The following is a 56001-nucleotide window of genomic DNA, read 5'->3' on the forward strand; positions in this document are numbered from 1 at the left end:
GGTGCTGCCGGCGTGGGCGCGCTGGGGTGCCCGGCGCGACGGCCTGCCCGAGGACGCGGTCGAGCCGCTGCTGGAAGCGGTCGAGGACAGGCTCTACGAGCGGGCGCTGGAGACCGAGTCCACTGTGGACTCCTATCTGGACGGTTTCGACGGCCTGGACGAAGAGGGCGTCGCGGAACTGCTGGAGCGCCGCCAGTTCGCCGTGCCTTCGGTGTACACCGAGATCGCGGACGAAGAGGTGGAACTCGACCCGGCGGACCCGGAACAGCGCCGGCTGCTGGTCATCGGGGAGCACCCCGACTTCCAGGCCTCACTCGCCGAGGACGACCTCGACGAAGAGGCGTTCCTTACCGTCGCCGCGCACACCACGGTCGTCGACCAGCTGTGGGACAACGAGCCCGCCGAGGTCTGGCAGGCGGCCCAGCGGCTGCTCGCCAAGGGAATGCCGCGCACCGAAATCCTCGACGAACTGGCCGCCACCCTGGAAGCCAGGCTGGAAACCGACGACGGCGACGGCCTCGAGTTCGACATCGATGACTACGTGCAGGCCCTGGACGAGCTGAACTGACGCTATGGGGTTCCCGTCCCTTCGGGGGCGGGAGCCTGCTGCCTGCGGTCGGCGAGTGCGTCGTCGAAGTCCACGACGAAGGCGCCGGCCGCCATGGCCACCAGCACCACGATTCCGAGCAAAGCCCCGACCCAAGTGAAGACGATCTCGACCATCGGTGGCCTCCTCCCTGGTCAGGTTGTATTTCCTAGTCACCAGGGTGCGGTCGCGGCCGGGCAACCGGTATCGGCCAACCGGTTACCGCCGCGTAGCCGCCATCAGCCGATCGGCCGAGCCTGCCGCCTACGCCCCGCGCAGGGCGCCGCGACCGGCTCAGCCCGGCAGGGCCGTTCGCAGTAGCGGGCTACAGCTTCCGCAGCCGGACGCGGTTGATGGAGTGATCCGAATCCTTGCGCAGCACCAGCGTCGCGCGGGGGCGGGTGGGGCGGATGTTGTCGATCAGGTTCGGCTCGTTGATGGTGCGCCACAGGTGCCGCGCCTCGTCGCGGGCCTCGTCGTCGGGCAGGCCGGCGAAGTGGTGGAAGTGCGAGGCGGGGTCGGCGAACGCGGTCTGCCGCAGCTTCAGGAACCGCTCGATGTACCAGTGCTCGATGTCCGCGGTGTGCGCGTCCACGTAGATCGAGAAGTCGAACAGGTCCGACACCGCGAGCTGCGGGCCGGGCTGCAGCACGTTGAGCCCCTCGATGATCAGGATGTCCGGATGCCGGACCACGTGCTCCTCGCCCGGCACGATGTCATACGCCAGGTGCGAGTACACCGGGGCCGCGACCTCTTCGGCACCGGACTTGACCTCGGTGACGAACCGCAGCAGGGCGCGCCGGTCGTAGCTTTCCGGGAAACCCTTGCGGTGCATGATGCCGCGCCGCTGCAGTTCGGCCTTGGGGTACAGGAACCCGTCGGTCGTCACGAGATCCACGCGCGGGTGGTCGGGCCAGCGGGCCAGCAGCGTGCGCAGCAGCCGCGCGGTGGTGGACTTGCCGACCGCCACGCTGCCCGCGATGCCGATGATGAACGGCACCTTGGTGCCCCGGCAGTCCTCGCCGAGGAAGGTGGTGGTGGCCTCGTACAGCCGCTGTCTCGCCGCGACCTGGAGGTTGATCAACCGGGACAACGGCAGATAGACCTCGGCCACCTCGGTCATGTCGACCTGTTCGCCGAGCCCGCGCAGTCGCAGCAGCTCCGCCGAGGTCAACGGCAGTGGTGTGCTTCGGCGCAGTTCCCGCCATTGCTCTCGGTGTAGCTCGACGTAGGGACTGAGCTCACGGACCCGTGGCATTCCCACACTCCTTGCCCGTCGCTGGGCTGACGTCGAATTTCCCGCGCGCTAACGCTCCCCTAACGGTAGGTCTTACCGGCGGTGAACGCGCTGTGACTTACTACACCCCGCTGGGGGACAATGCTTTGAACAGGCCGGATGCGCTCGCGAAGAGTGCCGCGTCACCGGCGGCCGAACACCTCTGCCCACGCGGCGGCGACCTGGCGGGCGCAGGTTTCCGGGCTGACGCCGCCGACGCCGGTGCCGAGGCCCGGCATGGCGATCGTGTCGACCACGCGGCGGAGTTCGACGCCGTGGTCCAGTTTCCCGTCGCGCCAGCGCAGGAACACCGCCCGCGCCGCGAGGTACGGGTGCACGGTGTCCTCGGGCAGCCGCTCGCCGGGCTCGCGCATCGTCGGGGCGCTGATCAGCCACGCCGGCGCGGGCTCGCCGGTGGGCACGACCACCGCTTCGCCGATCGGGAGTTCGCCGCCGTGCAAGGCGAGTACGGCACTGCGCACGTTCTGCTCGACGCCGGGGAACGCCCGCGCGTAGACGGCGTCTATCCCGCCGCGCATCCAGCCGTAGGAGTTCGCCGGGCTGACGATCGCGTCCGCGACCACGTCGAGTACCGAACCGTGATGCACCCGCACGGCACCGTCCACACTGTCCACAACGCCCTGCCAGGCGTTGGCGAGTGGTTCGTCGATGGCGCACAGCACAAGAGAAGGACTGTGCGGTGAGACCCGGTCTTCGGCCCCTGCTCGGGTGGCGTGCGTGCCCGATTCGGCGGTCACGCCTACACCATGCCAAAAAAAGGCACGCCATGTAACCGGCGGCCGGGCGCAACGCCTGAACAGACCAGCGTTTCGCTGAGTGCGTAACCTGACGACGTGGCAAGGATCGCATATTTCGGGCCCGAGGGAACGTTTACCGAGCAGGCAGCCCGAATTCTGGCCCCTGACGGGGAACTCGTCCCGTTCGAGACCATCCCGCAGGCGCTGGCCGCGGTGCGCGCGGGCACCACCGACGGAGCCTGCGTACCGGTCGAGAACTCGGTCGAAGGCGTGGTGCCCGCGACCCTCGACGGGCTCGCTGACAGGGAACCGTTGATTGCCTTCGCGGAGGCGCTGCTTCCGGTCCACTTCAGCGTGCTCACCAGGCCGGACACCGAGCAGATCCACACTGTGGCAAGCCATCCGCACGCGCTTGCGCAGGTTCGCCTGTGGCTGGAGGAACATCTGCCCGGCGCGCGCCCGGTCGCGTCTTCGTCCACCGCGGCCGCCGCGGTCGCGGTGCAGGCCGGAGAGTACGACGCGGCGGTCACCGCGCCGGTCGCCGCCGAGCACTACCCGCTCAAGGTGCTGGCCACCGAGGTCGCCGACGTCCGCGACGCGCGCACCCGGTTTTTGTTGGTACGCAAGCCAGAACACCCGTTGCCGGAGCCCACGGGCGCCGACCGCACCTCGGTGGTGGCGGCCGCGGCCAACCGCACCGGCGCGCTCGCCGAGCTGCTCACCGAGCTCGCGGTCCGCGGGATCAACCTGACCCGATTGGACGCCCGGCCCTCCAAGGGGAATTTCGGGGAGTACCGGTTCTTCTTCGATTTCGAGGGCCACGTTGCCGAACCGCGGATCGGGGACGCGCTGGCCGCTTTGCGCCGCCGTTGCCGCAATGTCCGCTTCCTCGGTTCGCATCCGCGTGCCGACGGGGTGCGCGCCACCATCGAGCCGCTCGCCGACAACCACGATTTCACCGACGCCGCCGCCTGGGTCGCCGCTGTCCGAAAAGGAGAGCTCGCGTGAAGCTGTACCTCATCCGGCACGCCGAGAGCGTCGCGAACACCCAGAAGATCCTCGACACCGCGCTGCCAGGCCCGCCGCTCACCGAGCTGGGGCACCAGCAGGCGCAAGCGCTTGCGGACAGGCTTTCGGCCGCGCGCATCACGGCTGTATACGCATCGTATGCAACGCGTGCGCAGCAGACGGCCGGCCCGCTCGCGGCCGCTCTGGCCACCACCGTGCAGGCCGTCGAGGGCGTGCAGGAAGTCGGCGTCGGCGACCTCGAAGGCCGCGGCGATCCGGCGGCGTTCAAGGCGTATGTCGAGACCGTGCGCCCGTGGACCCAGGGGGACCTGACCGTCGCGATGCCGGGCGGCGAAAGCGGCGAGCAGGTGCGGGCGCGGTTCACCACGGCGGTGGGTGAGTTGCGGACCAAGCACGAACCCGCGGACGCGGACGGCGCGATCGCGCTGGTGAGCCACGGCGGGGTGATCCGCCTCGGCGCGGAATGGCTCTGCGACAACGTTCGCCCGGAGCTGGCCGACCAGGGCCTGATCCCCAACACCGGCGTCGTCGAGCTGGAGACCGTGCCCGGCGCGGGCTGGCACTGCCTCAGCTGGGCCGGTCAGCGGATGTGAGAACAGGCCGCTGAGCACCGGTTGTTGTAGTTTCACCGTGTGTGGCCGGGGGTCGTAACGAATTTGCCAAGGCCACACAACCCGGCAGGTGGATCGCACGTCCTCCGGGTAGTGCTCAACCAGCACAGGGAGGCGAAACAGACATGGTGCGAGTGAGGATTTCCCAGGTCGGCCTGGTGGCCACCGCGGCAGCTCTCGCCGCCGCCGTCTCGGCGTGCGGGCAGGGCACGAACAACTCCGCACAGCCGCAGCCGACGACACCGAGCGCGACGAGCAGCACCACCGAGACGACGAGCCCGTCGCAGACGGCCACCTCGGCGCCGGCCGAGGTCACCCCGCCGTCCGCGTCCACGGGCGCGCAGAACGCGGGCAACAACCTCTGTAAAGCGTCTGACCTGCAGCTTTCCGTGGGCAACGGGGACGCCGCGGCGGGCACGGTCTACCGGCCGCTCGTCTTCACCAACGTCAGCAGCCACTCCTGCGTGATCCAGGGTTTCCCCGGCGTCTCGTACGTCGGTGGCTCGGACGGGCACCAGGTCGGCCCGGCGGCATTCCGCACCGGCGACAAGGGCGGGCCGATCACGCTCGCCAAAGGGGAGACGGCGCACGCGACCGTCGGCTTCGTGAACGTGCAGAACTACGACACGGTGACCTGCCAGCCGCAGCCGGTGCGCGGGCTGCGCGTGTACCCGCCGCAGGAGACCGCGTCGATGTACGTCGACTACCCGGGAACCGGGTGCGGGAGCGACAAGATCCCGGGCAACCAGCTCACCGTGAAGACCATCGAAAAGGGCTCGAGCGGCGACTGACTCAGACGCGGGCGCACAGCTCGTGCGCCCGCGCGAGGTGCGACTGGCCGGCGGGGTCGGCGAAGTTCAGGCTGATCACCATCCGGCTCACGCCGTCGAGATGATCCGCCAGCTGCTCATAGAGTGGGCTGCCTGCGGCGGCGGCCGCGGACAGGTCCCTTGCCGCGGTGATGTGCTGGATCACGCCGGGCGCGAGCGTGGCCTGGCTGACGTAGGCGTTCGGAAGTGGACCGGCCCGATCCAGTGACGCGCAGGCCGCGCGCGCGTCCTGGGCCGGCCCGTTGCCGCCGCCGGAGACAGTCCACAGCAGACCGATCACCACCGCCCCCACCGCGAACCCGGCGGCGCCCGCCAGCACCAGGGGACGGCGTCCACGCGCCGGCTCCGCGTCCTGCTCGCGTTCGAGCCGCATGGGATATTCCAGCACCTCGCGGGCCCGCCGAGCCAGCTTCGCGGCCGTGCCGTTACCTCTGGAAAGTGTTTTGTAAGTGGCGGAGCCGCTTGCGGTGGGCCGTGCGCTTGCACCGCCGGGGGTTCTGAGGTGGTCGCTGGCGAGGACAGCGCCGAAGTGGTGAATTGGCATTCATGATGAGGCGATCCCGGAGTCAGGGGCCGCCTCAGGTTCCCCTACCTGCACCGCTACGCAAACCACATTTGAAACAGTTCCTAGCCCCAGCCGAGTTCGTGGAGCCGGGCGTCGTCGATGCCGAAGTGGTGTGCGATCTCGTGCACGACGGTGATCAGGACTTCCTCGGTGACCTGCTCCTCGGTCTCGCAGATCGCCAGTATCGGGCGCCGGTAGATCGAAATCCGGTCCGGGAGCACCCCGCCGTAGTCGGACGTGCGGCGCGTCAGCGCGACGCCGTGGTACAGGCCGAGGATGCCCGGTGCCTCTTCGTTGTGGTCCTCGACCAGCACGACGACGTTGTCCATCGCCTCGGCGAACTCCGGCGGTACGGCGTCCAGCGCGTCGGCGACCAGTTCCTCGAACCGCGCCTCGGACATTTCTACGGCCATCGCGCTAGCCGCCGGGCTGGCTCGACTGCACCGGCTGCTGCCCGCCCGCGGGCGGCGCGTCCTGCGCCTGCTGCCGGATGCTGCCGGTGATCGGCGCGAGCCCGCTCTTGTCCGGCAGCGTCGCGCCCACCTTGCAGTTGACCAACGTCGAACCGGCGTCCCAGCTCTCCTGCTCGCGCAGATCCCAGGTCAGGATCAGCTTCTGCTCGCTGAGATCGACGCCTCCGGCATAGCCCTGCACGTCGTGGTTGCACTCGGTGTCCAGCCACGCGGCCTGGTCCTTCTGGGACGGGTAGTCGTCCTTGAAGTGGTCCTTGAGGTCGACGGTCGCGACGATCTCGTAGGAGTGCGGCTGGGTGCAGTCGATCGGGTTGCCGACCGTCTTGTTCGCCAGCGCGAGGCAGGTCCCCGGATCCCAGATCGGCGCCTGCGACTGTGCCGCCGCGTTGCCGGTGACCGGCTGCAGCGCCCCGCCCGGCGCGGCCCACTGGAGCACGCAGCGCATGTCTCGATCACCGTCGGACCATTCCGACGTGCCGGGGCGCAGCGCGCTCACGGTGAACTTGCCGTACGGGTCGAGCTGTTTGCCGAGGTAGCTCTGCGCGCCGTCGGTGCACCGCGCCATCGCCATGTCGCGCCACTCGTCGACCCCGGGCTCCGGCACCCCCGCCGGGTACTTGTCGCCGATGTTGACCACACCGGTCACCTCGTACAGATGCGGTTGTGCACAGGGCACGGTGTGGATGTCCGACACGTCCGGCTGTACCCAGTTCAGGCAAGTGCCCGGCGCGGCGTGGAACGCGGCCTTGGCCTCCGCCGACTCCTCGACTTTTCCGCCACCGGCGACGCCGCCGCCCCAGGAAAAGGCGACGCTCAGCGACAGGGCCAGGATCGCGCCGACGAAGACACCCAGCATGACCAGCCGGGTGCGCAGTGTGTTCGTTGCCAAACCTTGTCCGAGCATCGCGGTCAATAATGCCCGCGTCCTGGCCACAGGACACCCCTCGGGTAGCTAGTGTTGTGCCCGATGACCGAAGACACCCCGCCGGAAGGCCGCGACGCCCCGGAAGATCAGCCCGCGCGGGGCTCGATGCGCTTCCAGGACCCGGACAACACGACACCGCGCGAACCCACGCTCGCCGAGCAGCGCGCCCGCCGCAAGGCGGAGCAGGAGGAGCGGGAACGGATCGAGGCCCAGGAGGTCGCCAGACAGGAAGCCGAGCGCAAGGCGGGCACGCGCCGCAAGGTGCTGATCGGGAGCGGCGTGACGGTCGGCCTCGTCGGCGTCGTCGCGGCCTGGTACGTCGTGGGCAAGCCGGACGAGGTCAGCGCGGTCTGCACGGACGCGAACGGCGTGGTGCAGAACGACGAGTACTGCGACGACAGCTACATCGCGTCGCACGGCGGGCACTACGACTCCGGTACCGGGCTCTGGATCATCCCTTACGGCGTGGGCGCGGGGCAGTACCGCTACAACTACGGCGGCACCGGCACTGTCGGCACTCCGGTGTCCGGAGGCACGTACACGAAGCCGTCCAGCAACACGTCGGTCAAGACGTCTTCGGGCAAGACGGTGCAGCGCGGCGGGTTCGGGATCAGCGGCAAGAGCAGCACCGGCGGCACGGGGAAGAGCGGGGGCTCGTAGGTGCGGAGGTCCACCAGCGCACCGCGCAAGGACTGGCAGCGAATCGTCGAAGAGCAGGGGTTGGTGTTCGGCACGCCGGCCCGCTACGGCACCGGCAAGGACCGCCCGTACTGGGACGAGTCGGTGCACTACGTGCTGGAGATGGACGAGGTCCTCTCCCTCGAGGCCGACGTCGAGCTGCTGCATTCGATGTGTCTCGAGGCCGTCGACAACGTCGTGCTGACCGAGCGGTACCGCGAGTTCGGCATCCCGGAATGGGTCTGGCCGCACATCGCCGACTCGTGGAAACGCCGTGACCCGCACGTCTACGGCCGCTTCGACCTGCGCTACGACGGCAGCGGCCCGGCCAAGCTGCTGGAGTACAACGCCGACACCCCGACGTCGCTGCTGGAGGTGTCGGTGCTGCAGTGGCACTGGAAGACCGAGGTCTTCCCGGACGACGACCAGTGGAACTCGGTGCACGAGCGGCTCGTCGAGCGCTGGGGCGAGATCCGGGAGTTGTTGCCCGGCAACGATTTGTACTTCACCTGGTCCACCGCCGACCCCACCGGCGAGGACCACATCACCACCTCCTACCTGCAGGAGACGGCGGCCGAGGCTGGGCTGGACACGGTCGGCCTCGCCATCGAGGAGATCGGCTGGGACCCGCTGCTGAAGCGGTTCGTCGACCTCGAAGAGGCGCCGATGAACACCGTCGTGAAGCTCTACCCGTGGGAATGGGTGGTGGACGAGGAGTTCGGCAGGCACGCCGTCGAGACGCTCCCGCGCACGCTGTGGATAGAGCCGCTGTGGAAGATGCTGCTGTCCAACAAGACGCTGCTGGCCGTGCTGTGGGAGAACTATCCCGGCCACCCGAACCTGCTGCCTGCCTTCGCCGACGATCCCGGCCTGCTCACCGAGTACGTGCGCAAGCCGAAGCTGGGGCGTGAAGGCGCGAACGTGCAGATCGTCGCCACCGGCTACGAGACCGAGACCCCGGGCGTCTACGGCGAGGAGGGCTTCGTCTACCAGGCCTTCGACCCGCTGCCCGAGTTCGACGGCTTCCGTCCCGCGCTGGGCGCGTGGATCGTCGGCGACTCCTCGGCCGGGCTGGGCATCAGGGAGACGGCCGGACTGGTGACCGACGACGGTGCCGCGTTCGTCCCCCACCGCATCCCGGAATCGTGATAAACCCTCCGCATTCACCCACACGGACCTACTGGGAGATCCTGTGATCACCAATCTCGCGCTGGCCGACACGTTCGGCTCCGATCTCGTCAAGGGGATCGGCGCGATCCTGCTCTACGGCGTCGTCGGACTGCTGTTGATGCTGGTCGGCTTCTACGCGATCGACTGGACCACCCCGGGCAAACTGTCCGCGTTGGTGCACCGCGGGCTGCCGAACGCGGTGATCGTCACCGCGTCCGGGATGCTGTCGATGGCCTTCATCGTCGTCGTCGCGATCTTCAACTCCGCGAGCGATCTCACCGAGGGACTCATCACATCGCTGGTGTACGGCCTGCTCGGGATCGTCGTGCAGGTGCTGGCGGTGCGGCTGCTGGAGTGGGCGACCCGCATCGACGTGGGCTCGACCATCGAAAGCGAGACGTTCGCGCCGGCCAGCGTGGTCGTCGCGGCCGCGCACCTGGCGCTCGGCCTCGTGGTCGCGGTGGGCATTTCGTAACTCGGGTGGGTTGGGCCCGCAGGCGCGGACCCCTAGGGTTGACGGCGTGCGCCTGCTGAGGACACCGGAAGACCGGTTCGAGGACCTGCCCGATTTCGACTTCCCGACCCTGTACGCGGACATCGAGAACCCGAGAGACGGCATCGTCCGGATCGCCTACGTCGAGGCGGGACCGGCGGACGGGCCGGTGGTGTTGCTCCTGCACGGCGAGCCGAGCTGGTCGTACCTGTACCGCCGGATGCTGCCCGTGCTGGCCGACGCTGGTATCCGCGCCATCGCGCCCGACCTGGTCGGTTTCGGTCGTTCGGACAAGCCGGGCGACATCGTCGACCACACCTACGCGCGGCACGTCGAGTGGATGCGCGCGCTCGCGTTCGACGCGCTCGACCTGCGTGACGTCACGCTGGTGGGCCAGGACTGGGGCGGGCTGATCGGGCTGCGCCTCGTGGCGGAGAACCCGGGCCGCTTCGTGAAGGTGGTCGCGGCGAACACCGGGCTGCCCAGCGGCGACTACGACATGCCCGAGGTGTGGCACGCGTTCCGCCGCACCGTGGAGAACGCCCAGATCCTGGACATCGGCAGGCTCGTGCAGTCGGGCTGCCGCCGTGAGCTCACCGAAGCCGAGCGCGCGGCCTACGACGCGCCGTTCCCGAACGAGATGTACAAGGCGGGCCCGCGCGCGATGCCCGGGCTGGTGCCGATCACCCCGGACGACCCGGCGAGCGCGGCGAACCGCCGTGCCTGGGAAACACTGACCGGGCTGGACATCCCGTTCCTGTGCGCCTTCTCCGACGGAGACCCGATCACCGGCGGGATGGCCCCGGTCCTCAAGCGCGCCATGAAGGGCGCCGCGGGCCTGGACCATCCCACCGTGACCGGTGCGGGACATTTCCTGCAGGAGGACGGCGGTGAACAGCTGGGCCGGATCGTCGCGGACTTCGTGCGCGACTGAGCCCGCTGATCAGCGGCGGTCCTGGCCGCGGCGGTGCTGATCGTCCTGCATCTCGATCTGCTCCTTGCGGACCTGGCCGGAGACGGTCTGCTCCTCGGTGACGTCGTCCTTGCGCAGCCGGACGCGTTCCTTGGCGACGGTCTCCTTCTCGACCTTGGGCCGTTCCTCGTGCAGGATCATGTCCTGCTGCTCTTCGTGGATGCGTGCGTCGCCGGGCTTGGCGTCGGTGATCGGCTCACGTTCGAGGCGCACCTCCTCGTGCGTGACCGGCACGGTGACCTGCTGCTCCTCGGTGACGGTGTACTTGCGCAGCCGCACATGGCCGCTCTCGACCGACTCCGTGCCGACCCGCAGCTGCTCCTCGGAACGAGTCATGCTCTCGCCGGCGTTTTCCTTGCCACGGCTGGGGCCGGTCGCTTCGCGGTCACGGTTTTCGTTGCCGCGCATGGCTTCCTGCTGACCGCGCATGGCCTGCTGCTGACCGGCCGCGCCCTGCCGCCGGTCACGCGGTGCGTTCGTGCCCTGCCTGCCACGGTTTTCCGCCGAAGTCCGCGGCAGCGGCATCCCATAGTAGTGGTAGAGCTGCGCACTGTCCTGTTCGGACAGATGCTGTCCCGCGTCGGTGCGCGGCGCGTCGGAAACCTTGTCCTTCGAGACCTGCACGTGCAGGCCGTCGTTGTCGAGGCTCGCGCCGCGCAGCGGGACGAAGCTTTCCTTCTGCCCGAACATCCCGGTCTTGACGGTCACCCACTCCGGCTGCCTGGTGTCGTCGGCCAGGTAGACGGTGCCGACCTTCCCGATCTTCTTGCCCTCGGGGTCGACCACGGCGTTCTCGGTCAGTTCCTCGGGACGAAGCATGCCAGTCATGGTGGTTTCCTTTCCCGGTTGGCTGGAGCGTCCACCTAGGACATTCCGGTAACCGGGTGCCGGGAAACTGACACCTTCGTGCCACGCCCGCCTGAGGGTCAGGAGATCGTGCCGTCCTTGTTTATCTTCGAGAATCCGGTGTAGGGCACCAGCGCTTCCGGCAGCACGATCGAGCCGTCGGCCTGCTGGTTCTGCTCGATCAGGGCCACCAGGGTGCGGCCGATCGGCAGGCCCGAGGCGTTGAGCGTGGCGACCGCGCCGCGCTTGCCGTCCTTGCCCTTGCCACGGATGTTCGCGCGCCTGGCCTGGAAGACCCCGGTGTCCGAGGCGCTGGAGATCTCGCGGTAGGTCTGCTGGCTCGGCATCCAGACCTCGACGTCGTAGGTGATCTGCGCGGAGAAACCGATGTCGCCCGCCGGCAGCTTGATCACGCGGTACGCCAGGCCGAGCCGCTGCAGCGGGGCCTCGGCGTGGGTGAGGATCTCTTCGAGCGCCTCGCGTGACTTCTCCGCCTCGACGAACTGCACGAGCTCGACTTTCGAGAACTCGTGCTGCCGGATCAAACCGCGGGTGTCACGCCCGTACGAGCCGGCCTCCGAGCGGAAGCACGGAGTGTGCGCGGTGTACCTCAGCGGGAGGTCCTCCAGCTGGAGCAGCTCGCCCGCGTGCAGGTTGACCAGCGGCACTTCGGCGGTCGGGATCAGGAACAGCTCGCGCTCGGCGACCCCGGTGCGGAAGAGGTCCTCCTCGAACTTCGGCAGCTGACCCGTTCCCGTCATGGTCTGGCGGGTGACCAGCGCGGGCAGCGAGAACTCGGTGTAGCCGTGCTCGCGGGTGTGGATGTCGAGGAAGAACGCGGCCAGCGCGCGCTCCAGCCGGGCGCCGGCGTTCTTGAACACCGCGAACCGCGGGCCGGACAGCTTCGTGGCGCGGCCGAGGTCCAGGAACCCGGCGCGCTCGCCGAGGTCGACGTGGTCGAGCACCTCGAAGTCGAACTCCGGCGGGGTGCCCCACCGGCGGACCTCCTCGGCGTACTCCTCGGTGGCGCCGTCGGGCAGCTCGTCCAGCGGGAGGTTCGGGATGCCCAGCAGCAGCTCGTTGAGCTCGGTCTCGACCTCGCGCTGCTCCTCTTCCAGCTCGCCGATGCGCACCTTGAGCTGGCGGGCCTCCTCGCGCAGGCCGGTGATGTCCTCGCCGCGGCGGGCGGCGGCCTGTACGTCGGCGGCGGCCTTCTTGGACCGCGCCCGCGCCTGGTCGCCCTGGCCGATGACCTCGGACCGCCTGCTCACCAGCTTGCCGAGGCGGTCGGTGTCGAGCACATACCCGCGGCGGCGCAGCTTGGCGGCCGCGTCCGTGGCGGGATCGAGCAGCAGGCGGGCGTCGTGCATTGGTACTCCAGGTACGAGCCGGTTTGGGTGCACCCAGCGTATCCAGTGCGACCAGCACGTTTTCCCGGACCCGCTACGCCGCCCCGACGATCTTGGGCGCGGCCGGGAAACTGCCTTCGGGGACCAGCACCCCGGCCTCCTCCATCGCGGCCCACATGGTCACCTGGTTCGCGGTCAGCACGGGCAGGCCGAGCCGCCCGGCGAGCGGCGCGACGAGGTCGTAGGTGGGCACGTTGGTGCAGCTGACGAACAGCGCGTCGGCGCCGGTGGTGTTGACCCCGCTGACCGCGGCGAGCACCTCGCGGTACGACATCTTCCAGATGTCCCCGAGCTTCCCGAGCCCGAGGCTGCCGGACGTGGTGATGCCGTACTCGGCGAGAAAACTCAGCAGCCGCCCGGTCACGTCGTCGACGTACGGCGTGATCACGGCGAGCCGGCGCACGCCGAGCCGTTCGCAGGCCCTGATCAGCGCGCCGGAGGTGGTGACAGCGGCGGGCGCACCCGCTTCGAGCATGTCCCGCACCAGCGCGCGTTCCCCGGCCGCGCCACCGACGAAACTCCCCGACGTGCAGGCGTAGGCGACCACCAGCGGCTCCGGCACCAGCACGTCGCGGGTCGCGCGGCGGACTCCGTGCGGGTCGCCGAGCGCCTGCGCCAGGCGGACGGTCACCGGCTCCGGCAGGTAGGGCAGCCGGGTGGTGTGCAGGCAGACCTGCTCGGGCACCCAGCGCCACAGTTCGCGGTCGAGCGCGAAGTCGAACGGGGCCACGACCCCGATACCGGTCTGCACCGGGAGCGCGATTTCGAAGGGATTGCTGATCGTCACCGTGGTCACCGCCTAGCGCGTTCGCCTCATCTGCACATGCCGGACACGCTAGGTTCGGTCTGCGAAAAGGAAGTCCGGCGTGAGTAACCGGTCTGTTAAACCTGCGGGAGGGGGAGGCGTGCGAGGTGCGGCGATGGCGGCGGTACTGGCCGTCGCGGTTCTGGCGACCGGGTGCACGGCGGAGCTGTCCGGGAGCGCGCAGCCGGAGCCGGGCCGGGTCACGGTCACGCCAGCGGCGTCGACCGACCCGTGCGCGATGCTCACCACGGACGAGGCGGGGCAGCTGGGCCTGGCAGGCCCGGGCACGCCGATCGCGGCGCAGCCGAGTTCACGGGTGCCCGCCAGCTGCGAGTGGCGCTCGCCGGATCCCGAGGCCTCCCTCGACGATTCGGTACAGGTCTACTACAGCACGGATCTCAACATCGGCGAGTACTTCTCCCAGCAGCCGACCGGGCAGGAGGAGTTCGGCGGGGTCAGCTGGGGCAACTACCCGAGCATCCTCGGCAAGGTCATGTGCAACCTGGCCGTCTCACTTTCAGACACCTCGTTCGTCGCGATCACGGGGCAGAACTTCGCCGACCCCGCCAAGGCCTGCGACTACGCGCGCAAGGCCGCGCCGATCGTCGCTACGCACCTACCTCGTTGACCACGTGCTTCGCGATCTCCAGCGCGCTCGTCGCGGCGGGGGAAGGCGCGTTCAGCACGTGCACCTGGTGCGGCGCCGTCTCGATGAGGAAGTCGTCGACCAGTGAGCCGTCCGGGTACAGCGCCTGCGCCCGGACGCCGGAGCCGTGCCGCACGATGTCGTCCGGGCCGACGGCCGGGACGAGCCGGGCGAGGCTTTCGGCGAAGCGGCGTTTGGACAGTGACCGCAGGATCTCTTCGAGGCCGGTCGGGTACGCGTACTTGCGGGCGAGCTTCCACGAGCCGGGAAACCGTGCCACGTCGGCGATATCGGCCGGGGAGAAGTCGCGCCAGCGGTAGCCTTCGCGGCGTAGCGCGAGCACGGCGTTGGGCCCCGCGTGCACGCTGCCGTCGAGCATGCGGGTGAGGTGCACGCCGAGGAACGGCAGCGTCGGGTCCGGCACCGGGTAGATCAGGCCGCGCACGAGGTGGCGGCGTTCCGGGCGCAGTTCGTAGTACTCGCCGCGGAAGGGGACTATCCGCGCGCGCGGCCGGACGCCCGCCAGCTCGGCCACCCGGTCCGACTGCAGGCCGGCGCAGTTCACCAGCGCGTCCGCCTTCAGCACGGCGTCGCCGGTCGCGATCTCGACGCCGCCTGCGTGACCCGGCCGGATGCCGAGCGCCGCCGTGCGCAGGCGCAGGTCCGCGCCCTTCTCGGCGAGCAGCCGGACGAGCGCGGCACAGACGCCGGGGAAGTCGATGACGCCGGTGGACTCGACCCGCAACGCCTGTACGCAGGACACCTCGGGCTCGTACTCCAGCGCTTCCTCGCGGGTGATCAGCTTCGCCGGGACGCCGTTGGCTTCGGCTCGTTCGGCGAGCACACCGAGCGCGGGCAGCTCCGCTTCGTCGGTGGCGAGGACGAGCTTGCCGCAGACCTCGACGCCGACCCCGTTCGCGCGCGCGAAGTCCACAATGGACTTGTTGCCCGCGACGGACATCCTGGCCTTGGCCGAGCCCGGTTTGTAGTACAGCCCGGCGTGCACGACGTTGGAATTGTGCCCCGTCTGGTGTGTCGCCCAGTGATTTTCCTTCTCCAGCACCGTTACGTCGGTACCGCGGCTGACGAGCTCCCACGCCACGGCCAGCCCCAGTATCCCGCCGCCGATCACGACCACGCGCATTCGCCCAGGGTACGGGTTGCGGCGCCGGGTGCCCAGCTCTCAGCGCGCGATCCGCCGCGCGATCACGACCCCGGCACCGAGCAGGACGACCCCGCCCGCGACCCAGACCCACACCGGCACGGTGCTCTCGTCGCCCGCAGGCGCGCCGGCCACCGCCGACTGCCCCTGCGCCGGGGTCCCCGTGCCGGCGACGGTGAGGGTGAACGTGTAGGAGCCCGAAACGGGGTGCCCGTCCTCGGAGACGATGTGGTAGGCCACCGTGTACTCGCCCGCGGGCCCGAGCGGCCGCAGCGGCACGGAGATCTTCTCCGCGGAAACCGTCGCGGCGCCGTTCTGCCATTGGGACGTCTTGTCCGGTCCGGTGACGACGAGCTCGTTGAACCCGGACTCGATCGGCTCGTTGAACGTCAGCTCCACTGTGGACGGACTCGCCGTCAGGGAGGCTCCGGCGGCCGGGCTGCTGGACTCCAGGACGTTGTGCGCGTCGGCGGCGCGTGTCCCGGCGAGCAGGAGCGCACCCAGCACGAAGACGAGTGAAACGCCCCTGATCAGCAGGTTTTTCTTTCGTGGCACCGTTTCTTCCGTCCTGAACGGGGAACTCCGCGTCGTTCCCGGTCGTTCGGACACTAGTGGCCGCCGCCGCGAGGGCAAGGGGACGCCTGTAACGGCCGGATGAACAGGTGCTCACCGCCACCGCCGGCCGGAGCCGTCGATCGCACCGGTGAAGGGTCCACAGAGGATTGATCTTGGGGTGTTTCACCGTGGGCTCGTGCCCCGAGGGCGAGCCACTTTACCGCTGCTTCACAGAGCGGTAAACGCCCGAAACAAGCGGACTGGTCTGATCTGGCCCGTCGGTGGGCATCGTCCAAACGGTCCACCGGGCAGGCAAATTTCTTCCCTTGCACGCGAACTTCGAGGAAGTGACTGGTGGCAGCAGTATTCTCGGTCCGTCGCGAGCACCTCGTCGCGGCGTTGCTGGTCGGCGGTGTGGTGGTGATCGTCGGTTTCGCGTCCGGACTCGGACTGCGGACGACGACCACGAACGCGCAGGCGGCGGACACCCCGGCCACGGCGAGCCCGGGCACCGCCGTCCCGGATGGACAGTTGCCGCAGGCGTCGGTGCCGCAGATGACCATGCCGGGCAACCAGCTCCCCGCAGACATCCCGGTCCCCAGCGACTACCCGACCACCGGCGACGACTCCGGGACGGTGCCGGTGGTCCAGGTGCCGCCGACGGACCCCGGCTCGACCACACCGGTCAGCCCGACCGAACCGGGCACACCGGCACCGCCGACCACGCCGACGAACCCCGGGCAGCCGGCCACCTGCCTGCCCGGCGTGGCGCAACAGGTCGCCGACACCGCGAACACCGTGGTCGGCGCGCTGCCCGTGGTCAGCACCCTCACCGGCACGCTCGGCCTGACGCAGAGCGCGGACGGGACCAACCCCGGCGCGCTGAACACCCTGCTGTACAGCGTCACCGGCTACTGCGCGACAACCACGACCGACCCCGCGAACCCGTTGAGCACGCTCACTTCGGCGCTGCCCGCGCTGGCGCCCGCCAAGGTCGGTGGCTGATGGACCTGACGCCGGCCAAGGCCCTCTACATCGTCGCCCGCGCGATCGACTACTTCGGCATGACGCTCTTCCTCGGCGGGCTGCTGTTCCTCGCCTTCCTCTGGAAGAGCGGCGCGGACCACGGCCGCGCCCGCAAGGTCGTGGTGGTCGGCTGGGTGCTCGGGTTCGTCGGCACGGTCGCCGCGGTCGGGCTCGAAGGAGCGTGGATCGCGCAGCGACCACCGACCGATTTCCTCGACTGGGACCTGATTTCCCAGGTTCTGGATGTCCACTTCGGACAGATCTGGTTCGCCAGGGCGTTGCTGTGGCTGCTCGGTGGTGTCGTACTCGCACAGCTGCTGCAGCGCGGCAGGCGCGCCGCCGGTTCACTGGCCTGGCGCACCGGCCTGGCCGCGATCGGCTTCGGCCTGCTGCGCACCACCGGGATGACCGGGCACGCCTCGGAAAGCGCTCGCCCGGTGCTCGCGCAGTTCGCGGACTTCCTGCACGTACTGGGGATCTGCGCGTGGCTCGGCGGGCTGGCGATGCTGCTGTTCGGCCTGCTGTCCCGGCGCGAACCGGACGAGCTGGCTTCGGTGCTGCCGCGGTATTCCAAGCTGGCCATGGGGTCCGTGCTGCTCATCGTCGCCGCCGGCGTGGTGCTGACGTGGCAGACGCTCGGCTCGGTGTCGAAGCTGTTCAGCACCGACTACGGACGCACGCTGCTGGTCAAGATCGTCGTCCTGCTGGTGGTGCTGCTCATCGCGCAGGGCAGCCGCGGCTGGGTCAACCGGCGCCTCGACTTCGCGGTCGTGCTGCGCGGTCAAGGCGGGACCGTCCGCCCCTTCGTCTACTCCGTCGCCGCCGAAACGGTGCTCGTCATCGTCGTCCTCGTCGCGGCGAGCCTCCTCGTCACGGCCAGTCCTGGCCGTTGACCGTTCATCCGAGAAAGGAGTCCGCTGGATGGACAAGCCCGAAAAACCCGCCCGGCGCTGGAGGTGGCTGCTGCCCGTCGCGGTGGCAGGCCTGCTGAGCCTCGGCGGGGGCTCCGCGATCGCCGAAGCGTCCACTGTGGACGCCGCGGCGACGCAGCCGAGCTCGTGTGCGAAGACCGAGGTGCTGCAGGCAATCCTGGACCACGTCAAGTCGGCGCATCTGGAGACCTCGCTGGGCCAGCAGGTCACTGACGCGCTGAACCTCGACCAGTACCTCAAGACCCACACGGTGTGGGTGGAGAACGTGCTGGCGCCCGTACTGAACGGTTCGGCGGACGAGGTCGTGACCGGCACGCTCACCCCGATCTTCGACCACGTGAAGTCCGCGCACCTGGAGACCTCGCTGGGCCAGCAGGTCACCGACGCGCTGAACCTCGACCAGTACGTCAAGACGCACACGGTGTGGCTCGAGCAGGTCCTCACGCCGCTGCTCGCACAGGCGAGTTGCTGAGAAAGGAAAAATCCACAGTGGAAACCGAATCCCCGAGTGAGCCGAAGCGCTCGCGCAGGCCCGTACTGCTGCTCGGCATCGCCGTGGTGGCGCTGGCGGGCGTGCTGTTCAGCTTCGCCAGCATGAGCTCGAGCACGGGTGCCGACACCGCCGCGATGCCGAAGGTGGTGCAGGACAACCCGATCGGCGTCGCGCTCTACGACAGCATGGAACAGGCCGAGTCGGCCAAGACCGTGCAGGTGGCGATCAAGAACTACGCCTACGACCCGGCTTCGCTGACCGTCGCGGTCGGTGACACCGTGACCTGGACCAACGAGGACACCGCGCCGCACACGGTGACGGTGACCGACGGCCCGGTGAAGTTCAACTCGCCGAACCTGGCCCAGGGCGAGACCTACACCTACACCTTCACCCAGGCCGGCACGTACTCGTACTACTGCGCCGTGCACCCGGACATGAAGGCCACGGTGACGGTGACGGACAGCGGCAGTGGCGGTGGCAGCTCGACGCAGCCGACCACGAGCGTGCCCACCGGCAGCGCGGACCCGACCACGTCGATGTCCATGCCGTCGAGTTCCAGCTCGGAGTCTTCGTCGTCGATGTCGATGCCGTCGAGCAGTAGCAGCAGCGGTGGCACCGAATGCATCCCCACCAGTGTGCTGACGCCGATCTTCGACCACGTGAAGTCCGCGCACCTGGAGACTTCGCCGGGGCAGCAGGTGGCCGACATCCTCAACCTGGACCAGTACATCAAGACCCACACGGTGTGGCTGGAACAGGTGCTGCAACCGGTGCTGGACGGTTCGGCCGACAAGCTGGTCACGGACACGCTGACGCCGATCCTGGACCACGTGAAGTCCGCGCACCTGGAGACCTCGCTGGGCCAGCAGGTGACCGACGCGCTGAACCTGGACCAGTACATCAAGACGCACACGGTGTGGCTTGAGCAGGTGCTCACCCCGCTGATGAACCAGCTGACCTGCTGAGCAGCGCGGTGGCCCGGCCGAGGACCGTTCGGCCGGGCCACCGCCGCCGATTCTCCCATCCCCGAGGAGGTTCCCGATGGACGCGACCGCGGAGCTCGCCGTCGAGCCGTTCGAAAAGCTGCCGCTGCCCGGCGGCTACGACGTCGGCCCCCGGCGGTTCGTGCTCGAACCCGCCGTCCGCGTGCTGCGCTGGCCCGTGCTCCGCGGCCGGCTCGCCTGCACCGCGGGCTCGCTCGTGCTCGGCGACCAGCCGGGGCTCATGCTCGAACTCGACGCGGGTTCCTTGCGCACCAACGTCTTCGGGCTCGCGCGCACACTCACCGACAAAGGAGGACTATGCGCGGCGGAACACCCAAGGATCCGCTTCCACAGCACGGACATGTCGGTCGCCGAGGACTGGTCGGTCGAGGTGATCGGCAAGATCGAGGTGCTCGACGTCGTGCGCGAAGTGCGGCTGCGCGGCGAACTGGCGCATGTGGACGAGCTGGCGGTGGTGCTGTGGCTGCGCGGCGTGCTGCCGCCCCCGCGTCGTCAGCTGGAGACCGGGTACTGGGTGGCGCAGGTGATCGCCGAACGCCCGATTCACCTGGAGCTGGCCGCGGAGTTCGTGCGATGAAGTTGTTGCTGGTAGCGGCTTTGACCTTCTTCGGAGCCTTCGCGCTCGCGCCACCGGCGCAGGCCGCCACGCAGGCGGTGATGATGGAGGACTACGCGTACTCACCGTCCACTTTGACCGTCCACATAGGAGACACGGTCACGTGGACCAACCACGACCAGGCCCCGCACGACGTGACCACGACGAGCGCGCCGGTCGCGATCAAGAGCCCCATGCTGTCCACCGGGCAGAGTTTCAGCTACACCTTCAAAACCGCGGGCACGTACTCGTACTATTGCTCGATCCACCCGGACATGAAGGCGCAGGTGACCGTGCTCCCCGCGGCGACGAGCGCGCCCGCCGTCCCGAGCGCGCCGAAGGTCACGACGCAACCGAAGCAGACCACGGCGCCGCGTTCTTCGTCGGCGCAACAACAAGTGCCGGTCGCGCAGCAGCCGACGTCGTCGATGTCGATGCCCGCCGCCACGCCGACGGAGCAGCAGGCCGCGCCGAGCACCGGTGGGGAAGTGGTGCAGGCGAGTGCCACCCCGACCACCACGACGACACTGGACCCGAAGCTGATCGTGGCCGGGGTCGCCGCCGCCATCGCCGTGCTTTGCCTGCTACTACTGGGATCCCGCAGGGAGAATTAGGCGCCCAAGGCGTCACGCACCTCGCGCACCACCGTGTCCACATCGGACTCGGTGAGCGCGGGGTGCACCGGCAGGGAAAGCGCTTGCTCGGCGAGCTTCGCCGCCACCGGGAAGTCCGCCGGGTCGGCTTCGGGGATCTGTGGATGACCACGGAAGCCCTCGTGGTCGAACACCAGCTTCGGGTAGTACACGCCGGTGCCGACCCCGCGTGCGTCGAGCTCGGCCACCAGCTCGTCGCGGGACAGCATCGCGTGCTTGCCGATGAGCACCGTGTACTGGTGCCACACGTGATCCCGCCCCGGCAGCGGTTTGGGCACGGTCAATCCCGGCGTGCCGGCGAGGCCCGTGGTCAGCTGCCGTGCGTTGTGGCGCCGCGCCGCCACCGTCTCGTCGAGCCGCGCCAGCTGGGGGATGCCGACCGCCGCGTGCAGGTCCGACATGCGGTAGTTCAACCCCGGCAGCTCGTACGCGCCCGCCGCCCGCATGCCCTGGTTGCGCACGAGCCGGAGCCGGTCCGCGAGCGCCGGATCGTCGCAGGTGATCATGCCGCCTTCGCCGGTGGTCACGTTCTTGGTGGCGTACAAGGAGAAACAACCGATCCCGAACGAGCCCGCCTGCTTGCCATGGAACGCCGCGCCGAACGCCTGGCCGGCGTCCTCCACCAGGTGCAGCCCGTGCTCCTCGGCGAGTGGCAGCAGCTCGCCCATGTCGGCGGTCTGGCCGAACAGGTGCCCGGGCAGCAACACCTTCGTGCGGGGCCCGATCGCCTTCCGCGTCGACGTCGGGTCGAGCGCGAAGTCTTCCGCGGTCACGTCCGCGAAGCGCACCGTGGCGCCGGTCCACAGGATCGCGTTCAGGGTGGCGACGAAGGCGAACGGGGAAGTCACCACCTCGTCGCCCGCGCCGACGCCCACCGCCTGCAGCGCCGCGACCAGCGCCGTCGTCCCGCTGTGCACTGCCACCGCGTGCTTCGTCCCGGTGACCCTCGCGAACGCCTCCTCGAAGCGTTCGACCATCGGGCCCTGCGCGAGGCTGCCCGATCGCAGCACTTCGATGACCAGTGACTCGCTCTCGCGGACGTCGACCACGGCGATCGGAATCATGCGCGGTTCGCTCCTTCTGGCTCTGGGTAAGGTGGTCCGCCGTGACCTGGCCACGATTGACGAGCTGACACCACAGCTCAACCTGAGGTTGACAGTTCCACCCGATGGGCTGATGGACCGGCACCCCGCCGGCCTCTCTACTGGTGAGCGGAAGGACGCAGCGTGAACGAGGAGTGGCGGTGGTGACACTGCTCGGTGACAGCGCCCGGATCGTCGACCTCGTAGCCGGTCGGACTCTCGACCTCACCGGGGAGGTGGCGAAAGCGGCCGAAGAGGTCGCCGCCTTGCCCGAGGGCGTGCTGTTCGTCCGCACCGCGATGGACGCGCCCGGTCTGATCAGGTACCTCGCGGCTTTCGAAAGCTGCCGTGCCGTCGCGTTGATCGACCCGGCGTTGAACGAGGAATCGCTGGCCAGGCTGGTCGCGCGGTTCCGGCCCGGTGCCGTGCTCGCCGCGCCGGGATGCGAACCGCCGCCCGGCTATCTGCGCAAGGACGGGCATTGGGTGCGCGGCGAAACCGACGGGGTGCGCCCGCATCCCGACCTCGCCGTACTGCTGGCCACCAGCGGTTCCACCGGCAAACCGCATTTCGCCAGGCTGTCCCGGAATGCCTTGCTGTCCAACGCGCACGCGATCGGCGAGGTGCTGCGCATCGGCGCGGACGACGTCGCCCCGACGGTGCTGCCCCTGCACTACAGCTACGGGCTCTCCGTGCTCAATTCACACCTGGTGCGTGGCGCGACAGTCGTGCTGCAGCCGGACGGCATCCACGCTCCCGGATTCTGGGACGCCGTGACAGAGCATCGCTGCACGTCACTCGCCGCCGTGCCGTACCACTACGAAATGTTGTGGCGCCAGGAGTTCGACCCCGCCCACTTCCCGGCGCTGCACACGCTGACGCAGGCGGGCGGCAGGCTGCGGCCCGAGCTGGTCACCGAGTTCGACACCAGGATGCGCGCCGCGGGCGGCGGGCTTTTCGTGATGTACGGCCAAACCGAGGCCGCGCCGCGGATGGCCACCATGCCCGCCGACCGGCTCGCCGAGAAGCCAGGCTCGGTCGGGCCCGCGCTGCCCGGTGGCGAGTTCGCCATCCGGCACAACGACGGTTCGGAGACCACGCATCCGAAGATCACCGGCGAGGTGATCTACCACGGGCCCAACGTGATGATGGGCTACGCCGAGGACGCGCACGACCTCGCGAAGGGCGACGAGCTGGACGGCGTGCTGGCCACCGGCGACCTCGGCTACCTCGACGAAGAGGGTTTCCTGTTCGTCACCGGGCGGCTCAAGCGGATCGGGCAGGTGTTCGGCAACCGGATCAGTCTCGACGACCTCGAACAGGCCGTGCTGGCGACGGGGCTCGGCGTGCGCATGGTCGCGGCGGTGCCCGCCGGGGACAAGATCGTGCTGTTCACCGAAGGCGTGGCCGCGGATGTCTGCAAGGAGATCTCGCGCGCCCTCGCCGAACGGCTGCATCTGCATTCCTCGGGGTTCGACGTGCGGGCGCTCGACGCCGTCCCGCTGCAGACCAGTGGCAAGATCGACTACCCGGCGCTGAGTGAGCTCGTCTGAGCACCCGAAACGATTCCGGCGCGGACGCGATACCTTCCGCATAGGGGAGGGGAGCGCGACGTGCTGGTCATCGCAGTGATCGGCTGGGTGGTCCTGGCGCTGGTCGTGCTCAGCGGCAGGCGCTCGGGGTTGCTGCCGTTCGCGCTCGTCTTCACCGTGGTGCAGCAGCTGGTGTTCGCCACGGTCCCGGACAGCGCTTTCCTGACCTTCCGCTACGCGGAGAACATCGCGGCCGGGCACGGCGCCGTGTTCAACATCGGGGAGCGCGTCGAGGGGTACTCGAACTTCGCCTGGCTGGTACTGATCACGCTGCCGAAGGCGATGTTCGGCACGGACGTCGTGACCGGCGCGGTCGTGCTCGGCGTCGTCTGCACGCTCGGCTGCGTGTTGCTGGCGCACAAGTTCCACCCGCTCGCCACCGTGCTGGTGGCCGCGGTCAGCGGGCTCGCGGCGTACGAGAGCGCCGGGACCGAAGTGCCGCTGTTCGTGTTGCTCGTCCTCGCCGTGCTGTACGCGGTGCGCACGGGGCATCCGGTGGCGGCGGGCGTCTTCTCCGCGCTGGCCACGATGACCAGGCCGGACGGGGCGGTGCTCGGCGGCGTGGTGCTGCTGTTCCTGTGCGGCGGTGCCGCGTGGCGGTGGTGGAACTGGTGGGCGCCGACGGGGTTCGCGCTCAGCGCCCTCGTACTCATCGCGCCCTGGCTCGCCTGGCGCGCGACGTACTACCACCAGCCCCTCGGCACCTGGCCCGAAAACAAGCTGCCGTTCGTGTTCCTGCTCGCCACACTGCTCGCGGTCGCGGTGCCGGTGCTGATCGACTCGCGGCGGAAACCGTCACCGAAACCGCGCCCGCTCGCGCCCGTCTGGTCCCGCGTCGTCGTGGTGGTGCTGGCCGCGCTGAGCGTGCCCGCCGCGTTGCTCGGCCGCGCGGACGTGCTCGATTTCCGTGCCAGGCAAGCACAGACGGCCGAGCTGGGCGCGTGGCTCGCGGCAGGCCTGCCAGCCGGGTCGTCGGTGAACACCGGCGTCGGAGTCGTCGCGTACGGGCTGGGCAGCCGGTTCCCCGTGACGGATTCGCTCGAAGGCCGCGCCTGGCGTCCCGCGCTCGCGACGCCGGAGACCTTCGGCTACAGCGCGACCCAGCAATGCGCGAGCTACGACGCGTCGTACACGGTGGCGACATTCCGGCAGTCGGCGACGGGGCACTGGGTCACGGTGTATGCGCGCGACGACGAGGCGCAGCTGCTGATCCGGCGGCTCGGCACCGATCCGGAGTTCGTCTACGTCCCGTGCCCGACATGAGCTACGCGTAAGTAACCTACGGTGCCGTAACCTGGCGGCATGGCAGAGTTCGTGTACCCACCGGTCATCCTGTTCGCGAAGACGATGTTCCGGGCGCTGGACCTGAAACTGCGGGTCGAGGGCGGCGAGCACCTGCCCCGCGAAGGTGGCGCGGTGATCGCCTGCAACCACGTCAGCTACCTGGACTTCATCTTCTGCGGCCTCGGCGCGCAGCCGTCGAAGCGGCTGGTGCGGTTCATGGCGAAGGACTCGGTGTTCCGGCACCGGATCTCCGGCCCGCTGATGCGCGGGATGCGGCACATCCCGGTGAACCGCAAGGCGGGCAAGGCTTCCTACGACGAGGCCGTCTCGCGGCTGCGCGCGGGTGAGGTCGTGGGCGTGTTCCCGGAGGCGACGATCAGCCCGTCGTTCACGGTGGAGGAGATCAAGTCCGGGGCAGTGCGGATGGCCGCCGAGGCGGGCGTGCCGCTGATCCCGATGGCGCTGTGGGGCACGCAACGGCTGTGGACGAAGGGCCACCCGCGCACCCTGACGAAGCGTCATGTGCCGATCTCGGTCGTACTCGGCGAGCCGGCCCACCCGAAGCCGGACGAGGACACCGAGGCGCTGACCAGCGACCTGCGCGCCCGCATGTCCGTGTTGCTGGACAAGGCACAGGCCGAGTACCCGGAGAAGCCATCGAGCGACGACGAGCGCTGGTGGCTCCCCGCCCACCTCGGCGGAACCGCCCCGGAACCGCCCCGCTAGGGAAAGCGCCGCCTAGAACCAGCGTTCGAGTACCTGTGCCACGCCGTCCTCGGTGTTCGGCGCCGTGATCTCGTCGGCGATCGCTCGGACCGCGGGGTGCGCGTTGGCCATCGCCACGCCGTGGCCTGCCCAGCGCAGCATCTCCACGTCGTTGGGCATGTCCCCGAACGCGATCACCCGCTCCCGCGGCACGTCCAGCCGTCGGCACACCTCGGCCAGCCCGCTCGCCTTCGTGATCCCGTGCGCGGCCACCTCGATCAGCCCGAACCCGGCCGAGAACGTGATGTCCACCGACTCGTCGAGTACCGCGCGGGCCGACTCGGCCATCTCGTCCGAGCTCATCGAGCCGTGGCTGACCAGCAGTTTCATCGCCGGCCGGCCGAGAATGTCGGCGCGCGGCGTCACGATTCCCTCGCCGTCGCCCCACGGATTGTGGTAGCCGTCGTCGATCACGAGGTTGCGCACCTCCGGATCGACCGCGCTGCGGCCGATCCGCTCCGCGGCGAACCCGCAGCCGGGGATCGCCTTCTCCAGTTCGGCCACGACCTCGACGAGCAGCTCGGGCGGCAGCAGCCCGTTCACCTCGACCACGCGGTCGGCGCCGATTTCGTACAGCACGGCACCGTTCGCGCACACCGCGTAACCGGTGAGCCCGGCCGCTTTCGCCACCGCCGGGATCCACCGCGGTGGGCGGCCGCTCGCCAGCACCACCGGCACGCCGGCGGCCGAGGCGCGGTGCACCACCGAGCGGGTTCGCTCGGACAGCCGTTCGTAGGCGTCGAGCAGGGTTCCGTCCACGTCGGAGGCGATCAAGAGGGGTTGTTCCACAGTACGATTCTCCGCTGCCCATTGTCCGGGGTGTCACCCCAGCCCGATAGCGTTGCCGGGTGCGCGTTGGCATTGTGATTCTGCCCGAGGACCGGTGGTGGGCAGCCGAGCCCAAGTGGCGTGCGGCCGAGGAATACGGCTTCGACCACGCCTGGACCTACGACCACCTCGGCTGGAGATCCCTCGTCGACGGCCCCTGGTTCAGCGCCATGCCCACGCTCACCGCCGCGGCCACGGTGACCTCCACCATCCGGCTCGGCACCTTCGTCGCGTCCCCCAACTTCCGGCACCCGGTCTCGCTGATGCGCGAGGCGATCACCCTCGACGACATCGCCGACGGCCGGTTCATCCTCGGCCTCGGCGCCGGCGGCCTGGGCTACGACACCAAGGTGTTCGGCGAGGAGGAGATCACCCCGCGGCAGCGAGCGGACCGGTTCGCGGAGTTCGTCGAGGCGCTCGACGGCCTGTTGATCACCGACAAGTACGACTACGAGGGCAGCTACTACCGCGCGGTCGGCGCCCGCAACCTGCCCGGCCCCGTGCAGCGCCCGCGGATTCCCTTCCTCATCGCGGCGAACGGCCCGCGCGGCATGGGTGTGGTGGCGAAATTCGGCGGCGGCTGGGTCACCACCGGGCTCGCGGTCGAGGACCCGGAAGGCTCCGGCGCGCAGGAGCGCTGGTGGACGCAGGTCGGCGAGCTGGCCGCCCGGTTCGACGAGGTGCTGGAGAAGGAAGGCCGCGACAAGGCGGAGGTGCACCGCTACCTCAGCCTCGATGCCGCGCCGGTGTTCTCGCTGAGCAGCGTGGACGCCTTCACCGACGCCGCCGGCCGCGCCGGGGAGCTCGGTTTCACCGACATCGTCGCGCACTGGCCACGGTCGGGCGGGCCGTACCAAGGCCGGGAAACGGTGCTTGAACAGGTGGTGGCTGATGTGTTGCCCGGGTTAAGGACGGCCCCTTAAGCAGCGGCCGGTGAGGTAGCCCTCCGTCACGTGGGTACCCTCGACGCCCGTGAGCGAGCACACGAACCAGACTGACTTTTCGGAAGCCGATTTCACCGGGTACGACCTCATCGTGGTCGGCTCCGGCTTCTTCGGGCTGACCGTGGCCGAGCGCGCCGCGACGCAGCTGAACAAGCGCGTGCTCGTCCTGGAACGGCGTGGCCACCTGGGCGGCAACGCCTACTCCGAGGCGGAGCCCGAAACCGGGATCGAGGTCCACCGCTACGGTGCGCACCTGTTCCACACCTCGAACAAGCGCGTGTGGGACTACGTGAACCAGTTCACCGAGTTCACCGGTTACCAGCACCGCGTCTTCGGCAAGTACCGGGGGCAGGTCTACCCGCTGCCGATGAACCTCGGGCTGATCAACCAGTTCTTCGGCAAGTCCCACACGCCGGACGAGGCCCGTGCGCTCATCGCGAAGCAGGCGAGCGAGATCGACACCGCCGACGCGCAGAACTTCGAGGAGAAGGGGATCTCGCTCATCGGCCGCCCCCTCTACGAAGCGTTCTTCCGCGGCTACACGGCGAAGCAGTGGCAGACCGACCCGAAGGAGCTGCCCGCGGCCAACATCACCCGGCTGCCGGTGCGCTACACCTTCGACAACCGCTACTTCAACGACACCTACGAGGGCCTGCCGGTCAACGGCTACACCGCGTGGCTCGAGAAGATGGCGGAGCACGAGAACATCGAGGTCCGGGTCAACGTCGACTACTTCGACGTCCGCTCGCTGATCCCGGCGGGCACGCCGACCGTCTACACCGGCCCGCTCGACCACTACTTCGGCTACTCCGAGGGCCGGCTCGGCTGGCGCACCCTGGACTTCGAGCAGGAGGTCGTCGGGACCGGCGACTACCAGGGCGCCCCCGTCATCAACTACAACGACGAGGACGTTCCGTTCACCCGGATCCTCGAGTTCCGCCACTTCCACCCGGAGCGGGACTACCCGAAGGACAAGACGGTCATCGTCCGCGAGTTCTCGCGCTTCGCGAACGAGGACGACGAGCCGTACTACCCGATCAACACGCCGGACGACCGCGCCAAGCTCGAGCGCTACCGCGAGCTCGCCAAGAAGGAGGCCGCCGAGCGCAACGTGCTCTTCGGCGGCAGGCTGGGTACCTACAAGTACCTGGACATGCACATGGCGATCGGCTCGGCACTGTCCGCGTTCGACAACAAGATCGCGCCGCACCTCACCGATGGCGCGCCACTGGACGGGAGCCTGGATGCTTGAGAAGAACTCCCAGCGGCCCGCCGAGATAGCGGTCCTCTCGAAGGTCCAGTCCGCCTTGAAGCGTCCCGCGACGGTGAAGGCCGCGCGCGGGCTGTCCCATTTCGGCGAACACAGCATCGGCTGGTTCGCCGCCGGTCTCGTCGGTGCCGGTCTCGACCGCAAGCGCCGGAAGGACTGGCTGGTCGCGGCGGGCGGGGTGGTCGCGGCGCACGCCGCTTCCATCGCGGTCAAGCGGGTGGTCCGCCGCCCGCGCCCGGAGGACCCGAGTGTCGAGGTTCTGGTCGGTACGCCGAGCAAACTGAGCTTCCCGTCCTCGCACGCGACCTCCACCACGGCGGCGGCGGTGCTCTACTCCGGACTGACCGGGCGTAACCTGGTTCCCGCCCTGGTGCCGCCGATGCTGGCCTCCAGGCTCGTGCTCGGGGTGCATTACCCGACTGACGTGCTCGCCGGAGCAGCGCTCGGAGGCGCTGTCGGTGGTCTGCTGCGCAGGAAGATCCGCAAAAAGGGGTAGGGAAATCCGCTCGTGACGAAATCAGTGAACAAGGCCGCCGAAACGGAAGCGGAGCCCGTGAAGGACAACGCGGAAACGGCCGAGGCGGCCGCCAAGCCGGACGATCTCGACACCGAACCCGATCTGGCGCCCCCGCCGGAACCGGTCACGGAGCCGGTCAAGCGTGGCCCGGTGCGGATGGTGCTGGGCGTCGTGAAGACGGCCCGCCCGCGCCAGTGGGCGAAGAACGTGCTCGTCTTCGTCGCACCGTTCACCGCCGCGCAGATCACCAACGGCAACGTGCTGCTCGACGCGCTGATCGCGTTCGTGGCCTTCTCACTGGTCGCGTCCTCGGTGTACCTGATCAACGACGCGGTCGACGTCGAGGCCGACAAGGCGCACCCGACCAAGCGGAACCGGCCGATCGCGGCCGGTGTCGTGCCGGTGCCGGTGGCCTACGCGTCGGCGGTGGTGTTCTTCGCCGTCGGCCTCGGCATCTCGTTCCTGGCCAGCCCGCAGCTGGCGATCGTGCTCGGCGTGTACGAGGCCGTGCAGCTGGGCTACTGCTTCGGGCTCAAGCACCAGCCGGTGGTCGACCTCGCCATCGTCGGCTCTGGCTTCCTGATGCGCTCCATCGCCGGTGGTGTGGCCGCTGGCATCGTGCTGTCCCAGTGGTTCCTGCTGGTCACCGCGTTCGGTTCGCTGTTCATGGTGGCGGGCAAGCGCTACGCCGAGATCATGCTGTTCGAGCGCACCGGGGCGAAGATCCGCTCCTCGCTGAAGAAGTACTCGGCCAGCTACCTGCGCTTCGTCTGGGCCACCGCGGCGGCGATCCTGATCATGTCGTACTCGCTGTGGGCGTTCACCCTGCGCGAGGGCTCGCACGGCTCGATCTGGCCGATGATCTCGATGGTGCCGTTCATCGTCGCGGTGCTGCGGTACGCGGTCGACGTCGACGGCGGCACCGCGGGTGAGCCCGAGGAGATCGTGCTCAAGGACCGCATTCTGCAGGTCCTCGGGCTGCTGTGGGTCGTCACGCTCGCGGTGACCTTCTACCTGTGACGACGACGCTGGGGCGACCGGTTGGCGAGCAGACCGTGCCCGCTCACGAGAAACCGCCGGTCACCCGGCTGACGCTAGGCCGCACGGCTGCCGAGCTGGTGCTCGGCAGCGTGCTGGCCGTGGTGCTGAGCCTGGTGCTCCAGGTCGCGGCCAACCACATCGGCACCGACCCCGGCACCTATGTGCCGAGTGCGCTGGTGAACCTCGCCAGCGCGGTGCTGCTGACAGTGCTGTTCGTGTTACTCGCCACCAGCTGGGCGGCCCGCTGGCCGTCGTGGCTGCGGGTGGGCGGCGCGATGGCGGCGCTGACGGCGTTCGCCACGCTGCTGCTGGCCATCCCGCTGCAGGCCTCCCGGTTCTTCTTCGGCGGCTCGCACACCGACAACACCTTCCGGCTCCAGTACATGGAGCGGATGACCTCGAGCAGCTCGCTCGCGGACATGAACTACCACGGCCTCGCGCCGTACTACCCCGGCGGCTGGTTCTGGCTCGGCGGCCGGTTCGCGAACCTGATCGGCTGGGACGGCTGGGCGGCGTACAAGCCGTATTCGATCCTGTGGGTCGCGCTCGCCGCGGTGGTCGCTTTCGTGCTGTGGAGCCTCGTCGTGCGCCGCCGGCTGGCGGTTCTCGCGTCGGTGGCCACGATCATCGCCGGCTGCTTCTCGGTCGCCATCGACGAGCCCTACGCCTGGCCGACGTCGGCGTGGCTGCCGCCGATCGCCGTGCTGGCGTGGACGGTGTTCCGCCGCGGCGGGCGCGTGCCGGCGTGGCCGGTCGCGCTGATCGGGTTGTACCTCGGCTTCGCGGCCATCACGTACACGCTGCACGTGGCGTTCGGGATCTTCGTGGTGGTCGTGCTCGCGGTGGTGGCCGGCGTGCTGGCCGTGCGCAACGGCGAAGGCGCCGGCGCGGTCGTGAAACGGCTTTTGCTTCGGCTGGTCGGCATCGGCGTGATCACGCTGGTGCTCGCGCTGATCACCTGGGGGCCGTTCGTGCTCGCGGGCGGGCTCGGCAAGCCGAACGTCGCCGCGCACTTCCTGCCCGAGAGCAGCGCGTTCCTGCCCATGCCCTTCGAACCGACCAGCGTGTTCGGGGTGCTGTGCCTGATCGGCCTGGTGTGGCTGCTGGTGCGGGCCCGTCGCGAGCCGGTCGCGTTCGTGCTGCTGAGCGTCGCTGTGCTCGTGTACGCGTGGTTCGCGCTGTCCACGCTCGCGCTGCTGGTCCACACCACGCTGCTGGCGTTCCGGTTCATCGCCACGCTGGACACGGTGTTCGCGGTGGCCGGGGTGTTCGGCGCGGTGGAAGCGTTGCGGCACCTGCCGAAGCTCGTCGGCCGCGCCCGTCCCGTGCTGCTCGCGGGCGGGGTGCTCGGCCTGGTCGGGGCGGTTTCGCTCGCGCAGGCGAGTGTCAACGCCACGGATTCCCTGGTGCAGCAAGCGGAATCGGACTACTACGCCGACGGCTACAACGCCAAGGGCGAGCACGACATCAGCCAGGACGGCGCCTGGACGGGGCAGCTGATCAGCACCGTGGACCAGCTGTCCGGCCGCCCGCGGACCGGCAACATCGTGCTCTCCGCGTACGACAAGCTGCTTTCCTTCGCGCCCTACTGGGGTTTCCAGCAGACGACGCCGCACTACGCGAACCCGCTCGCGAACTACCCGGAGCGCAACGACCAGATCCGGCACTGGGCTGCCGCGTCCGATTCCGCGGACCTGCTGAACCGGCTGGCCACGAACCCGGTCACCGCGCCCAACGTGTTCGTGTTGCGCAAGGACAACGGGAAGCTCGACATGCCGGTCGCGTCGGATTCGTTCCCGCAGGCTTCGCCGGTGCACGTGGACGAGGTGGCGTTCGATCCGGCGCTGTTCGACTCGCCGAAGTTCACGCAACGTGATGTCGGTCCGTTTACCGTGATCGTGTTGCGGTAACAATGTCCTGGTGAAGTCGTCGTGGTGGCCGCCGGTGGTGGCCGCCGTGCTGTCCACGTTGACCTTCCTGCTGGCGAAGACCAGTCTCACCGACGACGCGTTCATCACGCTGGACTACGCGAAGAACCTCGCGGTGCACGGCGAATGGGCGCTGATCCACGGGCACCCGGCGAACACCGCCACGTCGCCGCTGCACGTCGCGTTGCTCGGTTTCGTCACGCTGCTGACGCGGGTGTCCGGCGCCGCGCACCCGGTGTTCGCGCTGGGCCTGGTGAACGCCGGGGTCAGCGCGGTTTTCGGCTGGGCGTGGGCAAGAATGCGCTTACCGATCTTCGCCACGCTGCTCGGGATCGTCCTCGTCCTGCTGAACCCGCTGCTGCTTTCCGCGCTGGGCCTGGAAGTCCTGCTCATCGCGACGGCGCTGATCCTGCTGGTGTCCTTCGCGGACCGGCCGGTCTGGTTCGGCATCATCGCCGGGCTGGCGGTGCTGACCAGGCTCGATCTCGCCGTGTTCGTCGTGCTGATCGGCGCCGTCGCGCCCGCGCTGCGGCGCAAACCCTTGCCGGTACTGGGTTTGTTCCTGCTGGTCGCGCTGCCGTGGCTGGTGTTCAGCTGGTGGTACTTCGGTTCGGCGGTGCCGGACACGCTGGTGATCAAGCAGCTGCAGCAGACGTTCGGCGGGCACGGCTTCTTCCGCACCGGACTGGACATGGCGCTCCACGGCGACGAAATCTCGGTGCTGAGCTTCGCACCCGCCCTGTTCGGGGTGCTCGCGTTGCTCGGCTGGCTGGCCACACGCCGCCGCGAATCGCTGCCGTTCTTCGCGCTCGGGCTCGGCGGAATCGCTTACTACGGCGTCTATTCACTGCTGAACGTGCCGCCGTACCACTGGTACTACGTGCCGCCGATTCTCGCGCTGGGTATGGCGGGCGCGGGGATCGCGGCGTACTGGCGGGTGCCGGTCCGCGCGGTCGCGACGGCGGTCATGGTGCTGCTCGTGCTCGGCTACGCGCCGGCCTTCGCCCGCTCCGTGCCGTGGGCTTCGCCGCCGTTCTTCGGGAACTGGGCCAGCGCCGTGGATTACGCCAAGGTGGGCCGTGAACTCGGCAAGCGAGTGGGCACCGAGGCGGTCGGCGCGCCGGGCGAAATCGGCACTCTCGCGTACTTCTGCGACTGCGCGATCGTCGACGGGTTCTCCGACCCCGGCCTGCTCGGGCCGCAGATCCGCGAGCGGATCGACAGGGCGGGCCCGATCACGGGATGGCTGCTCCGGCTCAACTACTCCCGGTTCGACTGGGACCGCCGGCCGATACCGCTGACGTACCAAATGGCCTACGCGCCGGGGCCCGGTCCGTGGCAGGTGTATTCGGCCGCGAAGGGCGTCGGGCACTTCACACTCATGCCAATTCGCTGAGCCTGTGTGGTCCTCGTAAACTCGCGCTGCACACAGCAGCTCGGGGAAAAGAAAAGGGGTGTCGATGAGCTACCCCCTGTATCGGCACGGCACATACGCCCTGATCGATGGCGTTTCGCACCGGGTCTCCTACTCGTTCGGCGAAAACTACGTGCACTTTCCGGACGGCGCTTCGGAAAAGCCCACCCCGTATCCCAGAAGCGAGCCGATCCCGGTCGACATGTGCGAGCGGGTCTTCTCCGTGCAGGTCTACGCCTCCTACCGCGGGCACGGGGTGCTGATCGACGAACTGGACGAGTCGGGCAAGGCCCGGCTGATGGAGGCCGAGTGGGACGGAGAGTGGGCGACCGTCAACGGCTTCGTACAGGAGAACGCCTACGAGTACTACAAAACGGCGGACATCCACGAGCTCACCGGTTACTACGAGAAGCAGACGGACCTGCTGTTCACCCGCTGGCGTGAGGCGCACTTCTCCCGGCCGCTCGAGGGGCTCACGCCGACCGGCGGCTGGGCGAACGGGGACCCGGCGGTGATCAGCGGCCGCCCGCGGACCGGGATCGTCAAGGACGAGGACGGCAGGCTCGCCGAGGTCACCACGCGCGCCGAGTACTTCGGCTACCCCTGTGAAATCGCCGGCATCACCGCGGACGGTTCGGTGGGCCTGTACTACCTCGGCCCCGACGAGGCACAGGCCGAAGCCGACGGGTTCCAGCAGGTGTACGACGGCCGCTGGGCGAAGACCGCGCACATCTACGATCTCGCGCGCTACCACGAACATCACGTTGATCAGTTGTTCGACAGCTGGCGGACGGGAAGTGAACTCCCGTACGACAAATGAGCGATCCGTCACCCCTGTGCGCTATCGTTGCAGGCCAACGGTTTGACGCTATTGGCTTCCCACCGCGGGAGGGGGCGGTGAGCGGAATTCGCGCGCCGACGTACAGTTCCGTGTGGTCGAAGTACTGAACTCCTCCGCACGAGCCCGCGAAACCGGCAGGGCGCAGGTCGCGCTGCCCGGCCGCGCGCACCGCGACGGCTACTTCTGGCTGGTCGGTGCGGTGGCGCTCGTGCTGGGCGCGCTGTTCGTGGTGGTCGACCTCAACTACAACCAGGGCAAGCTGATCGCGCCGCTGGACGACGTGTACATCCACCTCCAGTACGGCCGCCAGATCGGGATCGGGCAGTTCTTCCACTTCCAGAGCGGGGATCCGGTCAGCTCGGGCGCGAGCAGCGTGCTGTACGCGCTGATACTCGGTGCGGCCTACGCGATCGGCATCCACGGCAGCGCCTTCCTCGCTTTCGCGATGGCCTTCGGCGTGCTCTGCTTCGCGTTCAGCGCGGCGCTCACGTACCGCCTCGGGGCGGTGCTGGTCGCGCGCTCGGTCGGGCTGTGGGCAGGGTTCCTGCTGGCCACCAGCGGCGAACTGCTGTGGGGTTCGGCCAGCGGCATGGAGGTCGGCCTCGCCACGCTGCTGGTGGTTTCGACGCTGCTCGTGCTGGTGCGGGAAGCGCCTTCCGGGCGGTTCCGGTTCACGCCGCTGCTGGGCATCCTGCTGGCGCTGGTCCGGCCGGAGGGGCTGATCTTCGCGATCGTGCTGATGCTGGCCTCCTGGTGGACATTGTGGACACACCGACGCGGCACCGGTTTCGTGCGTTCCGTGCTGCGCTGGGCCTGGACCTTGCTGCCGCTGCTGGCAGGCATCGCGCAGCTGCTCTACTACCAGGCGGCCACGGGCACCATCTCCGCCAACGGGATCCAGGCGAAATCGCTGCTGAACGACCGGCCGGTGTTCTACCTCGGCGACTTCGCCGACCGCGCGGTCGCCAACCTGCGCACGGTGGGCGACATCTTCCTCGGCCTCAACAACCAGGACTACACGTTCCCCGGTGGGCTGCTGTTCTGCTGCATCGGCGTGGTCTACCTGGTGTTCGTGCGGCGCGCCTGGCGCACGGTGTTCACCGCGATGGCCGTCGGACTGGCCGCGGTGACGCTGTCCGTCGCCACGCTGAACACCGCGCTGACCCACTACCTCCGATACAACCAGCCCTTCCTGCCGGTCTTCCTGTTGTTCGCCGTCGCGGGCATTTACGGGCTCACGCGGGTGGTCCCGCACAACGCGCGCCGGTTCGCCCTGCACGGCGCGCTGGCCATCGCGATGGTGTTCTCGCTGGTCGCGCTCCCGACCTGGGCCATCCGGTTCGGCCGGGACAGCTCGACGATCCGCGACAGCGACGTCTCCGTGGCGTTGTGGTTGACCACCAACGTGCCCGCGCGGTCCAGTGTCGCGGTCAAGGACGTGGGCGCGGTGGCGTACTTCAGCGCGCACCACGTCGTGGACCTGATCGGCTTGGGTACCAACGGTTTCGCGGAGGCGTCCAACAACGGGGTCGGTTCGGTGTACGAGAAGCTGCGCCACCTGCCCGCGGCACAGCGGCCCGCGTACGTCGTCGGGTACGACACCGTGCCCGGCACTTCGCTGGAGCAGATGCGGCAGGTCGGTTTCCTCGGCGACGAGCCGGTGCAGAAGTTCAAGGCGCAGACCCCGCCGGACGTCTACGGGAACTTGATCATCCCGTTCCGCGAGCTCGACGTGTACAAAGCGGACTGGACGCTGGCCGGCAGCGGGGACGAGCAGGTGGTTCCGGGACAGCTGCGGGATTACCTCAACGTCGGCGATCTCGACAACGAGGCCGCGCATTCGTACGAGCCGAAGATGGAACAGGTCGGGCTGCAGCCGTTCAGCGTGCTCACCCGGGTCGGCGAGACCGTCGACAGTGGACGGAACATCCTCGGCGGCGAGCAGTTCACGGCGCGGAACCTGGTGCCGGGCAAGGATTTGACGATTACCGCGCGCACCGACATGGACAAGGTGGTGCCCGATATGCAGGTGCTCGTCGACGGGAAACCGGCAGGCACCTGGGTGCGCACGCCGGTGAAGAACGCGGCCTGGGGGACCTACACGTACAAGATCCCGGGCGACCTGATCACGAAGTCCACGGCCGACATCCAGATCCTGCCGCCGCGGCCGCTGCTCAACCCGTACCCGGTCTACACCTCCTATGGCTACTGGCTCAGCCAGTAGCCATAGGAGGGGCGGGCTCAGAGGGGGAGCTTGCGGAAGATCGGCCGCGGGACGTGCCGCAGGATGGACATGACCGGGCGGAACGCGGCGGGCGCCCAGACCAGGTCCTTGCCCTTGCGGGCGGCGTCGACGGCGATCTCGGCCACCTGCTCGGCGGTCTGCTCGAGCGGCGCCTTGCCCATGCCCTCGGTCATCTTCGTCTTGACCTGGCCGGGGCGGACCACCGTGACGGTGACGCCGCTCGGCGCGAGGGCCTCACCGAGGCCGAGGTAGAACCCGTCGAACCCGGCCTTCGTGGAGCCGTACAGGAAGTTCGAGCGGCGCACGCGCTCACCGGCGACCGAGGACAGCGCGATGATCTGCCCGTGTGCCTGCTGCTTCAGCTTGTCCGCCAGCGCGACGCCGACGGAGACGGCGGCGGTGTAGTTCACCGTGGCCAGCTCGACGGCCTTCGCGTGGTCCTGCCAGACCTCCTCGGCGTCACCGAGCAGGCCGAACGCCACGACGCTCACGTCGATGTCGCCGTCGGCGAAGATCTGGTCCAGCACCTTGGGGTGCGAGCCGGTGTCCTTGGCGTCGAAGTCCACTTCGGACACCGTGGCGCCGGCGCCGCGCAGCTTCTCAGCCGCCAGCTTGCGACGCTCGGACGGCCGTGCCGCGAGCACCACCTTCAGCGGCTGTTCGGTCAGGTAGCGCTGCGCGATGGCGAGCGCGATGTCCGAGGTGCCGCCGAGCAGCAGCAGCGACTGGGGGTTGCCTACCGCGTCGATCACAGTCCAAGCCTCCGGCTCATGTCTGAGGCGAAAACGCCTTCGGGGTCAACGGAATGGCGGACCTTGCGCCATTCGTCCAGGCGGGGATACATCTTCGCGAACGTCTCCGCCGAGGTACGCGAATCCTTCGCGGTGTACAGCCTGCCGCCCATTTCCAGCACTCGGGCATCCAGCTCGTTGCAGAACGCGCCGAGGCCCTTTTTGATCGGGAAGTCCACGCAGATGTTCCAGCCGGGCATCGGGAACGACAGCGGCGCCCGGTTGCCCTCGCCGAAACGCTTGATGACGTTCAGGAACGAAACGTGCCCGGAATCGGCGATGCGCTGCACGATGCGGCGGAATTCGCCCTCGGCCTCGAGCGGGACGATGAACTGGTACTGCAGGAAACCCTTGGATCCGTAAGCCCTGTTCCACTCACCGAAAAGGTCCAGAATGTGGTAGAACTGCGTCAGATTCTGGATCTTCCCGTGCGCGTGCTTCGGCGTTTTCCGGAAGTACAGTTCGCCGATCATCCCGAAGGTCAGCTTGTTCGCCAGCCCGTTCGGGAAGATGTCCGGCAGGGTCGCCAGTTGCGGGGCGTCGAACTTGAGCGGGTCCGCCTGCAGATCCGGCGGCAGCTGGTCCACCGTGGCGAGCGAGCCCCGGCCGAAAGCGGCCCGGCCCAGCTTCGGTCCCGTGGAGATCGAGTCGAACCAGGCCGAGGAGTACGTGTACTTGTCGTCCGAGCCGTTCTTGAACAGCTCGATCGTCTCGTCGAGGTTCTCGGTGCGGTCCAGGTCGGCGTAGAAGTAGGCCGTCTCCGTGCGGATCATCCGGATCTTCGCGCGCACGATGATCCCGGTCAGCCCGACTCCGCCCACTGTCGCCCAGAACAGCTCCGCTTCCGGGCCCTCCGGGGTCAGCGTCCGGACCTGTCCATTCGCGGTGAGCAGGTCCATCGACACCACATGATTGCCGAAGCTTCCCTCGCTGTGGTGGTTCTTGCCGTGGATGTCGTTGGCGATCGCGCCGCCGATGGTGACCTGGCGGGTGCCCGGCAGCACCGGGACCCAGAGGCCGTGCGGCAGCGCCGCCTTCATCAGCTGGTCCAGGCTCACGCCCGCGTCGAGGTCGACCAGCGCCGAATCCGGGTCGATCGAGTGGATCCGGTTCAGCGCCGTCATATCGACGACGAGGCCACCGGCGTTCTGTGCCGTGTCACCGTAGGAGCGCCCGAGGCCGCGGGCGAGGACGCCGCGCTCGCCTGCCCGGGTCACGGCCTTGGCGATGGTCTCGACGTCCGGGGTGCTCAGTACGTCGGCCGTTGTGGGCGCTGTGCGCGCCCAGCCGGAGAGTGTCCGCCGCTCCGTCCGCGGCTGCGAGTCTGCTGCGTTCACCCGGACCAGGGTAACGATGCCCGATCGGCGGCTTGCGGTTGACCGCTTCTACACTTTCTGCGTCCATGCAATCCATGCCGGTGAGGTAGTGCAGTGGTGTCTACGGAACCGCAGGAGTCGGCCGAAACAGCGAAGGCCTCGCCGGGTCTTTTCGCCCAGCTGGTGCGTTTCGCGCTCATCGGTGGCTGCTGCGCCCTGCTCGATCTTGGTATTTACAGCGGTGAACGCGCCCTCGGCATGGACCATGCGCCCTGGGACACGGTCGCCAGGGCGATCAGTTTCATCATCGGCACTACGACGGCGTATTTCCTTAACCGGAAATTCACGTTTTCCGCCGGTCGCAAGGAAGGTGCCGGGCAGGTCGGCAGTTTCGTGCTGCTCTACACGGTGACGTTCTTCGTCGCGGTGGGCATGAACGCGCTGATGCTCGCGGTGCTCCCGGAGATGGCGTGGAAGCCCACCCTCGCCTGGGTGATCTCCCAGGGCACCGCCACGGCGATCAACTTCGTGATGCTGAAGTGGGTCGTTTTCCGCGAAAACTAGCTTGTGAAGATCTCACAGCCGCACCGTGTAGCTTGAGAGCGCGTGACCAATCCCCCTGGAGGACAGCGAATCAATGGCTGGTAAGACCGGCGCAGCGACGACCAGGGCGCGGGCCAACGGCACTCGCGCCGCCGCGACCAAGGAGCAGACCACGTTCACGGAACACACCCCCCAGGGTCGGTTGACCGCGCAACGCGGGCTGTACGCGGGCCCGTCGCCGGTCGTGTCGAAGGATCTCTACGCCGAGGTGCTCGAAGGCGTCGTCACCCGTAAGCGGGGCAGCCTGAGCCTCGAGCCGTCCGCACGGGTCTCGGGGAACACCTACTTCGGCCGGTTCCCCGCCAGCTACTGGCAGCGCTGGACCACGGTGCGCGAGGTGCGCGTCGAGCTGGTCGCGACCGGTTCCGGCTTCGTCGCCGTGCGGGCGTCGGACTTCGAGGGCGAGTCACGCACGATCGACGCGCTGGACCTCGAAGGCGTCTCGCAGCAGGCGGTCACGTTCACCGCGAAGCTCGACAAGTTCCTCGACGGCGGCGCGCTCTGGCTCGACGTCGAGACCGAGGCCGGTCAGCAGCTGACCGTCGAGCAGGTGCGCTGGACCGTGGACCCGCCCGAGAAGGTGCGGCCGACCGCGGTCACCATCTGCACGATGAACCGGGCCGACGACTGCCTGAAGAACCTGCAGGCGCTGGCCGGTGACATCTCCTCGCTGGACACGCTGGACGCCATCTACGTGGCCGACCAGGGCACCGACCGGGTCGACTCGCGGGACGGGTTCGCGCAGGTCGAGAAGGATCTCGGCGGGAAGCTGCACTACATCACCCAGCCGAACCTCGGTGGTGCCGGCGGTTTCACCCGCGGCCTGTACGAGGTGGCAGGGCACACCGACACCGAGCACGCGAACGTCCTGTTCATGGATGACGACGTGCTGCTGGAGCCGGACCTGGTGATCCGGATGACGGCGTTCTCCAACCGCGCGGCCAACCCGATCATCGTCGGTGGCCAGATGCTCAACCTGCTGCACCCGCACCAGCTGCACGTGGGTGCGGAGTTCGCGCGGCTGAACACGCTGGAGCCGGGGATGCCGGTGGAGCACAGCCTGGCCACCGCGGACCTGCTCGGCGTCGACCCGCAGACGGGGAAGCCGAACCGGCAGGAGCGCCGTGTCGACGCCGGGTACAACGGCTGGTGGTCGTGCCTGATCCCGTACGAGGTGGTCAAGGAGACCGGCTACCCGATGCCGTTCTTCTTCCAGTGGGACGACGCCGAGTACAGCTACCGGGCGCGGGCGCACGGCTTCCCGACGGTCACCCTGCCAGGCGCGGGTGTCTGGCATGCGGACTTCCACTGGAAGGACTGGGACGAGTGGCACCGGTACTTCAACCTGCGCAACTCGATCATCACGGCGGCCCTGCACAGTGAGTTCAACCTGACCGTGCTGTGCCGCGTGCTGATGGCGCAGCTGGTGCGGTACCTGCTGGGGATGCAGTACGGGCTGACGCACACCCTGATAAAGGCGGTCGAAGACTTCCTCGCCGGTCCCGAGATCTTGCGGGACGGCGGCGTCGCCGCGATGAAGGAGATCCGGGAGATCCGCGCCCGGTACCCGGAAACCAAGCGTCACGACCCGACCGACGTGCCGGGCATCGCGTCCAACGACATCGGGATCATCAACAGCCCGGGGCGGCCTGCCCTGCAGAGGCTCGTCCTGGTCAAGCGCATCCTCGACCGCCTGCGCGGCCGCGCCCGCTTCGGCCTCGGCGCGGTCCCGACGGACGAGGCCAGCTGGTGGCACGTGGCGCTCTTCGAGACCGCCGTGGTCACCGACGCGTCGCAGGAAGGCGTCCGGGTCCGCAAGTACGACCGCGACCGGATGGTCGACCTCGGCAAGCGCGGGATCCGGGTGATCAACCGCCTTCGCAAGGAAGGCCGCGGCGTGCAGGAGCAGTACAAGCGCGCCCTCCCGGAGCTCACCAGCCGCGAGAACTGGAAGCGGCTGTACGAGCTGTGAGCGCGTCGCGGGGCCGCTCCATGGTGGGGGCGGCCCCGTTTTGCTGTCCGGGGTCGGAACCGTGGGTATGTGACCTCCGTCAAAACGATGTTTCTGTGTGAAAGACCGGTTGCGGAAGGTCGCTGCCCAGTAGACTCCGCCCCGGAGACCCAGCAGGACGCGACTACGTGGGGACAGTGATGACCGGGTTCGTGCCGGACGCAGGACAGCCACAAGCGACGACGACCGACTCGAGCGCTTTCAGCGTCGGTGCGCTGGCCGGCACCATGATGAGCACCGCCGCCGTGGCGAACACGCAGAGTCAGGTGCAGAAACTCGTCGACTCCGCGAAATCCGGCGGCTTCGCCATCAATGAAGAAGGCGCGGACGAATACATCCGGGTCTTCCAGGATATTTCTAGCCATTGTCAGCCGCCAGTTGCGAAGCGCACGTGAGAAGCCTTGGATTGGTGGCAGCTACCTGACGGCGTTGGACTCTTTGAGTCAAATCGTGGATCAGTCAGGCGAGAATCCGAATAAGCCCAGAAATTTTATGTCCAGACGGACGAAGATGCAGTTCAGAATTTTGGTGGAGTGCTGGCCTGACAATGTCGATCTGTAAGCGTAACGGCGTCGTTCTAATTTCCGCCATCGCGATCATCGTTCTGGGGTCGTCCGGTTGCTCGAACGAGAACTCCGGCGATCCTTCTCCCGCCACTCAGTCCTCGACGGCTATCGAAAATTCCTCCGCTGGCAGTAATCAGGATTCCCAGCTCTCCGCGTTGAAAGCGTGCGACCTGCTGACCCAAGCGGAACTCGCGGTAATGAAGGTTCGAGGTAGCGGCCAGCAGCAGGACACCGCTGCGAGCGGTGCATCGAGCGGTTGTCAGTGGGCTGGAGATGCGACGAATGGCGCAGTCAGTCGACTATCCGCGGACGTGCGTCCTGGACAGGGAATCGACTCGGTCAATCCGAACGGTGGGCAAGCCACCACTGGAACGGTCGACGCTCGGCCAGCCGTTCAGGTAGTAGACAATCCGAGCGGTCGCTGCACGACTGCACTCGCAGTTTCAGCGACATCCCGTGTGGATTTTACCTACATGATCATTGGTACGGGCAATACCATCGAAGCCTGTGAAACCCTGAACCAGATTGTCACTATCGCGAGCCGCAAGCTCCCGAAGTACGAGGGGTAGCCATGACTGATCCGCGGCAGCCGACTGGGCAGCGGGCCGTTGGCGGGCGCAGCTCCCCGGTTGGCGATCGATTGGATTTCTCTCCCGCAGTAGTCGAACAAGCGAGGCAGGCCTTCGAAACGGCCAGGAGAAACCATGCTCAGATAGACGACGAGGTCAAGCAGACTTTCGGCGGGATCCAGGCCTGATCGATGACCAAATTCAAGTATTTCGGGCTCGTGCCGATCGCAATCATTTCTTCTTTGGGCATAACCGCCTGTTCGAACGAAAATTCAGGAAGTCCGAATCCGATCGGACACTCCTCTGCCGCTCCTGTTCCGACAGCGAGCAACGGTGGGCAAGTCGACTGGTTGGGCTCGGTGGCGGCGTGTGGCCTGCTCACCAGCCAAGAACTTGCTGTCATGCGAGTGGAAAGTAGTGGGAAGGATCAAGACACGGCGGCTTCCGGCGCAACCAGTGGTTGCCATTGGGATGGCACGGCGGCGAATGGTGCAGCCAGTGCGCTCAGCGTGGCCGTCCGGGCCGGCCAGGGCATAGATGCGGTGGACGCGAACGGTGGACAGTTGAGCAACGGCGAGGTCAACCATCGACCCGCTGCTCAGGTGGTTGACAACCCAAGTGCGACTTGCATGATTTCGCTGGCCGTGGGGCCCGCTGCCAGGGTGGACGTCACTTACTTGATCATCGGAGCCACCGATGCCACCGAGGCCTGCGCAACCGACAGCCAGATTGCCGACATCGTTGAACCCAAGCTCCCGGAGTACGAGGGGTAGTCATGACTGATCAGCACTAGCCGACTGGGCAGCTGACCGTTGGCAGGGATGTTCCGCTGGTGGGGGCGGCCCCGTTTTGCTGTCCGGGGTCGGAACCGTGGGTATGTGACCTCCGTCAAAACGATGTTTCTGTGTGAAAGACCGGTTGCGGAAGGTCGCTGCCCAGTAGACTCCGCCCCGGAGACCCAGCAGGACGCGACTACGTGGGGACAGTGATGACCGGGTTCGTGCCGGACGCAGGACAGCCACAAGCGACGACGACCGACTCGAGCGCTTTCAGCGTCGGTGCGCTGGCCGGCACCATGATGAGCACCGCCGCCGTGGCGAACACGCAGAGTCAGGTGCAGAAACTCGTCGACTCCGCGAAATCCGGCGGCTTCGCCATCAATGAAGAAGGCGCGGACGAATACATCCGGGTCTTCCGGGATTTCGAGAACGTGGTCGCCAGTCTGCAGGATGTGCTGTTCAGCGCGGGGCAACGCCCCGAGCTCGGTGGCAGCGACTACGCAGGGAAGGTCGCCGCGCACGCCCAGTTGATGGCACAGGGGGATCAACAATCATATGAAACCGCGCTCAACTCCTTGTCGACGGTCGTGGCGCAGGCTCGGCAAGCTTTTGAGGAAGCCAAGAAGCGCTACGCGGAAATGGATGATGAGGCAGCCCGCACTTTCGGCACGGCGCAGGTCTGATTCGATGCTTAACGTCAGTTGTAAGCACGCCTCCATTCTGGTGGCCGCCAGTGCTCTGGCATTGGGTCTTGCGGGTTGCTCGAGTCCGGAAACCGGAACACCGTCCCCGGTGAGTTCGCAGACGGTCGCACCAGCCGGTTCTTCCACCAGCGATTCGGGAGGCAATAATCCGGTCGCAACTCTTCAAGCTTGCGATCTCCTGACCGACCAGGAAGCCGCACAGTTCAAAGCGCAGGCGCCCGGTAAGCCTGAGTCGACCGACGCTAGCGGTGCCGCGAGCACTTGTCAGCGTAACGGTCGTTCTGTTGATGACAACTCGACGAGCTTCACGATTCTCGTGCGGCCGGACCAGGGGCTCGATGCCGTGAATACGAGCGGCGGCACCGCGAGCAAAGGAAATGTGAATGGCCGGCCGGCGGTGCAGTTCATGAGCAGTGTGGGTGCCAAGTGTCTTGTCGCGTTGGGCGTCACAGCCAGTGCGCGAGTCGACGTCACCTACGTCATCGGCGCTGGCACCAACGCGACCGAGGCTTGCCAGTCGGCAAGCCAGATCGCCAACATCGTCGAACCCAAGCTCCCGAAGTACGAGGGGTAGTCATGACCAATCCGCAGCAGCCGGGTGGGCAGCAGGGGGACCTGGGCAGCTACAACGGCCAGGGCAGGTACGTCTCTCCCGAGGAGCAGGCGCGGCAGCAGCTCCAGGCGGCCGGCTACGACCCCAACGACCCGGGCTTCATCCAGATCTTCAAGAACATGGTCGCCGAGAGCCAGGGGAAGCAGGCGGCCGAGCAGCAACGCTCCCAGCAGGCCCAGCAGCTCGGCCAGAACGTCGAGTACCGGACGGACGTCCCACAGTCCGACGCCGCCTACGCGGGTTACCAGCACCAGCAGCTCAAGGACATGGTCAGCACCGTCAACCCCAGCCAGGTGACGGGCGTTTCGACGGCCTGGAACCAGCTCGCCAACGCGATGTCCACCTTCGGGCAGCAGCTTTCGCAGGCGGCGACCAAGTCCGGCGCCACATGGAAGGGCGACGCGGCGGAGTCGGCGTACAACTTCGTTTCCGGGCTGGGCACGTGGAGTGACCAGAGCGGTCAGGCGGCGCAGCTCGCGTCGGATGCTGTTTACAACCAGTCCTCGGCGGCGGAGACGGCGAAGAACACCATGCCGGACCCGATCCCGTTCAGCTGGTCGGACGAGATGAAGAGCTGGGCCAGCTCGAACCCGCTCAACCTGGTCAGCAACATCGACCAGTCGTTCGAGAAACAGCAGCAGAGCCAGGACGCGCACGACCAGGCCGTCCAGGTCATGTCGAGCTACGACAACAACCTGTACACGGCCGCGTCGCAGGCGCCGGCGTTCAGCACCCCGCCGGCCTTCGCGGGCCCCGGCACCGGTTCGATCGGCGAGGTCGGCGGCAGCATCGACGGCACGGGCTCCTCCGGCTACACCGGCCCGACTGGCAGCAACGTCGGCGCGTCCGGCCACAGCGGCAACGTCTCGGGCGGCACGGCCGGCAGCAACAGCGCGAACTCCTTCAGCGGCAGCCTCGCCGGGCTCGCCAGCGCCCCGCGCACCGGCTCGAAGACCGGTTCGTCGGTGGGCAGCACCACCGCGCAGGGCTACCAGCCCGCGAACAACTCCTCGAACACGTCCTCCCCGTCGAATCTCGGGACGTCCGGCCTTGGCGCGATGGGCGGCATGCCGATGGGCGCCATGGGCGGCGGCTTCGGCGGCGCGGACGGCGACGAGTACTCCAGCAAAGTCGGCCGCGGCGGCAGCGGCTTCGGCCCTGGCGGGTCGAGCAGCGGCTCGGCCGCCAGCAGCGGCAGCGCGGGCGCCCAGAGCGGAGCGCGCGCGGGCGGCGCCGGCGCGGCCGAGAGCGCGAGCGGCAGCGGCCGCAGCGGCGGGGCAGCCGGCCGCAGCGGCGCGAGCGGCATGGGCCACGGCGGCAAGGGCCAGGGCGAAGAGGACGAGGAGCACCAGCGTCCCTCGTGGCTCATCGAGCCCGACCCCGACGACGTCTTCGGCACAGCAGAGCGCACCGCCCCGCCGGTGATCGGCGAGTAGGGGCGCCCAGCCGCGGAAAACCCTGTCAGTGCAACCCGAACACCTTGCCCTTGCGCGCGAGGTCGTCCACATAGGCGACCGCGACGTGCGCGAAGTTCACGACGATCCTCGAGTCCTCTTTGGTCTCGAATGACTCGACGGAACCGTGTTCGAGTAGCAGCGGCAGCTTTTTCGCCACTTCGTCCGCGCCCTCCGCGGGCAGGGCGAACACCAGCGGCTCACCCGGGCTCGCCAGGTGCAGGACCAGGGCGGGTTTCGTTTCGGCCATCTCCCTACAACAGCAGCAACCGATCTTGCCCGGCAACCCGGTTCGCTGAGGGGAGAACGCCGACGGCCCCACCGCCGATCCGCTACTGTGCCGTTCGTTACCGATCCGACTACAGCCACAGCGGAAACAGATCACTTCGGGCACATCGGCCGCGGATCCGTATCCGCCTACTTCCGGCCGGATCGGTAACGTGCTGCGGGGAAGAAAACCGAGGGGGATCCGAAAATGCCACACCAGTTCTCGCTCTCGTTCGCGGCGCTGGACATCGTGCTCGAGCAGCTGCGGCTCGGGCGCGCGCCGGTGCCGTTCGAGGTGCCCTACATCGGCACCACGCATCAGCAGCGGGCCCAGGTGCGCGAGGCCGTTTTCCGTGACCTGGAAGCAAAAGGCCTCGCCCGTGGCGGCCGCATCGACCCGGACGCGGAGGCGGCGATCAGGATCCTCACGACCGCGCCGGTGGCGGTCACGGCGGTGGCGCAGCTGGAGGACGGCAAACAGCTTTTCGCCAGGGCCGCCAGCGACGGCCGCTTCGCCGTCGTCGCCCGGCAGGACCAGAACCTGATGATTTTCCAGCAGCTCCGCCCCACCTCGATCGTCGCGGGTGTGGTCGACCTGCTACCCGCGACGCCGCCCGCCGCGGGACAGTCCGTCACGGTGGCGAAGCCCGCGCCGAAGCCGAGCGGCAGGCACCGCGTGGAGGACGGCGGATACGACCCGTTCGCCGCCGTTTCGAAGCCTCGTTCCACGGCGCCCGCCCAGCTGCGCATGGTGGAGCGGATCTTCCAGAAACCCAAGCTGCGCATCGGCCAGTTCTCGGCCATCGTCCCCGGCCGGGACAACAAAGCCCGCCGCCTCACGCCCACAGCCTGGTTCGACACCGACGAAGGCCGCTACTTCGTCACCTCACGCGAAGCCGAGGACGGGCAGAGCTGGATCACCTACGCGCCGGCGGACAACGCGCGGATAGCGCACCATCTGCACGAGCAGCTGCGCGCTTTCTTCTAGAACCGGAAGAAACGCTCGCGCTGCCCCTGGCGCACGAGCTTCAGCCACTGCACGAACGCCTTCGGATCCCGTTTCACGCCGACGAAATACAGCCCGAAGCGGATCACTTCCAGCGCGCCGATCTTGCGCATTCCGGGCTGGGACAACAGATATCCGCGGTTGCGGTACGTGTAGTACCGCTTCACCTCGTTCTCCGGATCCTGCGCGTGGAACCGCCCGCCCAGCATCGGCTTGAACTCGTCCGAGCCGTCCGGGTGCAGGTACGACACCTTCAACGACGTGCCGAACGGCAGCCCGGAGCGGACCAGCCGCCGGTGCACCTCGACCTCGTCGCCGCGGAAGAACAGCCGCAGGTCCGGCACACCCACCACGTCCAGGGTGGAGGCGCGGAACAGTGCGCCGTTGAACAGCGACGCGATCCCGGGCAGGAAATCGGTGCCCAGCTCCGCCGAGGACCGCTTCCAGGTCAGCCCGCGGCGCAACGGAAAGGCCAGCTTCGACGGCTGCTCGATGTTGGTGACCACCGGGGAAACCTCGGCAAGGCCACGTTTTTCCGCCTCGTCGAGCAGCACCTCGAGCACTGTCTCGTCGGCGGGGCGGCCGTCGTCGTCGGCCAGCCAAACCCAGTCCGCGCCGAGGGACAGCGCGTGCAGCATGCCCAGCGCGAACCCGCCGGCGCCACCGAGATTCCGGTGCGACGGCAGGTACGTGTGCGGCAGCGGATACGTGTCCACGACCGCACGGGCGGGCTGGTCCGGACCGTTGTCCACGACGACGAGGTGGTCGACCGGCCTGGTCTGGCCCGCGAGCACCTTCAGCGAGTCCGCGAGCAGGTCGCGCCGGTGCCTGGTGACCACGACGGCCACCACGGCGCCCTTGCCGAGCGGCGCCTGCTCGGGACTGCTCATACTCACTCTCCGGAGGCTTTGACGGTGACAGTGCGTTCGGCGCCGATCCGTTCGGCTGTCTCCGCGCTGATGCTTTCGTACGGGTCCCGCCCCTTGTACGCGGTGAGGACCTCACGCAGCGAACCCTGCATGCGCATCCGACCTTCGTCCATCCAGACGGCCGAGGTGCACAGCTCCAACAGTAGATCGTCGGCGTGTGAAGCGAACACGAGTAGACCGGAGCGCTTCACCAGATCGACGAGACGGTCACGGGCCTTGTTCAGGAACGCCGCGTCCACCGCGCCGATGCCCTCGTCGAGGATCAGGATCTCCGGGTCGATCGTGGTGACCACGCCCAGCGCCAGGCGCACCCGCATACCGGTGGAGTACGTGCGCAGCGGCATCGCCAGGTAGTCGCCGAGCTCGGTGAACTCCGCGATGTCGTCGACCCGCTTCTCCATCTGCTTGCGGGTCATGCCGAGGAACAGGCCCCGGATCATGATGTTCTCGTAGCCGGAGATCTCCGGGTCCATCCCGATGCCGAGGTCGAAGACCGGCGCGACCTTGCCCACGACCCTGGCCGAACCGCGGGTGGGCTCGTAGATGCCGGACAGCAGCCGCAGCAGGGTGGACTTGCCGGCGCCGTTGTGCCCGACCAGGCCGACGCGCGAGCCCTCACCGAGCGAGAGCGACACGTCCTGCAGCGCCTCGATCACCGGCACCTTGCTCTCGGTGCCGATCTTGCCGCCGACCTTGCCGAGCACCCGCTTCTTCAGCGAACGCGTCTTCGCGTCGAAGATCGGGAAATCGACGAACGCGTTGTGTACGTCAATGCTGACCATGTCTAGTTCTCACACCCAGTAGGAGACGCGGGCCCGGTAGTTGCGCATGGCGAGCAGGGCGAGCGCCCAGCCGACCACGGTGATGCCGCCGACGACCACCCAGCTCCATGGGTTGACGGCCTGTCCGATCAGTGGCGCCCGGAGGATCTGGACGTAGTGGTAGAAGGGGTTCAGGTGCACGATCGGCACCACCCAGCTGGCCATCCCGGAGCGGGCGCCGTGGCCGTAGAGCTGGTCGATCGGCCACACGATCGGGGTCATGTAGAACAGCAGCTGGATCAGCGAGCCGATCACCTGCGGGATGTCCCGGTAGCGGGTCGAGATGATGCCCAGCAGCAGGGTGATCCACCACGCGTTGAACGCCAGCAGCAGGAACGCCGGGATGGCGGACAGCGAGTACCAGCCGAGGCCGGGGTGGCAGATCGGCGTGCCAGGGCCGCAGGTGCCGTCGGTGAGCCCGTACTGGTGGCTCAGGCTGGAGAAGAAGATCACGTCGATGATCACGACGACGATGAGGTTGTGCGCGAACATCAGCGTCTGCCGCCAGACCGTGCGCAGCGCGTAGACCGTCAACGGCGCCCGGATCTGCTTGATGAGGCCTTCGTTCGTGATGAACGTTTCCATGCCCTCGGTCAGGCAGCCGGAGATGAAGGTCCAGACGATGAACCCGGTGGAGATGTAGGGCAGGAACGTCGGGGTGTTCAGGCCCCACAACTGTGAGTAGAGCAGGCCCAGCCCGAGCGAGATGACCCCCTGGCTGATGGTGATCCAGAACGGTCCGATCACCGACCTGCGGTAGCGCTGCTTGATGTCCTGCCAACCGAGGTGGCCCCACAGCTCGCGCTGCGAGAAGCCTTCCTTGATGTCGCCGAAGGCGCGCCCGAACGTGCGACTGTCCGACGACAGCGGCATCTGCTGACTGTTGGTCACAGGATCACTGGCCTTGTCGACCGTGCTGGTGGCGTGCACGAGGCAAGGGTAGCGACCGGGGCGTGTCGCTCCCCGTTAGGGAGGGCGCAACCGTGCGCTGTCCGAAGCGTCTCTTTCGGCGGGGTCGGTGATCGTTCAGCGCGTTCTCCCGGTAACGTGTCGGCCACCTTCTCGATGAAACGGGTAACGTTGATTCGAGTCATGTTCGCAGGTCAGTGACCCGAACGTGGTCCGGTCCCTTCTGTTGTTTCGACAAATTCAAATACCCATGGAGCGGGGTGCAAACGGCATGACCCAGGTGGCCGAGTCGGAAAGACGCGCGGAGCGTCCGGAAGGCGAACCGTCTTCGCGCTTGCTCGCGCAGCGGACTTTCTTCACGTCACGTGCCTTCCCGGCGCCGGACGGTATGTATGCCGAGGCTTCCGTCGGTGCGGCGGAGCTGGCACGCGAGCGCGTCACGCTCGAGCCGCACGCACTGGTCACCACCAATACCTACTTCGGCCGTTTCCCCGCGAGCTACTGGCAGCGCTGGACGGACGTCAAGACGATCGACGTCGAGGCCACGGTCACCGGCTCCGGCAAGCTCGTCATCACCGCCGGCGACAGCCATGGTGACAGCCGCTCCGTCACCAGCCTCACGGTCGAAGACGCCACCGCGAAGCAGGTCAGCCTCACCGCCCCGATCGACAGGTTCGTCGACGGCGGCGCCATCTGGCTGGACATCGAAACCGGCGCCGGGCGCCTGGTCGTGGAGAACGTCCGCTGGACCGTCGAGGCGCCGCAGGCCGTGCGCCCGGTCTCCGTCGTGATCTGCACCCACAACCGCGCCGACTACTGCATCGAGACGCTCACCGAACTCGCCGAGGACGAGGTGGCCCGCGAGTACGTGGCCGCCGTCCACGTCACGGATCAGGGCACCGACACCGTCGAATCGCGCGAGAAGTTCGCTTATGTCAAGGAACTTCTCGGCGACAAGCTGCACTACGTCCGCCAGCCGAACCTCGGTGGCGCTGGCGGGTTCACCCGCGGCATGTACGAGGTGCTCGAGGGCCCGGGCGGCGAGGACGCGCACGTCCTGCTGATGGACGACGACATCAAGCTCGAGTCCGACACCATCATGCGGATCAGCGCGCTGGCCAACAGCACGGTGGACCCGATGATCGTCGGCGGGCAGAACCTGTGTGAACTGCACCCCGGCCAGCTGTTCGTGGACGCCGACATCGCGAACCTGCCGAAGCTGCGCGCCGGCATCGACCGCAGCGACTCGCTTTCCCAGCGCTCGATGCTGGACCACAACCAGGACAAGCGTGTCGACGCGACGCACAACGCCTGGTGGTGCTGCCTGATCCCGGCCGAGGTGGTCCGCAAGGTCGGCTACCCGCTGCCGATCTTCTTCCAGTGGGACGACGTCGAGTACGGCCTGCGGGCGCGCTCGGCGGGCTTCTACACCGTGACCCTGCCCGGCGCCGGCGTCTGGCACCAGGACCTGCACTGGAAGGGCTGGGACGACTGGGCCCGCTACTTCCACTACCGCAACGGCCTGATCACCGCGGCGCTGCACGGTCAGCTGCAGTCGCAGGCGATGTTCCAGTTCCTGCTCAACGAGTTCCTGGAAACGCTGGCCTCGATGCAGTACGGGCTGGCCGCCACCATGATCAAGGCGATCGAGGACTTCCTCGACGGCCCGAAGACGCTGGCCGACGGCGGGGCGAACGTGGTGCCCGCGGTGCGGATGCTGCGCGCGGAGTTCCCGGAGACGCACATCGTGCCCGCCGCGCGCACCGGCGTGAACGCCGACTACATCCCGATCAGCCGCCCCGGTTTCACCCCGTCCAAGCCGACGATGGTGCTGCTCAAGCGGCTGGTCTACCAATACCTGGACAAGCCGGGCGGCGGCGCCGCGATCCGCGCCGGTGATGAGCACTGGTGGCACGTCTCGCTGTTCCGCACGGCCGTCATCACCGACTCCTCGCAGACCGGTGTGCGCGTGCGCAGGCTGGACAAGAAGCTGATGCTCAAACTGGGCCGCGAGGGCCTGCAGGTGCTGTGGCGGTTGCGGCAGAACGCCGATGCCACGGTGCGTCAGTACCTCGACGCGCAGCGTGAGCTGACCAGCAAGGAAAACTGGGAACGCCTGTTCGGGGACCGGTGACCGGGCCAGGTGGTTCGGGTCCGTACGCTCGTCGGCGTGGCTGAACGCGATGGAACCCGGGTCCTTGCCGTGGTGCCCGCCCGCGGCGGGTCGAAGGGCGTACCGGGGAAGAACCTCGCGAAGGTCGGCGACGATCCGCTGATCACGCGCGCGGTGCGTGCGTTGCGCAATGCCGAAGGCGTCGGCGAGGTCGTGGTCAGCACGGACAGCATCGAGATCGGCGCGGTGGCGGAAGCCGCGGGCGCCGCCGTGCTGCCACGGCCCGCGGAGCTCTCCGGGGACAGGGTGTCGTCGGAGGCCGTGCTGTTGCACGCGCTGGACACGTACGCCGAGCAACACGGCGTGGATCCGGACGTGGTGCTGATGGTGCAGTGCACGTCGCCGTTCATCGGCACCGAGACCGTCGAGGGCGTGGTGTCGCTGATCGTGGACGAGGGCTGGGACTGCGCCTTCACCGCGGTCCGCGTGCACGAATTCCTTTGGCGGCGCGGGGAAGACGGCACGGCGCTGGCGGTCAACCACGATGCGGCGGTCCGCCCGTTGCGGCAGCAGCGGGAGCCGGAGTTCCGGGAAACCGGTGCGGTGTACGGAATGCGCGTGGCCGGGTTCCGTGCGGCGCGGCACCGGTTCTTCGGCCGGATCGGGCTCGTGGAAATGCCGGCCACGCACGCGATCGAGATCGACACCCAGGAGGACCTGGCGATAGCGCGAGCGCTGGCCGCGTCGATCGACGCGCCGGCGGGCAACGAGATCGACGTCGACGCGATAGTCACGGATTTCGACGGGGTGCACACCGACGACCGCGCGCTGGTGCTGCAGGACGGCACCGAGGGGGTGGTGGTCAGCCGGTCCGATGGGGCAGGCGTGGCGAGGCTGCACAAGGCCGGTATCCCGTTGCTGATCCTGTCCGTGGAACAGAACCCCGTGGTGGCGGCGCGCGCGAAGAAACTCGGCGTGCAGGTGCTGCACGGGGTGGGCGACAAGGCCGCCGTGCTCAAGTCGTGGCTGGCCGAGCAGCGCCTGGATCCCGCGCGCGTCGCGTACGTGGGCAATGACCTGCGTGACCTGGAAGCGATGGCGATGGTCGGCTGGCCGATCGCGGTGCAGGACGCCCGGCCCGAGGTGCGGCAGGTGGCCCGCCTCGTGCTGCGGCGGCCCGGTGGATTCGGCGCGGTCCGGGAAGTGGCCGACCTCGTCTTGCAGGCGGTCGAACGGAGGAATGAACAGTGACTACAGCCGTGCGGATCGGCGAGCACCAGGTCGGCGCCGGCCGGCCGGTGTACACGGTCGCGGAGATCGGGATCAACCACAACGGCGACATCGAGATCGCCAAGGAGCTGATCCGGATCGCCGCCGGAACCGGCGTGGACGCGGTGAAGTTCCAGAAGCGCACTCCGGAGATCGCGACCCCGCCGGACATGCGGGACACGCTGCGCGACACCCCGTGGGGCCAGATGACGTACCTCGACTACCGGTACCGGGTCGAGTTCGGCATCCCCGAGTACGAGGAGATCGACCGGTACTGCAAGGAACTCGGCATCGATTGGTTCGCTTCGCCCTGGGATGTCCCGAGTGTGGAGTTCCTGGAGAAGTTCGGCGTGGTCTGCCACAAGGTGGCCTCGGCCTCGCTGACCGATCACGAGCTGCTGAAAGCGCTGCGCGACACCGGGAAGCCGATCATCGCGTCGACCGGTATGTCCACAATGGAGGAAGTGGACGCGGCGGTCGAGTTGCTGGGCAAGGAAAACCTGGTGCTGCTGCACACCACGTCGACGTACCCGTGCCCGCCGGAGGAGGCGAACCTGCGCACCCTGCACACGCTCGCCGACCGGTTCGGGGTGCCGATCGGGTACTCCGGGCACGAACGCGGCCTCCAGGTTTCGATCGCCGCCGTCGCGATGGGCGCCTGCCTCGTGGAGCGGCATTTCACGCTGGACCGCACGATGTGGGGTTCGGACCAGGCCGCGTCGCTGGAGCCGGAAGGGCTGCGGCGGCTGGTGCGCGACATCCGCAATGTCGAGGTCGCGCTCGGTGACGGCGTGAAGCGCGTGTTCCCCGGCGAGGAAAAGCCGCGGCGCAGGCTTCGCCGGGTGTGAAGGACGATCTTCGTAGCCGGTTGGCTACAGTCTGCGGGCAACTCCCGGTGAGAGGTGGATGCCGTGCGCGTCGCAGAGGCCGTGCCTGAGCAGGCGGACACGTCGGCACAGCTCGACGTGTTCCGGGACCTGCTGGTGGCCTACGGGCGAGGGCAGCGCGTGGACACGGTGACCGTCGTCGGCAACGCGCCGATGCCGGCCAGCGCCCCGCGTGCCGACCTGATCGACAACAGTGACCTGGTCATCCGGATGACCACGTTCGCGCTCGACGAGCCGGGCGGGGAGCGGGCCTACGGGCGCAAGACGGATGTCGTGGTGCTGCACCGCGGTGTGCTGGTCAGCCCGCACACATTCGCCGACTACACCTCGCGGCTGTACCTGCTGGCCGAGCCGGGCAGGTTGCACTGGGAGCCCGAGGTGATCCCGGACTGGTGGCCGGAGGACCTCGGTTTCGTGCCGATCCCGAACCGGCCGTTCGTGCAGCCGCTGGGGTTGCTGCTCGGGCTCGACCCGGCGGAGCCGGCGTGGGCCACGACGGGAACGCTCGTCGCGTACCTCGCGGTGCGGCTGTTCCCCGAGGCGAAGATCCGGCTCACCGGGTACTCGATCATCGACGACCCCGACCAGACCACCTTCGCGCATGCGTGGGGAGAACGTGTGAACGTCACCGGCGACCACAAGCTGCGGGCGGAGTCCGCGCTGCTCCGATCGTGGAGTGACGAAGGAAGAATCGAGTTGGTTCCGTGAATGCCGTGAAGAAACTGGGCAAGGCGGCGGCGTTCCCGCTGTGGAAGCGCTTTCGCTGGCGGATCGAGCAGGTCACCGACGAGCGGTTCGGGCCACGGTTCGAGCAGCTGCACCGCGAGCTCGCCGACCTGCGCGGCGAGTTGCACGCGGTGCGGGACGAGCTGAACGGGCTGCGCGGGCACGCCGATCACCGTGCCGACGAGCTGGACGGGCATTTCCGCTGGCACGACGACGAACTGCGCCGGCTCGCCGCGCACGTGGCGGCCATCGAGCCGCGGCTGGCGACGTTGGAAAAGCCCGCGGGCAACGCGAAAGCGGTCCCGGACGTGGACGAAGCGCGGGCAGAGCACGCGCGCGTGCGCGCTCGCACCTCCGCCGTGGCGCAATACGAGGAGCGCCTGGCCAGGGTGGAAGAGGCGTTGACCCGAAATGGTGGTGGCGACTGAGCGCAGGCTCGAAGCCCCCAGTCCCGCGATCGGTCGCGGTGCCTGGCTGGTGGGCCTGCTCGCCGCTGTCCCGCTTCTCGTCACACTCTTCTGGACCGGTCTGAACCACGACGTCCGGTTTGTGCTTGGTTGCCTTCGTGCCAGCGAAATCGGCCCGGTCGGGGTTTTCGTGCACCGGCCGCTGCTTTACCGGCTGATGCTTGTGCCGGCGATGCACCTCTCGTCGGAGACGGAGATCCGGCTCGCCGCGCTGGTACTCGTCGCGCTCGTCGCTTTGTGGTTGCGCGCCTCGCTTCGGCGCCCGGAGGCCTCGATCATCGCGCTCGCGGTCGGGCTGGCGCTCGCGCTTTCGCCGAACTGGGATTTCCTGCAGCCGGAGTGGCTCGCCGGTCTCTTCGCCACGGCCGCCGTCGCCGGCGCGCTGTGGCCGAAAAGGCTGTGGCTGTCGGCGATCCTGGGCGGTCTCGGTGCGGCGCTCGCGGTGCTGGTGAAGTTCACGACCGCGCCGACTGCCTTGCTGGCCATCGGTGTCGTGGTGCTGGTGGACCGGCGCCGGGCCTTGTGGATGACGGTGGCGGCCGCGGTGCTCGGCCCGGCCCTGTTCGGCCTCAGTGTGCTCGCCGAACCGCGGGAATGGCGCTGGTTCCACGAGTTCTCGGCGCTCAACGGGAGTTCTCCGCTCAACGGCGGGGAAATCGATCTGATCGCGCTGGGCAGGCTGATCGTCAACGAGGCTTTGCAGAACCCGTTGTTCGCGCTGCTGCCGGTGAGCGTCGTGGTGTTGCTGCGGCTACGACGCGGCTGGTGGGTTTTGTTGCTCGCAGTGGGTGTGCTCGCTGTTTCCGCCACGGCCTTGTTGCAGGCGCAGTGGTTCCAGTACCACCTGACGCCGTTGTTGCCGCTGGCAGCGGGCGTATGGGCGCTGGCCGTCGGCCGCTGGTGCGTCGAGTACCGGCACCCGCCGTGGACGCTGGTGGCGTTCACCGCTGTGCTCGC

Annotated in this window: 60 protein-coding genes (2 of these 60 only partly in view); 41 read left to right on the forward strand and 19 right to left on the reverse strand. The window is 68.3% G+C overall.

Annotated features, from left to right (window positions below):
* Positions 1-568, forward strand: the 3' end of a protein-coding gene (locus FPZ12_RS01115; RefSeq protein WP_144746324.1) for a hypothetical protein. Its footprint begins 962 nt before the window's first position; only the last 568 of its 1530 coding nucleotides appear in the window; its start codon lies off the left edge, out of view; its stop codon occupies positions 566-568.
* 2 nt (positions 569-570) lie between these two features.
* Here FPZ12_RS01115 and FPZ12_RS45420 read toward each other — a convergent pair whose 3' ends face one another.
* The 3 genes from FPZ12_RS45420 to FPZ12_RS01125 all read right to left on the reverse strand — a co-directional run bounded on the left by FPZ12_RS45420 (position 571) and on the right by FPZ12_RS01125 (position 2620).
* Entirely contained in the window at positions 571-723 is a 153-nt protein-coding gene (locus FPZ12_RS45420) for a hypothetical protein (RefSeq protein ID WP_166462509.1), read from the reverse strand.
* A gap of 188 nt (positions 724-911) precedes the next feature.
* Entirely contained in the window at positions 912-1844 is a 933-nt protein-coding gene (coaA, locus tag FPZ12_RS01120) for a type I pantothenate kinase (protein ID WP_144746326.1), read from the reverse strand.
* A gap of 161 nt (positions 1845-2005) precedes the next feature.
* Positions 2006-2620: a macro domain-containing protein gene (locus FPZ12_RS01125; RefSeq protein WP_144746328.1), complete on the reverse strand. Its 615-nt coding sequence runs from the start codon at positions 2618-2620 to the stop codon at positions 2006-2008.
* 96 nt (positions 2621-2716) lie between these two features.
* Here FPZ12_RS01125 and pheA point away from each other — a divergent pair, with 96 nt between their 5' ends.
* The 3 genes from pheA to FPZ12_RS01140 all read left to right on the forward strand — a co-directional run bounded on the left by pheA (position 2717) and on the right by FPZ12_RS01140 (position 5051).
* Positions 2717-3628 (forward strand): prephenate dehydratase, encoded by a 912-nt coding sequence (gene pheA, locus FPZ12_RS01130; protein ID WP_144746330.1) that lies wholly within the window; start codon positions 2717-2719, stop codon positions 3626-3628.
* A complete protein-coding gene (locus FPZ12_RS01135; protein ID WP_144746332.1) occupies positions 3625-4242 on the forward strand; it encodes a histidine phosphatase family protein in 618 nt (205 codons plus the stop codon). Before pheA ends, FPZ12_RS01135 begins: the two co-directional genes overlap by 4 nt.
* 143 nt (positions 4243-4385) lie before the next feature.
* A complete protein-coding gene (locus FPZ12_RS01140; RefSeq protein WP_144746334.1) occupies positions 4386-5051 on the forward strand; it encodes a DUF4232 domain-containing protein in 666 nt (221 codons plus the stop codon).
* 1 nt (position 5052) lies between these two features.
* On the opposite strand, the gene FPZ12_RS01145 is transcribed toward FPZ12_RS01140, so the two are convergent.
* From FPZ12_RS01145 to FPZ12_RS01155, 3 genes are all read right to left on the reverse strand, one after another.
* Positions 5053-5463 carry a hypothetical protein gene (locus FPZ12_RS01145; protein WP_144746336.1) on the reverse strand — a complete coding sequence of 137 codons (411 nt, stop codon included), beginning with the start codon at positions 5461-5463 and terminating at the stop codon, positions 5053-5055.
* Positions 5464-5717: 254 nt separating this feature from the next.
* A complete protein-coding gene (locus FPZ12_RS01150; protein ID WP_144746338.1) occupies positions 5718-6068 on the reverse strand; it encodes a metallopeptidase family protein in 351 nt (116 codons plus the stop codon).
* Between the two features lie 4 nt (positions 6069-6072).
* The gene (locus FPZ12_RS01155; RefSeq protein WP_424923562.1) at positions 6073-6984 is read right to left on the reverse strand and encodes a septum formation family protein; all 912 of its coding nucleotides are present in this window, start codon (positions 6982-6984) and stop codon (positions 6073-6075) included.
* A gap of 111 nt (positions 6985-7095) precedes the next feature.
* On the opposite strand from FPZ12_RS01155, the gene FPZ12_RS01160 reads away from it, so the two are divergent.
* From FPZ12_RS01160 to FPZ12_RS01175, 4 genes are read left to right on the forward strand one after another with little or no spacing between them, the layout of a single operon-like run.
* A complete protein-coding gene (locus FPZ12_RS01160) occupies positions 7096-7713 on the forward strand; it encodes a hypothetical protein (RefSeq protein WP_208025694.1) in 618 nt (205 codons plus the stop codon).
* The gene (locus FPZ12_RS01165; protein ID WP_144746342.1) at positions 7714-8880 is read left to right on the forward strand and encodes a glutathionylspermidine synthase family protein; all 1167 of its coding nucleotides are present in this window, start codon (positions 7714-7716) and stop codon (positions 8878-8880) included. It abuts the gene before it with no gap.
* 43 nt (positions 8881-8923) lie between these two features.
* Positions 8924-9376, forward strand: a complete 453-nt coding sequence (locus FPZ12_RS01170) for a DUF350 domain-containing protein (protein ID WP_144746344.1) — start codon at positions 8924-8926, stop codon at positions 9374-9376.
* A 46-nt stretch (positions 9377-9422) separates the two neighbouring features.
* Positions 9423-10328 carry a haloalkane dehalogenase gene (locus FPZ12_RS01175; protein WP_144746346.1) on the forward strand — a complete coding sequence of 302 codons (906 nt, stop codon included), beginning with the start codon at positions 9423-9425 and terminating at the stop codon, positions 10326-10328.
* 9 nt (positions 10329-10337) lie between these two features.
* On the opposite strand, the gene FPZ12_RS01180 is transcribed toward FPZ12_RS01175, so the two are convergent.
* From FPZ12_RS01180 to FPZ12_RS01190, 3 genes are all read right to left on the reverse strand, one after another.
* Positions 10338-11195 (reverse strand): PRC and DUF2382 domain-containing protein, encoded by an 858-nt coding sequence (locus tag FPZ12_RS01180; RefSeq protein ID WP_144746348.1) that lies wholly within the window; start codon positions 11193-11195, stop codon positions 10338-10340.
* A 98-nt stretch (positions 11196-11293) separates the two neighbouring features.
* Positions 11294-12583, reverse strand: a complete 1290-nt coding sequence (serS, locus tag FPZ12_RS01185; RefSeq protein WP_144746350.1) for a serine--tRNA ligase — start codon at positions 12581-12583, stop codon at positions 11294-11296.
* A gap of 73 nt (positions 12584-12656) precedes the next feature.
* On the reverse strand, positions 12657-13409 hold the full coding sequence (locus tag FPZ12_RS01190; RefSeq protein ID WP_166462525.1) for an aspartate racemase/maleate isomerase family protein: 753 nt from the start codon (positions 13407-13409) through the stop codon (positions 12657-12659).
* Positions 13410-13542: 133 nt separating this feature from the next.
* Here FPZ12_RS01190 and FPZ12_RS01195 point away from each other — a divergent pair, with 133 nt between their 5' ends.
* On the forward strand, positions 13543-14055 hold the full coding sequence (locus tag FPZ12_RS01195) for a DUF3558 family protein (protein WP_144746352.1): 513 nt from the start codon (positions 13543-13545) through the stop codon (positions 14053-14055).
* Here the strand turns inward: FPZ12_RS01195 and lhgO are convergent.
* Both lhgO and FPZ12_RS01205 read right to left on the reverse strand, forming a co-directional pair.
* Positions 14036-15217 (reverse strand): L-2-hydroxyglutarate oxidase, encoded by a 1182-nt coding sequence (lhgO, locus tag FPZ12_RS01200; protein WP_144746354.1) that lies wholly within the window; start codon positions 15215-15217, stop codon positions 14036-14038. The two genes, FPZ12_RS01195 and lhgO, sit on opposite strands and share 20 nt — an antisense overlap.
* A 39-nt stretch (positions 15218-15256) precedes the next feature.
* A complete protein-coding gene (locus FPZ12_RS01205) occupies positions 15257-15790 on the reverse strand; it encodes a copper resistance CopC family protein (RefSeq protein ID WP_243769607.1) in 534 nt (177 codons plus the stop codon).
* A 354-nt stretch (positions 15791-16144) separates the two neighbouring features.
* Here FPZ12_RS01205 and FPZ12_RS01210 point away from each other — a divergent pair, with 354 nt between their 5' ends.
* From FPZ12_RS01210 to FPZ12_RS01235, 6 genes are all read left to right on the forward strand, one after another.
* Positions 16145-16795 carry a hypothetical protein gene (locus FPZ12_RS01210; RefSeq protein ID WP_144746356.1) on the forward strand — a complete coding sequence of 217 codons (651 nt, stop codon included), beginning with the start codon at positions 16145-16147 and terminating at the stop codon, positions 16793-16795.
* Entirely contained in the window at positions 16795-17709 is a 915-nt protein-coding gene (locus FPZ12_RS01215; RefSeq protein ID WP_144746358.1) for a copper resistance D family protein, read from the forward strand. The genes FPZ12_RS01210 and FPZ12_RS01215 overlap by 1 nt, the downstream gene beginning before the upstream one ends.
* Positions 17710-17737: 28 nt before the next feature.
* Complete coding sequence (locus FPZ12_RS01220) at positions 17738-18220, forward strand: hypothetical protein (protein ID WP_243769608.1); 483 nt, start codon at positions 17738-17740, stop codon at positions 18218-18220.
* Positions 18221-18237: 17 nt separating this feature from the next.
* Positions 18238-19206 carry a cupredoxin domain-containing protein gene (locus FPZ12_RS01225; RefSeq protein ID WP_243769609.1) on the forward strand — a complete coding sequence of 323 codons (969 nt, stop codon included), beginning with the start codon at positions 18238-18240 and terminating at the stop codon, positions 19204-19206.
* Positions 19207-19282: 76 nt separating this feature from the next.
* Positions 19283-19822, forward strand: coding sequence for a YceI family protein (locus FPZ12_RS01230; RefSeq protein ID WP_144746360.1), 540 nt, complete (start codon positions 19283-19285; stop codon positions 19820-19822).
* The gene (locus FPZ12_RS01235) at positions 19819-20454 is read left to right on the forward strand and encodes a cupredoxin domain-containing protein (protein WP_144746362.1); all 636 of its coding nucleotides are present in this window, start codon (positions 19819-19821) and stop codon (positions 20452-20454) included. Before FPZ12_RS01230 ends, FPZ12_RS01235 begins: the two co-directional genes overlap by 4 nt.
* Here the strand turns inward: FPZ12_RS01235 and FPZ12_RS01240 are convergent.
* A complete protein-coding gene (locus FPZ12_RS01240; protein WP_144746364.1) occupies positions 20451-21557 on the reverse strand; it encodes a DegT/DnrJ/EryC1/StrS family aminotransferase in 1107 nt (368 codons plus the stop codon). The two genes, FPZ12_RS01235 and FPZ12_RS01240, sit on opposite strands and share 4 nt — an antisense overlap.
* Before the next feature lie 182 nt (positions 21558-21739).
* Between FPZ12_RS01240 and FPZ12_RS01245 the strand changes: the two genes are divergently transcribed.
* From FPZ12_RS01245 to FPZ12_RS01255, 3 genes are read left to right on the forward strand one after another with little or no spacing between them, the layout of a single operon-like run.
* Entirely contained in the window at positions 21740-23128 is a 1389-nt protein-coding gene (locus tag FPZ12_RS01245; RefSeq protein WP_144746482.1) for an AMP-binding protein, read from the forward strand.
* A gap of 60 nt (positions 23129-23188) precedes the next feature.
* Positions 23189-24430 carry a hypothetical protein gene (locus FPZ12_RS01250; RefSeq protein WP_144746366.1) on the forward strand — a complete coding sequence of 414 codons (1242 nt, stop codon included), beginning with the start codon at positions 23189-23191 and terminating at the stop codon, positions 24428-24430.
* Positions 24431-24469: 39 nt separating this feature from the next.
* Positions 24470-25177, forward strand: a complete 708-nt coding sequence (locus FPZ12_RS01255; protein WP_144746368.1) for a lysophospholipid acyltransferase family protein — start codon at positions 24470-24472, stop codon at positions 25175-25177.
* A gap of 12 nt (positions 25178-25189) precedes the next feature.
* Here the strand turns inward: FPZ12_RS01255 and FPZ12_RS01260 are convergent, their stop codons facing one another.
* Positions 25190-26005 carry an HAD family hydrolase gene (locus FPZ12_RS01260; RefSeq protein WP_144746370.1) on the reverse strand — a complete coding sequence of 272 codons (816 nt, stop codon included), beginning with the start codon at positions 26003-26005 and terminating at the stop codon, positions 25190-25192.
* A 59-nt stretch (positions 26006-26064) separates the two neighbouring features.
* Between FPZ12_RS01260 and FPZ12_RS01265 the strand changes: the two genes are divergently transcribed.
* From FPZ12_RS01265 to FPZ12_RS01300, 8 genes are all read left to right on the forward strand, one after another.
* Positions 26065-26967 (forward strand): LLM class flavin-dependent oxidoreductase, encoded by a 903-nt coding sequence (locus FPZ12_RS01265; protein ID WP_144746372.1) that lies wholly within the window; start codon positions 26065-26067, stop codon positions 26965-26967.
* Positions 26968-27016: 49 nt separating this feature from the next.
* Positions 27017-28240 (forward strand): UDP-galactopyranose mutase, encoded by a 1224-nt coding sequence (gene glf, locus FPZ12_RS01270; protein ID WP_144746374.1) that lies wholly within the window; start codon positions 27017-27019, stop codon positions 28238-28240.
* Entirely contained in the window at positions 28233-28754 is a 522-nt protein-coding gene (locus FPZ12_RS01275) for a phosphatase PAP2 family protein (protein WP_144746376.1), read from the forward strand. Before glf ends, FPZ12_RS01275 begins: the two co-directional genes overlap by 8 nt.
* 171 nt (positions 28755-28925) lie before the next feature.
* Complete coding sequence (locus FPZ12_RS01280; RefSeq protein ID WP_424923563.1) at positions 28926-29795, forward strand: decaprenyl-phosphate phosphoribosyltransferase; 870 nt, start codon at positions 28926-28928, stop codon at positions 29793-29795.
* Positions 29792-31726 carry an arabinofuranosyltransferase gene (locus FPZ12_RS01285; RefSeq protein ID WP_144746378.1) on the forward strand — a complete coding sequence of 645 codons (1935 nt, stop codon included), beginning with the start codon at positions 29792-29794 and terminating at the stop codon, positions 31724-31726. The genes FPZ12_RS01280 and FPZ12_RS01285 overlap by 4 nt, the downstream gene beginning before the upstream one ends.
* A 10-nt stretch (positions 31727-31736) precedes the next feature.
* Positions 31737-33140 carry a hypothetical protein gene (locus tag FPZ12_RS01290; protein WP_243769610.1) on the forward strand — a complete coding sequence of 468 codons (1404 nt, stop codon included), beginning with the start codon at positions 31737-31739 and terminating at the stop codon, positions 33138-33140.
* A gap of 64 nt (positions 33141-33204) precedes the next feature.
* Complete coding sequence (locus FPZ12_RS01295) at positions 33205-33978, forward strand: hypothetical protein (protein WP_144746382.1); 774 nt, start codon at positions 33205-33207, stop codon at positions 33976-33978.
* A gap of 112 nt (positions 33979-34090) precedes the next feature.
* The gene (locus tag FPZ12_RS01300; protein WP_144746384.1) at positions 34091-36223 is read left to right on the forward strand and encodes a DUF2339 domain-containing protein; all 2133 of its coding nucleotides are present in this window, start codon (positions 34091-34093) and stop codon (positions 36221-36223) included.
* Between the two features lie 17 nt (positions 36224-36240).
* Here FPZ12_RS01300 and dprE2 read toward each other — a convergent pair whose 3' ends face one another.
* Both dprE2 and dprE1 read right to left on the reverse strand, forming a co-directional pair.
* Entirely contained in the window at positions 36241-36996 is a 756-nt protein-coding gene (dprE2, locus tag FPZ12_RS01305) for a decaprenylphospho-beta-D-erythro-pentofuranosid-2-ulose 2-reductase (protein ID WP_144746386.1), read from the reverse strand.
* A complete protein-coding gene (dprE1, locus tag FPZ12_RS01310; protein WP_144746388.1) occupies positions 36993-38372 on the reverse strand; it encodes a decaprenylphosphoryl-beta-D-ribose oxidase in 1380 nt (459 codons plus the stop codon). Before dprE1 ends, dprE2 begins: the two co-directional genes overlap by 4 nt.
* Positions 38373-38465: 93 nt before the next feature.
* Here dprE1 and FPZ12_RS01315 point away from each other — a divergent pair, with 93 nt between their 5' ends.
* The 8 genes from FPZ12_RS01315 to FPZ12_RS01345 all read left to right on the forward strand — a co-directional run bounded on the left by FPZ12_RS01315 (position 38466) and on the right by FPZ12_RS01345 (position 45632).
* On the forward strand, positions 38466-38915 hold the full coding sequence (locus tag FPZ12_RS01315; protein ID WP_144746390.1) for a GtrA family protein: 450 nt from the start codon (positions 38466-38468) through the stop codon (positions 38913-38915).
* A gap of 73 nt (positions 38916-38988) precedes the next feature.
* Positions 38989-40926: a glycosyltransferase gene (locus FPZ12_RS01320; protein ID WP_144746392.1), complete on the forward strand. Its 1938-nt coding sequence runs from the start codon at positions 38989-38991 to the stop codon at positions 40924-40926.
* 179 nt (positions 40927-41105) lie between these two features.
* On the forward strand, positions 41106-41360 hold the full coding sequence (locus FPZ12_RS01325) for a hypothetical protein (RefSeq protein ID WP_144746394.1): 255 nt from the start codon (positions 41106-41108) through the stop codon (positions 41358-41360).
* Positions 41361-41512: 152 nt separating this feature from the next.
* The gene (locus FPZ12_RS01330) at positions 41513-42100 is read left to right on the forward strand and encodes a DUF3558 family protein (protein WP_144746396.1); all 588 of its coding nucleotides are present in this window, start codon (positions 41513-41515) and stop codon (positions 42098-42100) included.
* A gap of 191 nt (positions 42101-42291) precedes the next feature.
* Positions 42292-42873, forward strand: coding sequence for a DUF3558 family protein (locus FPZ12_RS01335; protein WP_144746398.1), 582 nt, complete (start codon positions 42292-42294; stop codon positions 42871-42873).
* A 215-nt stretch (positions 42874-43088) separates the two neighbouring features.
* The gene (locus FPZ12_RS45425) at positions 43089-43562 is read left to right on the forward strand and encodes a hypothetical protein (RefSeq protein ID WP_166462510.1); all 474 of its coding nucleotides are present in this window, start codon (positions 43089-43091) and stop codon (positions 43560-43562) included.
* A 4-nt stretch (positions 43563-43566) separates the two neighbouring features.
* Positions 43567-44157: a DUF3558 family protein gene (locus FPZ12_RS01340; RefSeq protein WP_166462511.1), complete on the forward strand. Its 591-nt coding sequence runs from the start codon at positions 43567-43569 to the stop codon at positions 44155-44157.
* Positions 44158-44159: 2 nt separating this feature from the next.
* Complete coding sequence (locus tag FPZ12_RS01345; RefSeq protein WP_144746402.1) at positions 44160-45632, forward strand: hypothetical protein; 1473 nt, start codon at positions 44160-44162, stop codon at positions 45630-45632.
* Positions 45633-45657: 25 nt separating this feature from the next.
* Here FPZ12_RS01345 and FPZ12_RS01350 read toward each other — a convergent pair whose 3' ends face one another.
* A complete protein-coding gene (locus FPZ12_RS01350) occupies positions 45658-45900 on the reverse strand; it encodes a hypothetical protein (RefSeq protein ID WP_144746404.1) in 243 nt (80 codons plus the stop codon).
* A 225-nt stretch (positions 45901-46125) separates the two neighbouring features.
* Here FPZ12_RS01350 and FPZ12_RS01355 point away from each other — a divergent pair, with 225 nt between their 5' ends.
* Positions 46126-46905, forward strand: a complete 780-nt coding sequence (locus tag FPZ12_RS01355) for an ESX secretion-associated protein EspG (RefSeq protein WP_144746406.1) — start codon at positions 46126-46128, stop codon at positions 46903-46905.
* On the opposite strand, the gene glfT1 is transcribed toward FPZ12_RS01355, so the two are convergent.
* The 3 genes from glfT1 to wzm are packed head-to-tail and all read right to left on the reverse strand — an operon-like array spanning position 46902 to position 49603.
* Positions 46902-47813: a galactofuranosyltransferase GlfT1 gene (gene glfT1 / locus FPZ12_RS01360; protein WP_144746408.1), complete on the reverse strand. Its 912-nt coding sequence runs from the start codon at positions 47811-47813 to the stop codon at positions 46902-46904. The genes FPZ12_RS01355 and glfT1 overlap by 4 nt on opposite strands.
* A 2-nt stretch (positions 47814-47815) precedes the next feature.
* Positions 47816-48634, reverse strand: coding sequence for a galactan export ABC transporter ATP-binding subunit Wzt/RfbE (gene wzt / locus FPZ12_RS01365; protein ID WP_144746410.1), 819 nt, complete (start codon positions 48632-48634; stop codon positions 47816-47818).
* Positions 48635-48643: 9 nt separating this feature from the next.
* The gene (wzm, locus tag FPZ12_RS01370; RefSeq protein WP_144746412.1) at positions 48644-49603 is read right to left on the reverse strand and encodes a galactan export ABC transporter permease subunit Wzm/RfbD; all 960 of its coding nucleotides are present in this window, start codon (positions 49601-49603) and stop codon (positions 48644-48646) included.
* Positions 49604-49853: 250 nt separating this feature from the next.
* On the opposite strand from wzm, the gene FPZ12_RS01375 reads away from it, so the two are divergent.
* From FPZ12_RS01375 to FPZ12_RS01400, 6 genes are all read left to right on the forward strand, one after another.
* On the forward strand, positions 49854-51716 hold the full coding sequence (locus FPZ12_RS01375; RefSeq protein WP_166462512.1) for a glycosyltransferase: 1863 nt from the start codon (positions 49854-49856) through the stop codon (positions 51714-51716).
* Between the two features lie 36 nt (positions 51717-51752).
* Entirely contained in the window at positions 51753-52946 is a 1194-nt protein-coding gene (locus FPZ12_RS01380) for an acylneuraminate cytidylyltransferase (protein WP_144746416.1), read from the forward strand.
* The gene (locus FPZ12_RS01385) at positions 52943-53812 is read left to right on the forward strand and encodes an N-acetylneuraminate synthase family protein (protein WP_144746418.1); all 870 of its coding nucleotides are present in this window, start codon (positions 52943-52945) and stop codon (positions 53810-53812) included. Before FPZ12_RS01380 ends, FPZ12_RS01385 begins: the two co-directional genes overlap by 4 nt.
* Positions 53813-53875: 63 nt before the next feature.
* On the forward strand, positions 53876-54559 hold the full coding sequence (locus FPZ12_RS01390) for a hypothetical protein (RefSeq protein WP_243769612.1): 684 nt from the start codon (positions 53876-53878) through the stop codon (positions 54557-54559).
* The gene (locus FPZ12_RS01395; protein WP_144746420.1) at positions 54556-55005 is read left to right on the forward strand and encodes a hypothetical protein; all 450 of its coding nucleotides are present in this window, start codon (positions 54556-54558) and stop codon (positions 55003-55005) included. The genes FPZ12_RS01390 and FPZ12_RS01395 overlap by 4 nt, the downstream gene beginning before the upstream one ends.
* On the forward strand, positions 54989-56001 hold the 5' portion of the coding sequence (locus tag FPZ12_RS01400) for a hypothetical protein (protein ID WP_144746422.1). The gene runs 619 nt beyond the window's last position; the window shows 1013 of its 1632 coding nt (coding positions 1-1013); the start codon lies at positions 54989-54991; the stop codon falls past the right edge of the window. Before FPZ12_RS01395 ends, FPZ12_RS01400 begins: the two co-directional genes overlap by 17 nt.

Source organism: Amycolatopsis acidicola (assembly GCF_007713735.2).
Taxonomy (GTDB): Bacteria; Actinomycetota; Actinomycetes; order Mycobacteriales; family Pseudonocardiaceae; genus Amycolatopsis_E; species Amycolatopsis_E acidicola.

Bases quoted from the DNA above. Each gene is read 5' to 3' on its own strand.
- FPZ12_RS01320 (WP_144746392.1), top strand. From the start codon at position 38,989: ATGGCTGGTAAGACCGGCGCAGCGACGACCAGGGCGCGGGCCAACGGC.
- FPZ12_RS01145 (WP_144746336.1), bottom strand. From the start codon at position 5,463: ATGCGGCTCGAACGCGAGCAGGACGCGGAGCCGGCGCGTGGACGCCGT.
- FPZ12_RS45425 (WP_166462510.1), top strand. From the start codon at position 43,089: ATGACCGGGTTCGTGCCGGACGCAGGACAGCCACAAGCGACGACGACC.
- FPZ12_RS01220 (WP_243769608.1), top strand. From the start codon at position 17,738: ATGGACAAGCCCGAAAAACCCGCCCGGCGCTGGAGGTGGCTGCTGCCC.
- FPZ12_RS01195 (WP_144746352.1), top strand. From the start codon at position 13,543: ATGGCGGCGGTACTGGCCGTCGCGGTTCTGGCGACCGGGTGCACGGCG.
- FPZ12_RS01230 (WP_144746360.1), top strand. From the start codon at position 19,283: ATGGACGCGACCGCGGAGCTCGCCGTCGAGCCGTTCGAAAAGCTGCCG.
- FPZ12_RS45420 (WP_166462509.1), bottom strand. From the start codon at position 723: ATGGTCGAGATCGTCTTCACTTGGGTCGGGGCTTTGCTCGGAATCGTG.
- FPZ12_RS01340 (WP_166462511.1), top strand. From the start codon at position 43,567: ATGCTTAACGTCAGTTGTAAGCACGCCTCCATTCTGGTGGCCGCCAGT.
- FPZ12_RS01375 (WP_166462512.1), top strand. From the start codon at position 49,854: ATGACCCAGGTGGCCGAGTCGGAAAGACGCGCGGAGCGTCCGGAAGGC.
- FPZ12_RS01345 (WP_144746402.1), top strand. From the start codon at position 44,160: ATGACCAATCCGCAGCAGCCGGGTGGGCAGCAGGGGGACCTGGGCAGC.
- serS (WP_144746350.1), bottom strand. From the start codon at position 12,583: ATGCACGACGCCCGCCTGCTGCTCGATCCCGCCACGGACGCGGCCGCC.
- FPZ12_RS01235 (WP_144746362.1), top strand. From the start codon at position 19,819: ATGAAGTTGTTGCTGGTAGCGGCTTTGACCTTCTTCGGAGCCTTCGCG.
- FPZ12_RS01295 (WP_144746382.1), top strand. From the start codon at position 33,205: ATGAGCTACCCCCTGTATCGGCACGGCACATACGCCCTGATCGATGGC.
- FPZ12_RS01160 (WP_208025694.1), top strand. From the start codon at position 7,096: ATGACCGAAGACACCCCGCCGGAAGGCCGCGACGCCCCGGAAGATCAG.
- glfT1 (WP_144746408.1), bottom strand. From the start codon at position 47,813: ATGAGCAGTCCCGAGCAGGCGCCGCTCGGCAAGGGCGCCGTGGTGGCC.
- FPZ12_RS01255 (WP_144746368.1), top strand. From the start codon at position 24,470: ATGGCAGAGTTCGTGTACCCACCGGTCATCCTGTTCGCGAAGACGATG.
- FPZ12_RS01150 (WP_144746338.1), bottom strand. From the start codon at position 6,068: ATGGCCGTAGAAATGTCCGAGGCGCGGTTCGAGGAACTGGTCGCCGAC.
- FPZ12_RS01180 (WP_144746348.1), bottom strand. From the start codon at position 11,195: ATGACTGGCATGCTTCGTCCCGAGGAACTGACCGAGAACGCCGTGGTC.
- FPZ12_RS01155 (WP_424923562.1), bottom strand. From the start codon at position 6,984: ATGCTGGGTGTCTTCGTCGGCGCGATCCTGGCCCTGTCGCTGAGCGTC.
- coaA (WP_144746326.1), bottom strand. From the start codon at position 1,844: ATGCCACGGGTCCGTGAGCTCAGTCCCTACGTCGAGCTACACCGAGAG.
- FPZ12_RS01140 (WP_144746334.1), top strand. From the start codon at position 4,386: ATGGTGCGAGTGAGGATTTCCCAGGTCGGCCTGGTGGCCACCGCGGCA.
- wzt (WP_144746410.1), bottom strand. From the start codon at position 48,634: ATGGTCAGCATTGACGTACACAACGCGTTCGTCGATTTCCCGATCTTC.
- FPZ12_RS01350 (WP_144746404.1), bottom strand. From the start codon at position 45,900: ATGGCCGAAACGAAACCCGCCCTGGTCCTGCACCTGGCGAGCCCGGGT.
- FPZ12_RS01215 (WP_144746358.1), top strand. From the start codon at position 16,795: ATGGACCTGACGCCGGCCAAGGCCCTCTACATCGTCGCCCGCGCGATC.
- FPZ12_RS01325 (WP_144746394.1), top strand. From the start codon at position 41,106: ATGACCGGGTTCGTGCCGGACGCAGGACAGCCACAAGCGACGACGACC.
- FPZ12_RS01240 (WP_144746364.1), bottom strand. From the start codon at position 21,557: ATGATTCCGATCGCCGTGGTCGACGTCCGCGAGAGCGAGTCACTGGTC.
- FPZ12_RS01355 (WP_144746406.1), top strand. From the start codon at position 46,126: ATGCCACACCAGTTCTCGCTCTCGTTCGCGGCGCTGGACATCGTGCTC.
- FPZ12_RS01330 (WP_144746396.1), top strand. From the start codon at position 41,513: ATGTCGATCTGTAAGCGTAACGGCGTCGTTCTAATTTCCGCCATCGCG.
- FPZ12_RS01335 (WP_144746398.1), top strand. From the start codon at position 42,292: ATGACCAAATTCAAGTATTTCGGGCTCGTGCCGATCGCAATCATTTCT.
- FPZ12_RS01275 (WP_144746376.1), top strand. From the start codon at position 28,233: ATGCTTGAGAAGAACTCCCAGCGGCCCGCCGAGATAGCGGTCCTCTCG.
- lhgO (WP_144746354.1), bottom strand. From the start codon at position 15,217: ATGCGCGTGGTCGTGATCGGCGGCGGGATACTGGGGCTGGCCGTGGCG.